The organism is Streptomyces sp. NPDC006208 (assembly GCF_040613775.1).
In the GTDB taxonomy this organism is placed as follows: domain Bacteria; phylum Actinomycetota; class Actinomycetes; order Streptomycetales; family Streptomycetaceae; genus Streptomyces.
Genome location: NZ_JBEXSW010000052.1, coordinates 1 through 52,463, shown reverse-complemented (window position 1 = coordinate 52,463; position 52,463 = coordinate 1). Strand labels below are relative to the sequence as shown.

Here is a 52,463-nt window from a genome sequence, read left to right as displayed (position 1 = left end):
GGCCCGGTCCGAGATCTCGGACCGGGCCCGCTCCGTCGTTCCCGCACTCGTGCTGCGGCGCGGACTACCTCACCGTCACGGCCAGGGGGTGGCCGTCGCGCCGCCGTTCGCCGGGCCGCCGTTCGTCTGGCCGCGGTTGTTCCCGCCGCCGATCAAGTCCGGAGGGATCGAGACACCGGGCCAGGGCGTCTGCCCGCCGGGGCCGGGGTCGCCGGGCTTCTCCCTGTCGTCCCGGTCCCTGCCCCTGTCCCTGTCCCCGTCTTCCTCTTCTTCCTTTTCCTCGCCACGGGGCACCGAGACCGGGTTGAAGCTCGGGGTCTCGGAGGCGTCGAGCGCCCCCGACATCGCGATCTTCCAGATCGGGCCGGGGAGGCAGCCGCCGCAGACCTTGTCGTAGTACTGGCCACCGATGGTGATCCGGAACATCGAGGTCTTCTCGCCGATGTCGTCACCCACCCACACGGCGGTGGAGAGGTTGGGGGTGTACCCGACGAACCAGGCGTCCTTGCGGTCGTTCGTGGTACCGGTCTTGCCCGCGTTGTCGCGGTCGCTCAGACCGGCCGCCGTGCCGGTGCCGTCCTCGACCACACCCTTGAGCATCTGGTTGATGGTGTCCGCGGTCTGCTCGCTCATCGCCTGCGAGCACGAGGTCTTCGGCACCGGCAGGCTCTTGCCGTTCGGGTCCGCGATGGACTCGATGGCGACCGGCGAGCAGTAGGTGCCGCGGTTGGCGAACGTGGCGTAGGTGGCGGCCATGGAGAGCGGCGTGCTCTCCTCGGCGCCCAGGGTGATCGACGGGTCCTCGCCGATCTTCTTGCCGTCGCCCGTCTTGTAGCCCATCTTCTTCGCCATCTCGACCGTCTCGCACAGCCCGGCCATCTGCTCCAGTGACGCGAAGTAGGTGTTGATGGACTTCCCGAGCGCGCTGGTCATGTCCCAGCTGCCGGCCTCCGACTGCAGCTCGTTCTGCACGGGCCAGGTGCCGCTTCCGGCGGGGGAGCCCGAGCAGTTGGTGAACGAGTTCATCGGCAGGGTGATCTTCCAGGGCGTGGCGAAGGTCTGGGCCGGGCTGAGGCCCTTCTCCAGCGCCGCCGCGGCGGTGATCGGCTTGAACGTCGAGCCGACCTGGAAGCCGTAGGTGGTGCCGCCCATCTTGTTGTCGACGGCGAGATTCAGCACGGTCTCGTGCCGCTTCTGGTCCAGGCCGTACGGGCGGGACTGGCCCATCGACAGGATCTTGCCGCTGCCGGGCTGAACCTGCACCACGGACGCCGCGACCTTGTCGTTCTTGTTGACCTTGGACGTGGCTGCCTCGTTGGCGGCCTTCTGCGCCCGCGGGTCGAGCGTGGTCCTGATGGTCAGACCGCCGAGGTTCCACAGCTTCTGGCGCTCCTCCTCCGTCTTCCCGAAGGCGGGGTCGGAGAGGATCGTCTTGCGCACGTAGTCGCAGAAGAAGCCGGCACCGCTGACGGCGGTGATGCAGCCGTTCTTCGGCTTGCTGACCTTCAGCTTGATCGGGGCTTCCTTGGCCCGGTCCGCCTCCTCCTGGGAGACGTCACGGGTGTCGGCCATGCGCTGCAGCACCGTGTTGCGGCGCTTGATGGCCTCTTCCGTGTCGTTGACCGGGTCGTAGCGGCTCGGCGACTGGACGATGCCGGCCAGCAGGGCGGCCTCCTCCAGCTTGAGGTCCTTGGCCGACTTGGAGAAGTAGCGGTGGGACGCCGCCTCGATGCCGTAGGCCTGCTGGCCGAAGAAAGTGATGTTGAGGTAGTTCTCGAGGATCTTCTTCTTGCCCAGCTCCTCCTCGACCTGGATCGCGTACTTGAGCTCGCGGATCTTGCGGCCGATGGTCTGCTGGGTGGCCTGGGCGACCTTGTCCGGGTCGTCTCCCGCCTCCTCGACGAAGACGTTCTTCACATACTGCTGGGTGAGCGTGGAGGCGCCCTCGGTCACGCCGCCCGTCTGCGCGTTCTTGTTGACCGCGCGCAGCACACCCTTGAGGTCGACCGCTCCGTGCTCGTAGAAGCGGGAGTCCTCGATGGCGACGATCGCCTTCTGCATGTACGGCGAGATGTCCTTGAGCGGCACGACCGTACGGTCGCGGGAGTAGACCGTGGCGATCTGCCCGCCCTGGGAGTCGAGGATGGTGGTGCGCTGACTCAGCGGCGGAGTCTTGAGGTTGGCGGGGATCTCGTCGAATCCCTCGACCGTTCCCTTGGCCGCGAGTCCCAGCGCGCCGATGGCGGGCAGCGCGATGCCGGCCAGCACCGCTCCGGAGAGCACACTGACACCGAGGAACTTGGCGGCCTGCTGGGTCCCGGTCAGGCCTCCGCCCGCGCGCTTGTTTGCCATGAGGGCAGCCTACGTTCTCATTCGCCGGACACGCGTATATGCCTTGGCCTAAGCTGCTCCCAACTGTCACAGCAGTGCGGTTTCGCATCAAGTACCTGAGACAACTTCCGCTGTACCCGAATCCGGTGGAGTTGTGTCCGAATCCGCCGCTTGTGTCATTCGGTGTCCGATGTGACCCAACTGAAGTATCCCGATTTGCCGGGATTGCTACGTATGCCCTCAGGTCACTCCCCTGGGTGATCTGCCGCGTACGCATAGTCCGTTCGGGCCATTCAAGATTGGGCCCCACGGGGGTGTTGCGCTGTCCCCACCTTCCGTAACGTCCTCAACTGGCAGCGGTGAATATGCCGCTGCCGCCGTGGGGGAGCCTCGATTCGGGAGAGGACGGCGCCGGCATGGGCTGGGTAACCGACTGGAGTGCGCAGGCAGCCTGTCGCACTACCGATCCGGATGAACTGTTCGTACAAGGGGCTGCGCAGAACAGGGCCAAGGCGGTGTGCACCGGGTGTCCGGTGCGGACCGAGTGCCTGGCCGATGCGCTCGACAACCGCGTCGAGTTCGGAGTCTGGGGCGGCATGACCGAGCGGGAACGGCGCGCACTGCTGCGCAGACGCCCCACGGTCACCTCCTGGCGCAGACTGCTCGAAACCGCGCGGACCGAGTACGAACGCAGCGCGGGCATACTGCCGGTGGGTCTCGACGACGACGAGACCTACGAGACGTACGCCGCGGTCGGATAACCCCGGGCGGCTCCCCGGGTCACTTCAGGCCCGAGCCGCCAGGTGGATCGCCGTCCGGTTGTGACCCCGCGGGGCCGGCCCCGCGGGGCAGAAGTCCGTGCCCTCGCAGCTCCGGCCGCCCGCGCCGCCGACGCAGTTCCAAGCCGCCTCTACGCGGCTCCGACCGGTGTACGCCCGCCGGTCGCGAGCCGGTCGCCGATGGCCCGGAGCCCCGCAAGATCATGAACATCGCTGGGCAGGGCGGCCACTTCGGTGACTGCCACCTCGGGGTGGAGGGCGGTGAAGCGGTCACGCGTGCGCTGCTCGCGCGCGAGCACCTGCATTCTTTCGGCATGCAGACGCAACAGGCCCGCGGTCAGCTGCTGCGAGGTCTGCTGGTCGTGCGTCATCTGCTGATCGTCCGTCAATTGCGCTTCAGGGCCTGCTTCGGCGTCCGATTCGGGGGCTGGGTCAGTGCCGGGGGTGTGATGCGCGGCCGGGGATCCGGGAGAGGGAGAGGCGGCCGTGGCGTCACGAACACCAGTCTTCCCGGACGTTTGATCCACAATGCCGCCCTCGTCAAGATTTTCCGCGGCGGCAAGTGCCCGCTCGGCGGAGAGCTTTGAGGCTCCGCTGCCGTGCACCCGGTTGAGCACAAGACCGGCGAGCGGCATGTTCTCCGCCGCGAGCCGCTCCACGAAGTACGCCGCCTCTCGCAGCGCATCCCGCTCCGGCGCCGCGACCACCACGAACGCTGTGCCGGGCGCCTGCAACAGCCGGTACGTGGCGTCCGCGCGGGTACGGAACCCGCCGAACATGGTGTCCATGGCTGCCACGAACGTCTGCACATCACGCAGGAGTTGACCACCGAGCAGCTTGCCGAGCGTCCCGGTCATCATCGACATGCCGACGTTGAGGAACTTCATCCCCGCCCGGCCGCCCATCTTCGCCGGGGCCATCAGCAGCTTGATGAACTTCCCGTCCAGGAAGGACCCGAGGCGCTTGGGCGCGTCCAGGAAGTCCAGTGCCGAGCGGGACGGCGGGGTGTCGACGATGATCAGGTCCCACTCGTCCCTGGCGCGCAGCTGCCCCAGCTTCTCCATCGCCATGTACTCCTGCGTGCCGGCGAAACCGGCCGACAGGGACTGGTAGAAGGGGTTCCCCAGAATCGCGCGGGCCCGCTCCGGGTCCGCGTGCGCCTCGACGATCTCGTCGAAGGTGCGTTTCATGTCGAGCATCATGGCGTGCAGTTCTCCCGCCCGCTGCCCACCACCCTCGCTCGATTCGCCGGGAGACGCCCCTGCCCTGTCCTCGATGCCCTTGACCCTGCGCGGGGTGTTGTCGAGCGAATCGATGCCCATGGACTGCGCGAGCCGGCGGGCCGGGTCGATGGTGAGCACGACCACCTTGCGGCCGCGCTCCGCCGCCCGTACCCCGAGGGCCGCCGCGGTCGTCGTCTTGCCGACACCGCCGGCACCGCAGCACACGATGATGCGGGTGGCCGGATCGTCGATGAGCGGATCGACCTCGAGCGGGGCCGATGCGTCCAGGGTCATGAGCCGGCCCCTTGCTTTCGCAGTTCCTTCGCCAGTCCGTACAGGCCTGCCAGATCGATTCCCTCGCTGAGCAGGGGGAGTTCGTACGCCGGCAGATCCAGTGCGTTCAGCGCCCTGCGCTGTTCGCGTTCGAGCTCGACGCGCTGGGCGTGCTCGGCCGCCTGCTCCAGGAGCGGGGTGACCAGTTTCGCGGCGGCGCCGATGCCTGCCGACGTGAGCGCCTTGGTGATGGACTCGCGCCGGCCGTTCGACGCGTCGCGTACCGCCTCCTCGTCGAGGAGGTGGGGCCGCACCATGTTCACGATCACATTGCCGACGGGGAGCGCGGCGCCGCGCAGTTCGGCGACACCGTCGGCGGTCTCCTGGACCGGCATCTCCTCGAGCAGGGTGACCAGATGCACCGCGGTCTCGGCGGACTTCAGGACGCGCATCACAGCCTGGGCCTGATTGTGTATCGGGCCGATCCTGGCCAGGCCGGCGACTTCGTCGTTGACGTTCAGGAAGCGGGTGATGCGGCCGGTCGGCGGCGCGTCCATCACCACGTAGTCGTAGACGTAACGACCCTGCCTGTCCCGGCGGCGCACGGCCTCGCAGGCCTTGCCCGTCAGCAGCACGTCGCGCACGCCCGGCGCGATGGTCGTCGCGAAGTCGATCGCGCCGAGCTTCTTGAGCGCGCGGCCCGCGCCGCCGAGCTTGTAGAACATCTGGAGGTAGTCGAGAAGCGCACGCTCGGCGTCGATGGCCAGCGCGTACACCTCGCCGCCGCCCGAGGCGACGGCGATCTTTCGTTCCTCGTACGGAAGGGCTTCCGTCTCGAAGAGCTGGGCGATGCCCTGCCTTCCCTCGACCTCCACGAGGAGGGTGCGCTTTCCCTCGGTCGCGAGGGCGAGCGCGAGGGCCGCGGCCACCGTGGTCTTACCGGTACCGCCCTTGCCGCTGACGACCTGGAGCCTGCTCACGTATTCGAGCCTAACCAGTCGCCCGGCGTCCTACGCACGAGGCTGCCTGCGGGCTGCGTCACGGGACAGCACACGGGTGCGGCTACAGTCGGCTCCATGACCAAGTGGGAATACGCGACCGTGCCCCTTCTCGTGCACGCGACCAAGCAGATTCTGGACACCTGGGGCGAGGACGGCTGGGAGCTCGTCCAGGTCGTTCCCGGGCCGAACAACCCCGAGCAACTGGTGGCCTATCTGAAGCGGGAGAAGACCTCGTGAGTGGCGTCGTCGACCGCAAGCTCTCCGAGCTCGGGCTGACGCTGCCGGAGGTCGTGCCGCCGCTGGCCGCCTACCAGCCGGCCGTGGTGTCGGGTGCGTACGTCTACACAGCGGGCCAGCTCCCGATGGTGGAGGGCAAGCTTCCGGTCACCGGCAAGGTGGGCGCCGAGGTCACCGCGGACGAGGCCAAGCAACTGGCCCGTACCTGCGCGCTGAACGCGCTGGCCGCCGTGAAGTCGGTCGTCGGCGACCTGGACCGGATCGCCCGGGTCGTGAAGGTGGTCGGATTCGTCGCGTCCGCCCCGGACTTCATCGGCCAGCCCGGCGTCATCAACGGCGCGAGCGAACTGCTGGGCGAAGTGCTCGGCGACAAGGGCGTGCACGCCCGCAGCGCGGTGGGCGTCGCGGTGCTGCCGCTGGACGCGCCGGTCGAGATCGAGATCCAGGTGGAGCTCGTCCAGGACTGAGCCCCTGGGTGAGTCCGGGACTGAACCACCGGTCAGTCCGTACGGCCCCGTGGCCTGCCGCTCGCGGTGGGTGCGGGGCCTTGTGCGTGCCGCCGGGAACCCCCGCAGGGGCGGCTTGATGTGATCATGCCCATCGGGGCTCTGTCCGGTCGGGCAGAAGACGCATGTCCAGGGGGCGCGGGCGCACCGCGTCCTGTGAGTCCGGGCCGGCCGACACGCAGGCCGCGGGGGTACGGGGGGCCGGTGACCTGGCCACCCCTCGAACATCGGCGCGAGAGCGCATAGGCTCCCGCCATGTCCAATGGTCAGTGGTACCCGCCGGAATGGCCCGACCGGATCCGTGCCCTCGCCGACGGCACGCTCGCCGTCGTCGCCCCCAAGCGGGCCGCGACCGTGATGCTGCTGCGCGACACCGCGGACGGTGCCGTCGTCCACATGCTGCGCCGCCGTACCTCCATGGCCTTCGCCGGAGGTGCGTACGCCTATCCCGGTGGCGGCGTGGACCCGCGGGACGACCGGCCGGTGCGCTGGGCGGGCCCCTCGCTCGAGACCTGGGCGGACCGCCTGGGCACCGACCGGGCATCGGCGCAGGCCATCGTGTGCGCGGCGGTACGGGAGACGTACGAGGAGGCGGGCGTCCTGCTCGCCGGCAGCACCGCGGACACGGTCGTCGGCGACACGACGGGCGACGACTGGGAGGCGGACCGGCAGGCGCTGGTGGACCGGGAGCTGTCCTTCGCGGACTTCCTGGACCGGCGCGGCCTGGTGCTGCGCTCGGACCTGCTCGGCGCCTGGGCGCGGTGGATCACGCCGGAGTTCGAGCCGCGGCGCTACGACACCTGGTTCTTCGTGGCCGCCCTGCCCGAGGGGCAGCGGACCCGCAACGCGTCGACGGAGGCGGACCGTATGGTCTGGATCCGCCCGGCCGAGGCGGCCGCGGGCTACGACAAGGGCGATCTGCTGATGATGCCGCCGACGATCGCGACCCTGCGGACGCTTCAGCCGTACGGGACAGCCGCTGCGGCCCTCGCGTCGGCGGGCGCCCGTGACCTCACGCCCGTTCTGGCCGAGGCGCGGCTGGAGGGCGGCGAGCTGATCCTCAGCTGGCCGGGCCACGATGAATTCACCAAGCACATCCCGACGGGAGGCCCGCAATGACGCACGCGCCTGCGGGTCCGGTCCGGCCGGCCGGACCGGCGGCCACGTCTGCCGCGGTGCGCGCCGGCCTGCCCGCCGTATCTGCCGGAGGTTCCCGATGAGCGACGCCCAGAGCCTGCCCGGGCAGCCCCGCGGGGGCGTGCTCTCAGGGCCTGCCACCACGCGCGCCGTCAACGTCCTCGCGCCGAACCCGTCCGCCATGACGCTCGACGGCACCAACACATGGATCGTCTCGGAGCCCGGCTCGGACCTTGCGGTGGTCATCGACCCCGGGCCGCTGGACGACACTCATCTCCGGGCCGTCATCGACACCGCCGAGAAAGCGGGCAAGCGGGTGGCCCTGACCCTTCTCACGCACGGCCACCCCGACCACGCCGAGGGCGCGGCGCGCTTCGCCGAGCTGACCCGCACCCATGTCCGCGCCCTCGACCCCGCGCTGCGGCTCGGTGACGAGGGGCTCGCCGCCGGTGACGTGATCCGGGTCGGCGGGCTGGAGATGCGCGTGGTGCCCACACCGGGCCACACCGCCGACTCGCTCTGCTTCCATCTGCCCGCCGACCGGGCCGTCCTGACCGGCGACACGATCCTCGGGCGCGGCACGACGGTCGTCGCGCACCCCGACGGGCGCCTCGGCGACTATCTGGACTCCCTGCGGCGGCTGCGCTCGCTCACGGTCGACGACGGCGTGCACACGGTGCTGCCGGGCCACGGGCCGGTGCTGGACGACGCCCAGGGGGCGGTCGAGTTCTATCTGGCGCACCGCGCCAACCGGCTCGCCCAGGTGGAGACGGCTGTCGAGAACGGCTACGGCACCGCGGCCGAGGTGGTGGCTCATGTGTACGCGGACGTGGACCGGTCCCTGTGGCCCGCGGCGGAGCTGTCGGTCCTGGCACAGCTCGAGTATCTGGCCGATCACGGTCTGATCGGGGGGAACTAGCCAGGCACCCCCGAGCGTCCTGGGGTCGCGGACGATGCTTTACGCTCCGCTTACTTTGCGACGTCGGTCCCTGGGGGAAAGCCGTGTTTGTCCTGTTCATCGTGCTCGCCATCGCCGCCGCGGTGATGTTTTTCGTCGCCCGCGGCAATGACAACAGAGGTCTCAAGCTCGGCGCGCTCGGCGCACTCATAGCCGGCCTGTTCGCCGGGATCGCCAGCTGTGTGCATGTGGTCAGCGCTTACGAGGTCGGGGTCCCCGTGACCTTCGGCAAGGTCGGCGTACCCATGAACTCCGGCGTGAACCTCACGTCGCCGTTCACCAACGTCACCACCTTCTCCACCCGCCCTGTGGACCTCAATCTGTCCGACGACGACATCGTGGAGGTGCGCTCCTCGCAGGGTGGCGTGATGTACGCGGAGGCCACCGTGAAGTGGGCGGTGACCCCTGCCAAGGCCGTGGAGCTCTACAAGCTCGCAGGCACCGAGGACGCGATCCAGCAGCGGCTGGTCTACCCGGACAGCCGGGAGATCATCCGGAACGTCTTCGCCCGGCACACGAGCGAAGAGGGCTACGCCTCGGCCCGGGAGAAGATCAACAGCGAGATCAGTACGCTGATCAAGGAGCGGCTCGCGCCGCGCGGCATCGACGTCACCACGGTCAACCTGCGCAATGTGAAGCCGTCGGACCGGCTGCAGGACCAGATCGACCGCAAGATCCAGCAGCAGCAGGCGACCGAACGGGCGACCGAGGCGGCCCGTACCGCGAAGGCGGAGGCCGAGCGCCGCCGGATCGAGGCGGAAGGCATCGCCCGCGCCAACAAGATCCTCAGCGACTCGCTGAGCGACAAGGTACTCGCCAACCAGTGCATCGACGCCTTCAAGGAGGCGGCCGCGAAGAACCCGGTCTATGCGGTGCCCTGCGGATCCGGCACCGGCAATCCGCTGATCGTGGACGGCACGAAGAACTGACGCGAGGGACCGGCCCGGCGTCACGTCCGGCCGGGCCCGGCGCCCCGTACGCAACGTGGAAGGGCCGCCCGCACAGTGTGCGGGCGGCCCCTTGCGTATGCGTGCCGGGCGGCGCCTAGCGCGAGCGCTTGGCGAGACGCTCCACGTCCAGCAGGATCACGGCCCGGGCCTCCAGCCGCAGCCAGCCGCGCTGCGCGAAGTCGGCGAGTGCCTTGTTCACGGTCTCGCGGGAGGCGCCGACCAGCTGGGCGAGCTCTTCCTGGGTCAGGTCGTGGACGACATGGATACCCTCCTCCGACTGCACACCGAAGCGGCGCGACAGGTCGAGGAGCGCCCGCGCCACACGGCCCGGTACGTCGGAGAAGACCAGGTCGGACATCTGGTCGTTGGTCTTGCGCAGTCGGCGTGCGACCGCGCGCAGCAGCGCGGTGGCCACCTCCGGACGGGCGTTCAGCCAGGGCTGAAGGTCGCCGTGGCCGAGGCCGAGGAGCTTGACCTCGGTCAGCGCCGTGGCGGTGGCGGTCCGCGGGCCGGGGTCGAAGAGGGAAAGCTCGCCGATCAGCTCGCCCGGGCCGAGGACGGCGAGCATGTTCTCGCGGCCGTCGGGGGACGTGCGATGGAGCTTGACCTTGCCCTCGGTCACCACGTACAGGCGGTCGCCCGGGTCGCCCTCGTGGAAGAGCGCGTCGCCACGGGCGAGCGTCACTTCACTCATCGAGGCGCGGAGCTCCGCGGCCTGCTCGTCATCGAGCGCCGCGAAGAGCGGGGCGCGCCGCAGAACGTCGTCCACGAATCTCTCCTTGTCGACCTGCTCAGGGGACGTTGTCCCCATGATGCCGGACCGGGCTGTGGTGTTCCGGGACACTGTGCACCGCGGCGGCAGCCCCGGGGAACGGACCCCGGTAGTAAACAATCGTGCGATCAATCACAACAAGTTTGACGCACTAACGCGCCAGTCCCTACGGCAGGGGCCCGATTGGGTCGCGATATCCGGTGGCCGGGGCGGATGTCGGTGCCGCCCTTTAGGCTGGCCGGGTGTCCAATTCGCCGGTGAGAGCGCAGGCAGAGGGGGCTGACGGCATGTCCGGAAAGCAAGATTCCGCTGTGGGCGAACAAGTGTCCCCCAGTCCGGGCAAGAGGAAGAAATCGGATGAACCGGAATCACGTCTGGCGATGGTCCGCCGGGCTCGCCGCATCAACCGCGAGCTCGCCGAGGTCTTCCCGTACGCCCATCCGGAGCTGGACTTCAGGAACCCCTTCGAGCTGCTGATCGCGACGGTCCTGTCCGCGCAGACGACCGATCTGCGGGTGAACCAGACGACGCCGGCGCTCTTCGCCAAGTACCCCACGCCCGAGGATCTGGCCGCCGCGGTGCCCGAGGACGTCGAGGAGCTGATCCGCCCCACCGGCTTCTTCCGGGCCAAGACCAAGTCGATCATGGGACTCTCCGCTGCCATCAGGGACGACTTCGGGGGCGAGGTCCCCGGCCGGCTGAAGGACCTGGTCACCCTGCCGGGCGTCGGCCGCAAAACCGCCTTCGTCGTCCTCGGCAATGCGTTCGGGGTGCCCGGTATCACCGTGGACACCCATTTCCAGCGGCTCGTCCGCCGCTGGAAATGGACCGACCAGGAAGACCCGGTGAAGATCGAGGCCGAGATCGCCACGATCTTCCCCAGGAGCGAGTGGACCATGCTCTCGCACCGGGTGATCTTCCACGGCCGCCGTATCTGCCACGCCCGCAAGCCCGCCTGTGGCGCCTGCCCGATCGCACACCTGTGCCCCTCGTACGGAGAGGGCGAGACGGACCCGGAGAAGGCCAGGAAGCTGCTCAAGTACGAGATGGGCGGCTACCCCGGGCAGCGCCTGAGCCCGCCCCCGGACTACCCGGGCAAACCGGCTCCCGCCCTGGGCCCGACCGGGTGAGCCGTCCACGTACGGAACGATCCATGCGCCCGGGGGCGTTGTGAACGAGGGGGTGCCCATGACGCGCACTGGAGAAGAGACGTACGTGAACAGAGGCGTGAGCGACGGCGAGGTGACGGTCACCACGGAGGGCCTCCCCTCCTGGCTCGACCCCGTTGTGCGCGCTGCGGACACCGTCCAGCCGGAGCAGCTCAGCCGCTTCCTGCCGCCCGAGAGCGGCCACGGCCGCCAGTCCGCCGTCCTCGTCCTGTTCGGCGAGGGCACCCAGGGCCCGGAGCTGCTGCTGATGGAGCGGGCGGGGAGCCTGCGCTCCCACGCCGGGCAGCCCTCGTTCCCCGGTGGCGCCCTCGACCCGGAGGACGGCGACCCGGCCACCACCGGACCGCTGCGGGCCGCACTGCGGGAGGCCGAGGAGGAGACCGGCCTGGACCCGGCCGGAGTCCAGACCTTCGGCGTGCTGCCCAAGCTCTACATCCCGGTGAGCAGTTTCGTCGTCACGCCCGTACTGGCTTGGTGGCGTACCCCGAGCCCGGTCGGAGCGGTCGATCCCGCCGAGACCGCACGTGTCTTCACCGTGCCCGTGGCGGATCTCACGGATCCGGCCAACCGTGCGACGGCCATCCACCCGAGTGGTCACCGCGGGCCCGCATTCATGGTCGAAGGCGCTCTGGTCTGGGGTTTCACGGCCGGCGTGATCGACAGGATCCTTCATTTCGCCGGCTGGGAACGATCATGGGACCGCACGAAGCAGGTCCCACTGGACTGGCGCTCATGACAGGCTGGCGGTCGGGCCCTGTGCCCGGGACCCACCGGCCGGACGGAGCACCCGGCGATGAAACTGCGAGGCTTTAGACGGTGAACGTGCTGGACATCCTGTTGCTGGTCGCCGCCGTCTGGTTTGCGATCGTCGGCTATCGCCAGGGCTTCGTCGTCGGCATCCTGTCGGTGATCGGCTTTCTCGGGGGCGGACTCGTCGCCGTCTATCTGCTCCCGGTGATCTGGGACGCGGCGACGGACGGCTCCGAGGTGTCCACCACGGCCGCGATAGTCGCCATCGTCATCGTGATCGTCTGCGCCTCGATCGGCCAGGCCTTCACCACCCACCTCGGCAGCAGACTGCGCCGCCACATCACCTGGTCACCGGCGCGTGCGCTGGACGCCACTGGCGGTGCGCTGGTCAACGTCGTCGCCATGCTGCTGGTCGCCTGGCTGATCGGCTCCGCCCTCGCCGGGACGTCCTTGCCCACACTGGGCAAGGAGGTGCGCAACTCCAAGGTGCTGCTCGGGGTCTCCCGGGTGATGCCCGATCAGGCCAACACCTGGTTCACGGACTTCTCCTCCGTACTGGCCCAGAACGGCTTCCCGCAGGTCTTCAGCCCGTTCGCCAACGAGCCCATCACCGAGGTCCGAGCGCCGGATCCGGCGCTCGTCGGCAGCCCCGTCGCCGCCCGCGCCAAGCAGTCGATCGTCAAGGTGGTGGGTACGGCCCCGAGTTGCGGCAAGGTGCTCGAAGGCACCGGCTTCGTGTTCGACAAGCGCCGCGTGATGACCAACGCGCATGTCGTCGGCGGTGTCGACGAACCGACCGTCCAGATAGGCGGCGAGGGGAAGCTGTACGACGCCAAGGTCGTGCTCTACGACTGGGAGCGCGACATCGCGGTGCTGGACGTCCCCGATCTCAAGGCGCGCCCGCTCCAGTTCACCGAAGCCGACGCCCGCAGCGGTGACAGCGCGATCGTCGCCGGGTTCCCCGAGAACGGCTCGTACGACGTCCGCTCCGCCCGCGTCCGCGGCCGTATCAACGCCAACGGCCCGGACATCTACCGACGGGGCACCGTCCGCCGCGACGTCTACTCGCTGTACGCGACCGTCCGCCAGGGCAACTCCGGCGGGCCGCTGCTCACCACGGACGGCAAGGTCTACGGAGTCATCTTCGCCAGGTCGCTGGACGACGCCGACACCGGGTACGCCCTGACGGTCGACGAGATCCGCAAGGACATCGCCCAGGGCCGTGCCGCCAACCAGCAGGTGGACAGCCAGGGCTGCGCGCTGTGACGGGTTGCGCCATCCGCAGGAACGGTTGTCCTACGAACAGCCAAATGCCTGGCGCATAGGCCAATTGGCCGCCCCCGGCACGGTTACGGACCATGGGGCCCGGGCACACGTCGGGGTATGGGCTGGACGCACGACTACGGTGACGCAGTACGCAACCGCCGCTCGGCCAACGGGCCGATCACCCACGAGAGGGGTGGCCCTCAGGGGGAGGGCCATGAGCATCCGGGGCAGGGGATCGGTATCCCTCGGATCCTCCGCCGCCGGGCACGCTGGGTATCAGCGCGCCTGCGGCATCCCCGGGGCTGACGACCGAGGCCGAGGTCCCCGTACCCGGTGGGCAGTCCACCGAAGGTGTGTCCACCCCCGGGTCTCGCTGCCGGGTGGGTGTTCTCCACCAGTGTTCTCTACCGGTCGGGCTCGGGGTCCTTCAGCCAGTTGATCAGCTCGGTGGAGAACGCCACCGGGTCCTCCTCGTGAGGGAAGTGCCCGAGTCCGTCGAACAGCCGCCAGCGGTAGGGCGCTTCGACGTACTCCCCGGATCCCGCCGCGCTGCGCGTGCGCATCGCCGGGTCCAGGGAGCCGTGCAGATGCAGTGTCGGCACGCGCACCGGGCGCTTCATACGCCGGTTGAACTGGAGGCCGTCCGGCCGGGCCAGTGAGCGGACCATCCAGCGGTACGGCTCGATGGAGCAGTGCGCCGTGGACGGAATGCACATCGCCCGCCGGTAGACGTCCACGGCCTCGTCCTCGAGCGGCCGCGGGCCGCTCCACTCCTGGAGCAGCCTGCCCACCAGCGCCGCGTCGTCCGCGACCAGCTGACGCTCCGGCAGCCACGGGCGCTGGAAGCCCCAGATGTGCGAACCCGCGCGGCTCTGGGCGAAGTCGGAGAGCATGGCCGAGCGCCACCGGCGCGGATGCGGCATCGAGGAGACGGCGAGCCGGCGCACCAGCTTGGGCCGCATCACGGCCGCCGTCCACGCCAGATAGCCGCCGAGGTCGTGTCCGACCAGCGCCGCGTCCGGCTCGCCGAGCGAGCGCACCACACCGGTGATGTCGAGCGCGAGGTTCGCGGGGTCGTAGCCGCGCGGCGTACGGTCGCTGCCGCCCACGCCGCGCAGATCCATGGCGACCGCACGGAACCCGGCGTCGGCGAGGGCGGTGAGCTGATGCCGCCAGGTCCACCAGAACTGCGGGAAGCCATGGAGCAGCATCACCAGTGGCCCGTCGCCCATCTCCGCGATATGGAAGCGGGCGCCATTGGCGGCCACGTCGCGGTGGGTCCAGGGACCATCGAGACGTACGGGGCTGCCCGAACTGCTGAAGCCACTGGTGTCGTCGGTCATGCCGAGACCTTGACCTCGGCCTTGCCGAGCGCCGGCCGGGAGGCGGGCCGCGGGTGCGGCTTGACGTTCTGCAGCATCGCGGCCGTCTCCTTGGCCGACGCGATGGACTTCTCCGGAGGCTTGACCTTCTTGAACTTGGCGACGGCAAGCAGCGCCAGCAGCCCCGCGAGCAGCAGGAACGCCACGCCGACAATCAGGAACGACCAGGCCAGGCCCAGACCCAGGTTGTGGATCCCGTATGCCGCGGCGAAGCTCAGCACCGGCAGCGAGAAGAGCGCGAGCACCCCCGCGATGGACATGGCCGCGCCGCCGACCGCACTGCGCTTGACGTCCTGTCGCAGCTCCGCCTTGGCGAGCGCGATCTCGTCGTGCACCAGGGCGGACATCTCGGCGGTCGCCGCGGCGACCAGCTGGCCGAGACTGCGGTCGGCGCCGACAGCGTTCGCTGTGGTGTTGCCGGGGTCGCTCATCGCTGACTCCCTCTCGTCTTGTCAGGCTCTACAGCTCTACAGCTCTACGGTGCTACAGCTCTACGGTGTTACGTCTGCGGGCCTCACGGGCTCTGCGGGCTCCACAGGTCTTCTGCGCGTCCGATGTCAGATCATGCCGGACTGTCGCCGCCATCGCGCGACGCCCCCGCCACTTGTGCCCTTCTGCGGTGTTCCGCGGCCTTCGCCTCGTAGATCGCGGCCATCCTCAGGTGGTACTCAGGATTGTCCTGTTCGTACACATCGGGGATGCCGTCCAGATCCTCGTCGCGCTCCTCCTCCGCGAACAGCGCCCGGTAGGTACGGTCCCGGAGTTTCAGCAGGAGGCAGGCGAGTACGGCGGCGATCAGCGAGCCCATCAGGACCGATGCCTTGATCTCGTTCGTCAGCGTCGCGTTGCCCTCGAAGGCGAGCTCGCCGATGAGCAGTGAGACGGTGAAGCCGATCCCGGCGAGAGAGGCGAGGGCGAGCACATCGGGCCAGGCCAGGTCGGGGTTGAGCTCCGCCTTGGTGAAGCGGGCGGCGAGCCAGGTGCCACCGAAGATGCCGATCGTCTTGCCGACCACGAGGCCGAGTACGACGCCGAGCGTTTCGGGCCGGGTGAAGACCTGGCCGAGCGCGTCGCCGCCGATCGTGACCCCGGCCGAGAACAGCGCGAAGAGCGGCACGGCAAGGCCGGCCGAGAGGGGGCGTACGAGGTGCTCGATGTGCTCGCCGGGGGAGTGCTGCTCCCCTTCCCGCCGGTTGCAGCGCAGCATCAGGCCCATCGCGATGCCGGCGATGGTCGCGTGGACGCCGCTGTTGTACATCAGCCCCCAGACGACGAGGGCGAGGGGCACATAGATGTACCAGCCGTGCACTTCCTTGCGCAGCAGCAGCCAGAAGAGGGCGAGTCCGGCGAACGCGCCGCCGAGGGCGCCGAAGTTCAGGTCGTCGGTGAAGAAGACCGCGATGATCAGGATTGCGAAGAGGTCGTCGACGACGGCGAGGGTGAGCAGGAACGCGCGCAGCGCGGACGGCAGTGAAGTGCCGATCACGGCCAGGACGGCGAGTGCGAAGGCGATGTCGGTGGCGGTCGGTACGGCCCAGCCGTCGGTGGAGCCGCCGCCGACGGCGGCGACCAGGAAGTAGACCATCGCGGGCATGGCCATGCCGCAGACGGCGGCGATGACGGGCAGCGCGGCGGTGCGCCGGTCCCGCAGTTCACCGGCGACGAGCTCACGCTTGAGCTCGATCCCGGCGACGAAGAAGAACACAGCCAGCAGTCCGTCGGCGGCCCAGTGCTCAACGGACAGGTTCAGCCCAAGGGCGGCGGGTCCTATGTGGAAGTCGCTGACGGCTGTGTAGCTGCTGCTGAAGGGTGTGTTGGCCCAGATCAGCGCGACGATGGCGGCGGCAAGGAGCAGAACGCCACCGACGGTCTCGGTGCGGAGGGCGTCCGCGAGATAGTTGCGCTCGGGGAGGGAGAGCCGTCCGAGAAAGGTGCGCCGTTCGGGGGCAGGGGCGGCCACGTGAAAGAACCTCCGGTCGGTGGGCAGGGCTCAGCACATGCCGACCAGACTTCCCGGCGCACCTGGTGTTCTTTGTCGCACTATTGATGCGGCCTTTACTCTACCCGAGTGCACAGAGGGTGTATCCGGCATTTCTCACCATAGGCATATAGGGGACATGAGGCGCGCCGCGGAACCCAAAAGGGGTGGGTCCGGCCGCTGTACGGCCGGACCCACCCCTTTTGCGAGGCTTCTCAGTCCTCGCTGGTCGCGCTCGGCAGGCGTGACTGGATCAGGTCCATCACCGAAGAGTCCGTGAGCGTCGTGACATCGCCGAGCTGACGGTTCTCCGCGACATCCCGCAGCAGCCGGCGCATGATCTTGCCGGAGCGGGTCTTCGGCAGCTCGGCAACCGGGAGGACCCGCTTGGGCTTGGCGATCGGGCCGAGTGTCGCGCCCACGTGGTTGCGCAGCTCCGCGACGAGGCCCTCGTCCTCGCTTGCCGTGCCCCGCAGGATCACGAACGCCACGATGGCCTGGCCGGTCGTCTCGTCCGTCGCGCCCACGACCGCGGCCTCGGCGACCGAGGGGTGCGACACGAGCGCGGACTCGACCTCGGTGGTGGAGATGTTGTGTCCGGACACCAGCATCACGTCATCGACGCGTCCCAGCAGCCAGATGTCGCCGTCGTCGTCCCTCTTCGCGCCGTCACCCGCGAAGTACTTGCCTTCGAAGCGCGACCAGTACGTGTCAATGAAGCGCTGGTCGTCACCCCAGATGGTGCGGAGCATCGACGGCCACGGCTCGGTGAGGACGAGGTAGCCGCCGCCCCCGTTGGGCACCTCGTTGGCCTCGTCGTCCACGACCGTGGCCGAGATGCCGGGCAGCGGCCGCTGCGCCGAACCGGGCTTGGTCTCGGTGACACCCGGCAGCGGCGAGATCATCATCGCGCCGGTCTCGGTCTGCCACCAGGTGTCCACGATGGGGGCCTTGCCGGCGCCGATGTGTTCCCGGTACCAGATCCACGCCTCGGGGTTGATGGGCTCACCGACCGACCCGAGGACCCGCAGGCTGCTCAGGTCGAACTTGGCGGGGATGTCGTCGCCCCACTTCATGAACGTCCGGATCGCGGTGGGCGCCGTGTAGAGGATCGTGACGCCGTACTTCTGCACGATCTCCCAGAACCGGCCCTGGTGCGGGGTGTCGGGCGTGCCCTCGTACATGACCTGGGTCGCGCCGTTGGCCAGCGGACCGTAGACGATGTACGAGTGGCCGGTCACCCAGCCGATGTCGGCGGTGCACCAGTAGACGTCCGTCTCGGGCTTCAGGTCGAAGACGGCGTGGTGGGTGTAGGCCGCCTGGGTGAGGTATCCGCCCGAGGTGTGCAGGATGCCCTTCGGCTTACCCGTCGTGCCGGAGGTGTAGAGGATGAAGAGCGGGTGCTCCGCCTCGAACGCCTCGGGGGTGTGCTCGGCGGACTGGCGGCCCACGATGTCGTGCCACCACACGTCGCGGCCCTCGGTGAAGGCGGTGTCCTGGCCCGTGCGCCGTACGACGAGGACATGCTCGACCTGCGGGCACCGGGAGACGGCGTCGTCGATGGCCGGCTTGAGGGCGCTGGGCTTGCCGCGGCGGTAGCCGCCGTCCGCGGTGATGACCAGCTTGGCGTCGGCGTCCTGGATCCGGGAGGCGACGGCGTCGGCGGAGAAGCCGCCGAACACCACGGAGTGCGCGGCACCGATCCGGGCGCACGCCAGCATCGCGACCGCGGCCTCGGGGATCATCGGCATGTATACGGCGACCCGGTCGCCTTTGCGTACACCCAGCTCCGTCAGGGCATTGGCCGCCTTGGCGACCTCGTCCTTCAGCTCGGCGTAGGTGATGGCGCGGCTGTCGCCGGGCTCGCCCTCGAAGAGGATGGCGACCCGGTCGCCGTTGCCCGCCTCGACGTGGCGGTCCACGCAGTTGTACGCGACGTTCAGCGTGCCGTCGGCGAACCACTTCGCGAAGGGCGGGGTGGTCCAGTCGAGGGTCTCGGTCGGCTCGGTGGCCCAGCTGAGCCGTCGCGCCTGCTCGGCCCAGAAGCCAAGCCTGTCCGCCGCGGCCTGCTCGTACGCCTCAGCGGTCACATTGGCGTGCGCGGCCAGCTCGGCCGGCGGCGCGAACCGCCGCTCTTCCTTCAAGAGGTTGGCCAGGCTTTCGTTGCTCACGACATCTCCCTTTCCCAGGGCGTCTTCTGTGCGTATGTGTCCCAGGCCATAGCTCATCAGCCGGAGGGCCGGGTGACAAGAGCCTTCCGAATATTGGTTTAGACCTCTGGGTGGCCCCTCCTTCCCGAGCGGAGGGAAGGAGGGGCCACACGCTTTCACGGACGCCGCGCGCAGGAGGTTCAGCCACGCGGTCCCGCCCCCGGCTCACGGGAGGCCGATGAGCCGGGGCCAGGGGCCTCAGGCGCGGGACTTGTGCAGCGAGGAGGGGGCCGGACGCACCCGGTCGAACACCTCGTCGATCTCGTGCTCGTCGCTGCTCGCCAGGAGATACGCCTGGGCCTCGCCCACATGGAAGTACATGCCGTGCAGCTGCAGCGTCCCCTCGGCGAGCCGCCGCGCAACCGATTCGTGGTGCCGCAGATGCTCCAGCTGCTGGACGACATTGGTCAGGCACAGCTGCTCGACCGCGTCGGTGGGCAGCCGGCCGGAGATCCTGGCCCATGGACGGTGCTTGCTCCGCATCCGCTCCAGGCTCGGCTGCCCATGGCGCAGCCAGCGTCCCAGGGGCGTACGGGCGCCGCCGGCCGGCCCGCTGAGCAGGGCCTGCATCGCCCCGCAGCCGGAGTGCCCGCAGATGGTGATCGAGTCCACCCCGAGCACGTCGACCGCGTACTCGATCGCTGCCGCCACCGAGTCGTCGCCGGACTCCTTGCCCGGCGTGGGAACCAGATTGCCGACGTTGCGCACGGTGAACAGATCACCGGGCCCGCTCGCCGTGATCATGCTGGTGACCAGCCGGGAGTCGGCGCAGGTGAGGAAGAGCTGCGACGGCCGCTGCCCCTCCCGCGCCAGTCGCGCCAGCTCGTCGCGCACCAGCGGGGCCGTGTTGCGCTGGAACGAGCTGAGGCCGCTGGCCAGGTGATGCGTCTCGGGCTGCTGCGGCCGGTCCTCGCAGTGGTGATTGCGCCAGGGTGTCCATGGCCGGCAGCAGCCGTGCGTCTCGGAGGCCGGCTCGCTGATCCTGGCCCCCGCCCGCCCGGTGAATTCCACGCTCCCGCCCTGCGCGGCATGCGCGGTCTGCCAGTCGTGGAGCGCTTCGTACGCAGCGTGGTCCATAAAGGAACCGTCCAGCTCCACGACGCACTGCGCGTCGTGGGGCACCTGTCCCAGCATCCGGCTCAGCCTCGGCACCGCGAGAAATGTCAGCTGACCACGTACCCGCACCCGGTGGACACCGTCGTGGGACTCCAGGGTGATCCGGGTCCGGGTCAGCCGGTGCAGCGCGACGATGACCGCCACCGCGATCCCGATCACCACACCTTCCAGCACGCCGGTCACCACGACCGCGCCCAACGTCGCCGCGTACACCAGCATTTCGCGATTGCGCCGGACGGTGCGCATATGCGTGATGCTCACCATCTGGATGCCGACCACCATCACCAGGGCCGCCAGCGCGGCGAGCGGAATCAGATCGAGCACGGACACCAGCAGCAGCGCGGCGACGGCGACCCACAGTCCGTGCAGCATCGCCGAGTGGCGGCTCACCGCGCCGGCGGCGACGTTGGCGGCGCTGCGGACCGCCACCCCGGTGATGGGCAGCCCGCCGAGTGCGCCGGAGACAACGTTCGCCGCCCCCTGCCCGGCCAGCTCCCGGTCGAGCCGGGCCCGTGGAATGCGGACGTCCGGCGTCTTGCGCGCGGCCACCAGCTTGTCCACGGCGACCGCGGACAGGAGCGACTCCACGCTGCCCACCAAGGTGATGGTGAGCACGGCGGCCAGGAGCCCGAGCGTCGGGCCCTCCGGCAGCGCGGGCAGCGCATGGCTGCGCCAGGAGGGCAGATCCACTCGCGGCAGGCTCAGCCCGGCGAGCACGGTCAGCGCGGTCGCGAAGGCCACCGCGGCCAGTGCGGCCGGTACCTTCCGGACGATCTTCCCGGTGCGCCCGGGGATCCGAGGCCACAGCAGCAGCACGGCGACGGTCAGGGCGCTGGCATACAGCGCGGACGGATGCACGTCGTCCAACTGGGCGGGCAGACCCCGGATGTTGTCGACCGCGGAGCTCTGCGGGGTGCCGCCCAGGACGATGTGGAGTTGGGCGAGGGCGATGGTGGCACCGATGCCTGCCAGCATGCCGTGCACGATCGCAGGGCTGACGGCGAGCGCGGAACGGGCCACCCGCAGGGCGGCCAGGCCCATTTGGCACAGCCCGGCGAAAACCGTGATGGCGCACGTCGTGCGCCAGCCGTAGTGCTGGATCAGCTCGGCGGTGACGACTGTCAGCCCTGCCGCCGGGCCGCTGACCTGGAGCGGGGATCCGCCCAGCCGGCCGACGACGATACCGCCCACCGCGGCGGCCACCAGTCCGGCCTGGAGCGGTGCGCCGGTGGCCAGTGCGATGCCGAGAGAGAGCGGCAGCGCGATCAGGAACACGGAGATGGAGGCGGACAGGTCGGCGCCCGCGATCCGGAAGCGGCGGCCTCCGCCGGGCGGTGGGTGGTGCGGGTCCTGTGAGTGGGACGCGGCGTCGGGTCGTCCTGGGCTGGACGGCCCTTCTTCGGGTGTGCGGGTGGGGACGCAGGCAGACATGGTTCCCGTCTCCTCCGGGGCAGCGCGGTCGCGGAATGTGGGGACGCGGCCGTGGGTCACGGCGTGCAGTGGCGGGATTATCAACACTCGGTAAATGGATCGTAATGCAGAGTAAAGACTCAGGCATGATTTTCAGGGCAAATGGGGCGATCGTTCACCTGATCCAGCGATTAATCATTTGATAACGCCGCGCCGCTCTCGCCTGTCGCCCCCGCGATGCGACCTTGTCGGCTCCACAACCCAATCGGAGTCAGACAGTCGTATGGGCATAAGAAAGAGGGTGGGCGGATGCTGGCCGCCACAAAGAGGATCACCGTTGGGGCCGTGGCCGCGACGACGTTGATCGCAGGGTTCGCCGGGTGTTCCGGCTTGGGCGGCCCGCAGGGGTCGGGCGCCCCCGGAGCGAAGAAGGAAGGGGCCGCAGCCCTCAAGGGTGCGGTGCGTCTCATCGGCGACGGCTCCACCGCCTTCACCGGTGTGCAGTCCAATCTGCTCCAGCCCAAGCGCCTGAAGCCCGGTCAGCAGCCTCCGCAGTTCGTGGTGTTCTCCTGGGACGGCGCCGGGGAGGACGGCCAGAAGCTGTTCTCGCACTTCCGCGAGGTCGGCAAGAAGTACGGGGCGACCATGACGTACTTCCTCAGCGGCGTCTATCTGCTGCCCGACGGCAAGGCCACCCTCTACGACCCGCCCCAACACGCCCCCGGCAGCTCGGACATCGGCTTCAACGACCTCGAGGGGATCAAGGACACCGTCCGGGAACTGCGCGGTGCCTGGCTGGACGGCAACGAGGTGGGCACCCACTTCAACGGGCACTTCTGCGGCAACGACGGCGGAGTGGGCACCTGGTCGGTGGAGGAGTGGAAGAGCGAGATCGGCCAGGCCAAGTCCTTTGTCAGGAACTGGAAGACCAACTCGGGCCTCACCGCCCTGGAGCCGCTGCCGTTCGACTACGACAAGGAGCTCATCGGCGCCCGAACCCCGTGCCTCGAGGGCCGCGAGAACTTCCTGCGCGCCGCGAGCGACCTCGGCTTCCGCTATGACACCAGCGGCATCAGCAGCCAGGTCTGGCCCACGAAGGAGAAGGGCCTGTGGAACTTTTCGCTCCAGATGGTCCCGGTACCTGGCCAGGCCTTCGAGACGCTGGCGATGGACTACAACTTCATGGTCAACCAGTCCGGCACGTCGACCCAGGGCGACCCCGCCAAGCACGACTACTGGGGCAACCAGATGAGGGACGGGCTGATCCAGGCCTTCGACCGCGCCTACGGGGGCAACCGCGCTCCGCTGATCATCGGCAACCACTTCGAATCCTGGAACGGCGGCGCCTATATGCGAGCCGTCGAGCAGACGATCGCGACGGTGTGTGTGAAGCGGGACGTGAAGTGTGTGTCGTTCCGTCAGCTCGCCGACTGGCTGGATGCCCAGGACCCGAAGGTTCTGGCCAAGCTGCGCCGCCTCGGTGTCGGCGAGGCCCCGGACGGCGGCTGGGGCGATTATCTGACCGTTCAGTCGGCCGTGCCTGCCGGTGCCCCCGCTGTGGAGCGGCCGGGCGAAGAGGCCGGCCGGGACTGACCCCCGGACCCGCACGGCCTCCGGCGGTGCGGCAGTGGAACGGGCCCGGCCTGTGCGCACAGGCCGGGCCCGGCCGGAAGGCCGGCCGTCAGCTGGGCTGGGACACCGGCGCGTGGTCGCCCAGTACGAACCCGGGGTCCACCTGCGCGGCCAGGTCGGCGCCCGTCTTCGCGTTCCCCCAGCTCTCCGCATTCCGCAGATGGAAGTGGACCATCTGACGCATGTAGCGCTCCGGATCGCGATCCGTGTACGAGTCCTCCGCGGCGCTCTGCAGTTTCTGCAGCGCCATGCGGTTGACGGCCTCCAGCAGTTCGAAGTGGGGCGGCCTCCCCTTCTCCATCGCGCGCACCCAGTCGGAGTGCCCGAAGGCGACGAGGAGGTCATCACCGACCTCGTCGTGCAGGAAGTCCACGTCGTCCTGCCCCTGCACCTTGTTGCCGACAACCTTCAGGCCGATTCCGTAGTCCCGCGCGTAATCCTTGTACTGGCGGTAGACGGAGACTCCCTTGCGGGTCGGCTCGGCCACCAGGAACGTCATGTCGAAGCGGGTGAACATGCCGGACGCGAAGGAGTCCGAGCCCGCCGTCATGTCGACGACCACGTACTCGTCGTCGCCGTCCACCAAGTGGTTGAGGCAGAGTTCGACCGCGCCGACCTTGGAGTGGTAGCAGGAAACCCCGAGATCGGACTCGGTGAAGGAACCGGTCGCCATCAGCCGGATGTCGCCGTCGTCGAGCCGGACGGTGCGGGCACACGCCTCGTACACCGGGTTGTCCTCGGCGATCCGCAGCAGCCGCGAGCCTTTCCCGGGCGGGGTGGTCTTGATCATCGTGTCGATGGAGGCGATCCGCGGATTCGTGCCGCGCAAGTAGTCCTTGATCAGCGGCAGATGTGCCCCCATCGCGGGCAGCGCCGCCGCCTGCGCCTCGTCGAGGCCGAGCGCGGTCCCCAGATGTTGGTTGATGTCGGCGTCCACCGCGACGACAGGAGCTTCATTGGCGGCCAGGTGGCGGATGAAGAGCGAGGACAGCGTCGTCTTTCCGCTGCCGCCCTTCCCTACGAAAGCGATCTTCATGTTCACCTAGCGTAGTGGGATCACTGCGCGTTGTGTTCGTGGTGCGTGAGGAAGACCACTCCAACGTGGGGTGCGCGCCGGGGGCGCGTTAGCCTCGCTACCTATGAGTACGAATGCCTCGCCGGCCGACCCTCTCGCCGCTCTGGGCGCCCTGCCGGGCGTCGGCGACTCCGTGGACTCCGTACGCAAGGCCGTCGACCGGGTCTACGGGCACCGGGTCATGCGACGCCGCAGTAACGAGATCACCGCGGAGGCGGCGCTGCGCGGGGCCCGCGCCTCGGCCGCTCTGTCCGGGGCGGACTGGGCGCTGGAGGAAGTACGCCGCCGCACCGACTTCAGCGCGGATCCCGAGACGCGCACGGTCGGCGCGGCGCTGCGGCTGACCTCGGAGGCGGGCCAGCTGCTGTCCATCTGGCGGCAGTCACCGCTGCGCGTACTGGCGAGGCTGCATCTGGTCGCTGCGAGCGGTTCGCGGGACGACGAGACGGTGGGCCGTCCGCGGCTGGCCGGCGAAACGGTCGACGAGCCCCTGGTCGAGGCGCCGTTGCCCGACGCGGACGAGGTGGCGGGCCGTCTGGAGAGTCTGTCGGATCTGATCATCGCGGGCAGCAGCGCTCCGGCTCTGGTGACGGCGGCCGTGGTGCACGGTGAACTGCTGGCGCTGCGCCCGTTCGGCTCCTGCAACGGCCTGGTCGCCCGGACGGCCGAGCGGATCGTGCTGATCGGAAGCGGGCTCGACCCGAAGTCGGTCTGTCCGGCAGAGGTCGGCCACGCGGAGCAGGGACGTGCGGCGTATCTCGCGGCCTTCGAGGGCTACTTGTCGGGGACGCCGGACGGCATGGCCGCCTGGATCTCCCACTGCGGACGCGCCGTGGAACTCGGTGTCAGGGAGTCGACGGCCGTGTGTGAGGCCCTGCAGCGCGGCGCGGCCTGAGGCCGCGCGCCGCGGGCCCGGCCGGACCCGTCCTCTGCGCGAAAAGTACCCGGAAAGGGTTGCGGCGGTACCAATGGTGGTACCGCCGCTGGCATGTCCGCCGAGTTACCATGCGTCCTCGAAATGTTGCCCATCAGGTCGGGGAACTTTGCCCGTCACCTGGTGCGGCTGGCCCGTAATCGACGGGTCGACGTCGCGTGGGTGCTCCGTTTCCATGCTTCGGTCCGTGGGGCCATGATGCGTTCTAAGGTGATCCTTTCGGATGTCCTTGGTCTCGCGGGCCGTTGACTCCTTTGTACTCCAGCACGGGGTGAAGCGGAAGTGCTGGCCCTACTTCTTTACTTTTAGGTTCAAATACGGGCGGACTAGGCAATTGCGCGTGCAGCGGCAGCCGCACTGCGCCGGCGGCTGGCGTACCAGACCAGCCCGGCCGTTGCCGCCGCCGCTCCCACCGCCGCCACGGCGACCAGCGCGGGGCGCGTCGGGACGGAGAACGCGGGCAGTCGCTGCTTGAGTCGCACGGGACGGTTGAAGGCGAGAATCGGCCAGCCTCGCGAGGTCGCCTCGCGGCGCAGCGCCCGGTCCGGATTGACGGCGTACGGATGGCCCACCGACGACAGCATCGGAACGTCGGTGACCGAGTCGCTGTACGCGTAGCAGCGGGAGAGGTCGTACCCCTCGGACGCGGCGAGCTGTCTGACGGCCTCCGCCTTCGTCGGTCCGTACGCGTAGTACTCCACCTCGCCCGTGAAGCAGCCGTCGTCCCCCACCACCATGCGGGTGGCCACGACCCGGTCGGCACCGAGCAGCTCCCCGATCGGCTCGACCACCTCGGCGCCGGACGTGGAGACGATGACCACGTCCCGGCCCGCGGTGTGGTGCTCCTCGATGAGCGAGGCCGCCTCGTCGTAGATGATCGGGTCGATGAGGTCGTGCAGTGTCTCGGCGACGATCTCCTTGACGTGCTGGACGTTCCAGCCCTTGCAGAGCGCGGAGAGGTACTTGCGCATCCGCTCCATCTGGTCGTGGTCTGCGCCGCCCGCGAGAAACACGAACTGGGTATAGGCGGTGCGCAGTACGGCGCGCCGGTTGATCAGCCCGCCTTGGTAGAAGGACTTGCTGAAGGTCAGAGTCGATGACTTCGCAATGACCGTCTTGTCCAGGTCGAAGAAGGCTGCTGTGCGCGGCAAGGAGTGGTTTTCCACGAGCCTGAGCATAGGTGCCCGCCATTCGGCGTACGCTGTGGCGCGTGGGTTTGCCTGAGAAGGCTCTCGGGTACACCATGGAAGTCACGGATCGTTCGCGACCGTGCTAACCCGGTCCGGCTCCTCCCCCCCCGAGTCGGCCGGAGAGACGACCCCCGCTCTCCCCCCCGGCGGGGGTCGTCGCATGTCCGGGTGGGTTTTTGCCGTGTCGCCGGCCCCGCTTCCGATCTCTCGCCGCTTTTGCCGGCCTCGATCGCACCGGACGCCCGCATCCCGATTTCATCACTGTGTGTAGTCATTCTGCTGCTCTCCGGGAGACTTCGAGAGGGCCTGGATCGCGTGCCGGGCAGGCCTTGGGAGCCAGGCAAGGGCGGGCTTGTCGGTCACCGGTATGGGTGGCCGGGATATTCACATGTGGCTAGTTGTCCACAGTTTTTCAGCAAGATCCACATGATTTTTCAGGGCGCTGCACGCTCATTCCCGCCGCGTAGTTCGCGGACCGAAGGAATCACGGATCTCGTCGGAGTGCGGGATCGCGGTGGGAAGGGGATGGAGATCGTGGCTGGATCCCTCACATCGGGCCGTACGCCGGTCGCCGAAGGGCGGCGGGACAGGCCCTTGATCGTGACCGGGGACACGGAACTGCTCGATGATCTGCTGCGGCTGTGCGCGGCGGCCGGAGCCGAGCCCGAAGTGCACCACTGCCTGCCGGAGCGCAGGGGCAGTTGGGAAGGTGCACCGCTGATTCTCGTCGGCGACGACGCGGCCGCGCGCTGTCGGGGAGCCACCCGCAGACGCGGCGTGCTTCTCGTCGGCCATGACCAGGACGACCCCGGCGTATGGCGTCGGGCGGTCGAGATCGGCGCCGACTGCGTGCTGCGGCTGCCCGATGCGGAGAGCTGGCTCGTCGACCGGATCGCCGATGTCGTCGAGGGCGTGGGGCGACAGGCGCTGACCGTCGGCGTGATCGGCGGGCGAGGCGGCGCCGGGGCGTCGACGCTGGCCTGCGCGCTCGCCGTGACCGCCGCACGCAGCGGCCGGCGCACCATGCTGGTCGACGGCGATCCGCTCGGCGGCGGGCTCGATGTGCTGCTCGGCGGCGAGCAGGCCGAGGGCAGACGGTGGCCCGACTTCGCCACCTCCAAGGGGAGGGTCGCGGGCGGGGCGCTGGAGGAGTCACTCCCCGAGCTCCATTCCCTGCGGGTGCTCAGCTGGGACCGCGGCGACTCGGTCGTCGTCCCGCCCGAGGCGATGCGGTCGGTGCTTGCGGCCGCGCGTCGGCGAGGCGGGGTGGTGGTCGTGGACCTGCCGCGCCGGGTCGACGAGGGAGTGGCGGAGGCGCTGGCCCAGCTGGATCTGGGGCTGCTGGTGGTGCCGGGCGAGCTCCGTGCGGTCGCTGCGGCGAACCGGGTGGCGTCGATGGTGGGCATGGTGCTCCCGGATCTGCGCGCGGTGGTTCGCGGGCCGTACGCCGCGGGACTGGACGAGCAGTGGGTGGCGGGTGCCCTGGGGCTGCCGCTCGCCGGTGAGCTGCCCGTGGAGGCGGGGCTGCCGGCCGCGCAGGACGGTGGAGCCCCGCCGGGTCACGGGCGCGGCCCGCTCGCCAGGTTCTGCACTGCCTTCTGGGAGCGGGCGCTGGCCGGCGGCGGTGTCTCATGAGCGCGGGACTGCTCGACGCCGTACGGCAGCGGCTCGCGGAGAGCGGGGCCGAGCCGACCCCGGCACGGGTGGCGGCCGCGCTGCGGGCGCAGGGGCGGCTCTTGAGCGACACCGAAGTGCTGGGCGGCACCGAGAAGTTACGGTGCGAGCTGGTGGGCACGGGGCCGCTGGAGCCATTGCTGGCCGACCCGTCCGTGACCGATGTGCTGGTGTCCGCGCCCGACCGGGTGTGGGTGGACAGGGGCCAGGGCCTTGAGCTCACCGGGGTGACATTCGCGGATGCCGCCTCGGTACGGCGGCTGGCGCAGCGGCTCGCGGCCGTGGCCGGGCGGCGCCTCGACGACGCCCGGCCGTGGGTGGACGCCCGGCTGCCGGACGGGACGCGCATGCACGCGGTGATTCCGCCGGTGGCGGTCGGCTCCACATGTCTGTCGCTGCGGGTTGTGCGGCCCAGGGCGTTCACGGTGGGCGAGCTCGTCGCGGCCGGGACGGTGCCGCCGGGCGGTGACCGGGTGCTGCGGGCGCTGATGGAGGCCCGCCTGTCGTTCCTGATCAGCGGCGGTACGGGCTCGGGCAAGACGACGCTGCTGTCCAGTCTGCTGGGGCTGGTCGGGGAGCGGGAGCGCATCGTGCTGGCCGAGGACTCGGCGGAGCTCAGGCCTGACCATCCCCATGTGGTGAGGCTGGAGTCGCGCACCGCCAACCAGGAGGGCGCCGGGAGGGTGACCTTGCGGGACCTGGTGCGGCAGGCGCTGCGCATGCGGCCCGACCGGCTGGTCGTCGGGGAGGTGCGCGGGGCGGAGGTCACCGAGCTGCTCGCCGCGCTCAACACCGGCCACGAGGGCGGCTGTGGCACCGTGCATGCCAATGCGGCGGTCGATGTGCCTGCACGGCTGGAGGCGCTGGGGACGGCGGCCGGGCTCGACCGGGCAGCGCTGCACAGCCAGTTGGCGGCGGCCCTCTCGGTGGTGATCCATCTCGGACGGGACGGCGGAGGGCGTCGCCGGATCGACGAAATCCGTGTGCTGGAGCGGGATGCGGCGGGGCTCGTGGTCACGGTGCCCGCGCTGCGGTGGGGCGCGGAGGGGTTCGGCTTCGGGCGGGGCTGGGAACAGCTGCGTCTGCTGATCGGGGATGCGCTGTGAGGGGCATCGGCGCGGCGGGCGTCGAGGTGATGTGCGCGGCGGCGGTGTGCGCAGGGGCGGCAGTCTGGCTGGTGGCCGGACAGGACCAGGGGCTGCGGCGGGCGCGGCTGCTGTTCGCGGGCGGTGCAGGGGTACCGGCGCCCTCCCGGTTGTCATGGGAGCGGCTGCTGGTGGGGGTGAGGCAGCGCCGGGAGTGGCTGTGTGTGCCGGCCACACTGGTGCTCGCCGTCCTGGCCGGATCCGTACTCCCGCTGATCGCCGGAGCGTTGGCCGTGCCCCTCGTGCGGCGCCGGTTGCAGGCCGGGGAGCGCAGGAAGGAGGCGGAGCGGCGCGCAGCAGGGGTCATCGCGCTGTGCGCGGCGGTGGTGGGCGAGCTGCGGGCCGGGCTGCAGCCGGGCCAGGCGCTGCTGCCCGCGGTCCGATCGACACCGGTGCTGGGCGGTGCGGAGGCCGCCGTCCTGGCGGCGGCCCGGTTCGGAGGAGATGTGCCGCAGGCGTTGCGGGAGGCGGCACGGCAGCCGGGGGCGGACGGGCTGGCGGGAGTCGCGGCCTGCTGGCGGGTGGCGGTGGACGGTGGCGCGGGGCTGGCAGCCGGGCTCGACCGGCTGGAGGCGGCCCTGCGGGCTGAGCAGGATCAACGGGAGGACCTGCGTGCCCAGTTGGCCGGAGCCTGGTCGACCATCGTGCTCCTGGCGCTGCTCCCGGTGGCCGGCCTGGCGATGGGGGCGGCGCTCGGCGCCGATCCCTTGACGGTGCTCTTCCACACTCCGGCCGGCATCGCGTGCCTGGTGATCGGCGGACTGCTGGAGGCGGCGGGTCTGTGCTGGGCAGCGCGGATCGTACGGGCCGGGGAGGAGGCGTGACGGGGGAAATCGTCCACAGGCTGGGGATCGCGGTGTCGGTGCTGTCAGCGGCGATCTGCCTCGCCTCCGTGATGACCGCGCGGCGACGCGAACGCCGGTTGCGCAAGAGGGTGGAAGCACTGCTGTCGGCGCAGCGCGCGACCCGGCGCGGATGGCGGCCGGAGTACAGGAAGTGGGCCAGGCGCTGGGCAGGACCCGCAGGTGCCGCGATCACAGGGTTCTTTCTGGTCGGCGGGGTGATCGGCGCATCGGTGGGGGTCGCCGGGGCGTACGGGGTGTGGCACTGGCAGCGACGCCGCGAGCGGACCGCCGGTGCAGCGGCCGGTACGGGGACGGACGCAGGTGCGCGGGATGCGGGTGCGTCACGTCAACTGCCGCTCGCCGCAGATCTGCTGGCCGCCTGCATCTCGGCCGGAGCCGGTCCGCGCGAGGCGGCGGAGGCTGTCGGGGAGTCGCTGGGCGGCCCGGTGGGGGAGAGGCTGGAGCGGGCGGCTGCGGAGCTGCGCCTCGGTGGCGAACCGGCCCAGGCCTGGGGGTGGTTCGGCCGGATACCGGGTGCCGGGCCCTTGGCCCGCTGTCTGGAGCGGGCCGAATCCACGGGCGCACCCGCGGCGGAGCCCGTGGCGCGGCTGGCGGAGCGCTTCCGGGCGGACCGGGCTCGGGCGGTGGCCGCCCGCGGCCGGAAGGCCCAGGTGCTGATCACCGCGCCCGTGGGGCTGTGCTTCCTGCCCGCCTTCCTGGCGGTCGGGGTGGCGCCCGTGGTGATCGGCCTGGCGGGCGGGCTGCTGCAGGACCACTGAGCAACTGACCAATGAACATTCGACAGTTGGAGACCAGCATGTGGAACGCAATGCGAACGCACCTGCACCGACTCGCGCGCAGGCTGCGTACGGACAGGGGGATGACGACTTCCGAGTACGCCATGGGGACGATCGCGGCCTGTGCTTTCGCGGCCGTCCTGTACAAGATCGTCACCAGTGAGACTGTCTCGGGCGCGCTCGAGTCGGTGATCGGCAAGGCGCTCAATGCACAGTTCTGACGCCCGCGACAAAGGGTCCGTGACGGCGGAGGCGGCCGTGGCGGTGCCGGCCCTGGTGCTGTTCGCCATGGCGCTGATCTGGGCGCTGACGGCCGTGTGTGCACAGATCCAGTGCGTGGACGCGGCGCGGGCCGGAGCTCGTGCGGCCGCACGGTCCGAGCCGGAGGCGGCGGCCGTCGCCGCCGCCCGGTCCGCGGCCCCGAGCGGGGCGAGGGTCAGTCTGGCGAGGGCCGAGGACCTGTGGCGGGTGCGTGTCGAGGCGGACACTCCGGGGCCGGGCGCTCTGGACATGACGCTCAGCGCCGAGGCGGTTGCGCCTGCCGAGGACGCCGTGCCCGAGGACGCCGTGCCCGAGGACGCCGGGGCTCGGGACACCGTCGCCGCGGGCACCTCGCGACGGGGGTCCGTGGGGGCGGCGCCGTGAACCGGGACCGGGGCTCGGCCACGGTGTGGGTGGCCATGGCGGCCACGACCTTGTGCGTGGTTTTCGCAGTCGTGCTGGCCATGGGGCAGGCCGTGGTCGCCCGGCATCGCGCGGGAGCCGCCGCGGACCTGGCGGCGCTGGCCGCGGCCGACCACGCGCTGCACGGCGCGGCGATGGCGTGCGGGAAGGCAGCGGCACTGGCCAGGGCCCAGAGCGCGGAGGTGGTGCGCTGCGCCGTGGCGGGCGAGATCGCCGATGTGACGGCGCGGACCCGCTTCGGCCCGTACGCACCGGCGGTCAGGTCTCGGGCGGGCCCGCCCGCCCTGGCCGACCAGGGCGGGAGCGAGGGCGCCGCCGGCACGGCGTCCCGCCGCCCGCCCGGGAGTGCTGCCGCTAGGGAGTCCGGTCCGGCGGGAGATCCGCCGGCCCGGTCGCGGGCGCAGGGGTCGCGGAGCCGTCAGGGGCGGCCGGGTCCGTGGGCGCCTCAGGCTTCTGCTCCGGGGCTCCCCGGAGCAGCTCCGTGAGCAGCCGGACCGCACCTCGTTTGTGCAGGGGGTCATTGCCGTTGCCGCACTTGGGGGACTGCACGCAGGACGGGCAGCCCGCCTCGCACTCGCAGGACGCAATCGCCTCGCGGGTGGCGGCCAGCCATTCGCGAGCCGTATGGAAGGCGCGTTCCGAGAAGCCCGCGCCACCCGGATGGCCGTCGTAGACGAAGACCGTCGGCAGCAGTGTGTCGGGGTGCAGCGGGACAGAGACCCCGCCGATGTCCCAGCGGTCGCAGGTGGCGAACAGCGGCAGCATGCCGATGGAGGCGTGCTCGGCAGCGTGCAGGGCGCCGCCCAGCTGCTCCGGATTGATCCGGGCGGCGTCCAACTGGTCCTCGGTGACCGTCCACCACACGGCCCGGGTGCGCAGCGTGCGCGGCGGCAGGTCGAGCTTGGACTCGCCGAGCACCTCGCCGGTGATCAGCTTGCGGCGCAGGAAGGAGACGACCTGGTTGGTGACTTCGACGGAGCCGTAGCAAAGGCGCCCGTCGCCCCATGGGATCTCGATGTCGGTCTCGAGCACGGAGATGGAGGTGGTGTCGCGGGCGGTGGTGGAGTACGGCGGGCTGGCCTCCTCGACCAAGGCGGCCGAATCCTCCAGGTCCAGGCGGATCACCAGGTACGTACGGCCCTGGTGGAGGTGTACGGCGCCGTCGTGGACGGCGGTGTGGGCGGCCGACTCGTCGACCGTACCGAGGAGCCTTCCGGTGGCGGCCTCGACGATCTGGACCGGGCGGCCGCCGGCGCCACGGATGTCGGTCAGATCGGCGGCCCGTTCCCGGCGGGTCCAGTGCCAGCCGGAGGCGCGCCGGCGCAGCAGCTTCGCGGCTTCGAGCTGGGGCATCAGGCCGGCGGCGGCAGGGCCGAAGAGCTCCAGGTCGGGCTCCGTGAGCGGGAGTTCGGCGGCTGCGGCACACAGATGGGGGGCAAGGACGTAGGGATTGTCCGGGTCGAGCACGGTGGACTCCACCGGCTGCTGGAACAGCGCCTCTGGGTGGTGGACGAGGAAGGTGTCCAGCGGGTCGTCACGGGCCACCAGGATGGCCAGGGCGCCCTGGCCCGAGCGTCCTGCCCGGCCTGCCTGCTGCCACAGGGAGGCCCGGGTTCCGGGGTAGCCGGCGATGACGACGGCATCCAGACCGGACACGTCCACGCCGAGTTCGAGTGCAGTGGTGGCGGCCAGGCCGAGAAGCTCGCCGGAGTGCAGGGCCCTTTCCAGGGCGCGGCGCTCCTCGGGAAGGTAGCCGCCGCGGTAGGCGGCGACGCGCTGGGGCAGGGAGCGGTCGACCTCTGCCAGCCGCTCCTTGGTGATCACGGAGATGAGCTCGGCGCCGCGCCGGGAGCGTACGAACGCCACGGTGCGCACGCCCTGCACGGTCAGGTCGGTGAGCAGGTCGGCGGTCTCGGCCGTCGCGGTACGGCGGACCGGTGCACCCTTCTCACCGTGCAGTTCGGTGAGCGGCGGCTCCCATAGGGCGAAGACGAGTTCGCCGCGGGGTGAGGCGTCGTCGGCGACCTCCTGGACGGGCAGACCGGTGAGCCTGCCCGCCGCCCGGGAGGGTTCCGCGGCGGTGGCAGAGGCGAGCAGGAAGACGGGGCTCGCGCCGTAGCGGGCACACACGCGGCGCAGGCGGCGCAGCACTTGGGCGACATGGGAGCCGAAGACGCCCCGGTAGGTGTGGCACTCGTCGATGACGACATAGCGCAGTGAGCGCAGGAAGGAGGACCAGCGGGGGTGGGAAGGAAGTATCCCGCGGTGCAGCATGTCCGGGTTGGTGAGGACGTAGGTGGCGTACTGGCGCACCCATTCGCGTTCCTCGACCGGCGTGTCGCCGTCGTAGACGGCGGGGCGGATGCGGTTGCCGAGGGGGGCGGCGAGTTCCTTGACGGCGCGGCACTGATCGGCGGCGAGGGCCTTGGTCGGAGCGAGATACAGGGCGGTGGCTCCCCGGCCGTTGGCTGCCTCGGACCCGTCGAGGAGGGTGCTGAGGACAGGGGCGAGATAGGCCAGGGACTTGCCGGAAGCGGTGCCGGTGGCGATCACGACCGACTCGCCGTCCAGGGCGTGCTCGGCTGCGGCGGCCTGGTGGGCCCACGGGTGCTCGACGCCGGCCTGCTGGATGGCGCTGATCACTTCGGAGCGGATGCGGTCGGGCCAGACGGCATGCCTGCCCGGTCGCGGGGGCAAGTGCTCCGTATGAGTGATGCGCGCAGCCCGGTTCCCTCCCGCGGCGAGCCGGTCGAGGACCGTACCGGGGGAGGGTCGTGTCGTCCCGCTCTCGGGAGGTCGACTGGGACGGTGATTCTTGGCCATCGGCACCGAGTGTGTCACTGGCATGACGGACAATGGTCCCAAGGCGTCGTGCATGGCTGCTGGTAAGTGATTGAATGCCATTGCGGCTGGCGATCGTCCTCCGGCTCCGTCGGGGAGACCTGAAGGGCGGCCGCCCGATAGCAAGGTGCTGGAGGATCCGTGGACCTGTCCCTGTCGACTCGCAATGTGTCCGGCCCTGGTGGCGACCGTACGGTTGTCGAGGTTGGTGGCGAGATTGATGTGTATACCGCGCCCAAGCTGCGCGAGCAGTTGGTCGAGTTGGTGAACGACGGCAGCTACCACCTGGTTGTCGACATGGAGGGCGTGGATTTCCTCGACTCCACCGGTCTCGGCGTGCTTGTGGGTGGCCTCAAGCGCGTCCGCGCGCACGAAGGCTCGCTGCGCCTGGTCTGCAACCAGGAGCGCATTCTCAAGATCTTCCGGATCACGGGCCTGACCAAGGTGTTCCCCATCCACACCACGGTCGACGAAGCCGTCGCCGCGACCGACTGACGTCGGCCGGAGACTGCCGGAAGCAGGAAGGGGGACCGGGCATCCAGCCCGGGCCCCGGATATGCACGCTCGTACGTCCGAGGGGGATCTTGCATGGCCACCGTTGAGCTCCGCTTCAGCGCCCAGCCCGAGCATGTCAGGACGGCCCGTCTTGTGGCCGCTGCTGTGGCTCGCCGGGCCGGGGTCGACGAGGCGGTGCTGGACGAGGTCCGGCTCGCGGTGGGCGAGGCATGCAGCCGCGCGGTGGGGCTGCATCGCAGTCATGGCATCACCGCCCCCGTGCGGGTCGTGCTGTCCGAGGAGGAGAAGGTCTTCTCCATCGAGGTCGGCGACGAGGTCCCGAGCGCGGTGGGCGGTGCCGCTGACGTCCCTGGCGTGCGGGCCACCGCGGTGGAGGAGGACTCGGACGGTGAGGGCGAGGATCACATGGGCCTCGCTGTCATCAGCGGCCTCGTCGACGACGTGGAGGTCTCGACGTCCGACGACGGTGGAGTGATCCGGATGAGCTGGCCCGCGACACCGGGTGCCGCGATGTCCTGACGGTGGCCGTCCGTGCCCGGGTGGCGACGCGCTGGACACGACTGCCCCGTGCCTGGGCCGGGCCTCCTGACCCCGTGACGCCCCTTTCGGCCCCAGGCCCGGACCGAGGCCTGCCCCCTGTCCGCGGCTGCTGTGGTGTGGGCTGTGTGGCCCTCCGAGCCCCCGCCTCGCCCCCTGTGCCGCCCTGTCCGGGGCCGTGGCGCTTGATGGGCCCGACTTCTGTTGGACCTCTCGGTCTGACGCCCCTGATGGGCGAGCCCCCGTCCCCTCGTGCCGCGTGGGCGTCGTGCATCAGGTTGATCCGCGCTCTCCAACCGGCGAGGTGCCGCATCGCCCGTATCGCACTAACGGCCCTCCCCTGCTCGGTGGGCCGGACCGGTCGGGCATCAGCATGTCCCCGTGTGCGCCGTGTCGCGCGTGCCGTCGGTCCGCAGCGTCCCGGTGGCACCGACGGTCCCTGCGCCGCTACGCATCCGCGGCGACCGGCCTGACCCTGCCCCGAGGCGGCCCGACCGATGCCGCGACACGCCGGAGCGGCCGGCCCGTCCCTGGCCCCGAGACGCCCCTCGCCACCGCCTCCACGGGCCCACGACGACCGGCGTCCTTCGGACGTTCGGCCGTGGCCTCACCCATCCGGCCGATCGGGGGCCCGGTGTTCCGTTGTCGCCCGACCGGCCTATTGATCTTTTGATTATTCAGTCATTCCGCAGCGGTCGGCGGGTCGCTGAGCAGGACCTCTGTCGCATTTCCTAGATCGTCGATCAAGCGTCAATGCTTTTGCCCCATTACCGCTTTCGGGGGGAGTTTCGAGGCGCGATCATTTGCTGAGTAGCAAGTCAAGGTCAATTACATTTACCGCGCCCTGTTTTGATCAGGTTCCGCTCCCTACAATCCGTCCACATCTTGAGCTCTGAACGTCAAGGAGGACGAATGGCGGGGCTCTTCAACCCAGAGCTGATCGATCACCCCACTTCTCTCGCTGCCGCGGTACTCACGGACGACAACCGTTTGATCGTGTTTGTCATCGCGGCCGTCGCGCTGGCGGCGCTGGTCGTCGCCCAGCTGCTGGTGCGCCAGGTGCTGGCCGCCGGCGAGGGCACGGATTCCATGAAGAAGATCGCGGCGGCGGTCCAGGAAGGCGCGAATGCCTATCTGGCACGGCAGTTGCGCACGCTCGGCGTCTTCGCCGTCGTGGTGTTCTTCCTGCTGTTGCTGCTTCCGGCCGACAACTGGTCGCAGCGGGCAGGACGTTCGGTGTTCTTCCTGGTGGGCGCTCTCTTCTCGGCGGCCACCGGATACATCGGCATGCGTCTTGCCGTAAGAAGCAATGTGCGTGTGGCCGCGGCCGCGCGTGAAGCGACACCGGCGGAGGGAGAGCCGGAAAAGGATCTGACGGCCGTCGCACACAAGGCCATGAAGATCGCTTTCCGAACGGGAGGCGTGGTCGGCATGTTCACGGTGGGCCTCGGCCTGCTCGGTGCCTCCTGTGTGGTTCTTGTCTACGCGGCCGACGCCCCCAAGGTGCTCGAGGGCTTCGGCCTCGGCGCCGCGCTTATTGCCATGTTCATGCGTGTCGGCGGCGGCATCTTCACCAAGGCGGCCGACGTCGGCGCCGACCTCGTCGGAAAGGTGGAACAGGGCATCCCCGAGGACGACCCGCGCAACGCCGCGACCATCGCCGACAACGTCGGCGACAACGTGGGTGACTGCGCGGGTATGGCCGCCGACCTCTTCGAGTCGTACGCCGTGACCCTGGTCGCGGCGCTCATCCTCGGCACGGCGGCCTTCGGTGATGCCGGACTCGCCTTCCCGCTGATCGTCCCGGCGATCGGCGTGGTCACCGCGATGATCGGTATCTTCGCGGTCGCCCCGCGGCGCGCCGACCGCAGCGGAATGACGGCCATCAACCGCGGATTCTTCATCTCCGCGGCGATCTCGCTCGCCCTGGTCGCGCTCGCCGCGTTCATGTATCTGCCGTCCTCGTACGCCGAGTTGGACGGTGTCTCCGATGCCGCGGTCCGGGCACACGACGGAGACCCGCGCATTCTCGCGCTTGTCGCCGTCGCCATCGGCATCGTGCTGGCCGCGCTGATCCAGCAGCTGACCGGGTACTTCACCGAGACCAACCGGCGTCCTGTCCGCGACATCGGCAAATCCTCGCTGACCGGACCCGCGACCGTCGTGCTCGCAGGTATCTCCATCGGCCTCGAATCCGCCGTCTACACCGCGCTGTTGATCGGTCTCGCTGTCTACGGCGCGTTCCTGCTCGGCGGTACGTCGATCATTCTGGCGCTCTTCGCGGTGGCGCTGGCCGGTACCGGCCTGCTCACCACTGTCGGTGTCATCGTCGCCATGGACACCTTCGGCCCGGTCTCCGACAACGCCCAGGGCATCGCGGAGATGTCCGGCGACGTCACGGGTGCCGGCGCCCAGGTCCTCACCGACCTGGACGCGGTCGGCAACACCACCAAGGCCATCACCAAGGGCATCGCCATCGCCACCGCCGTTCTCGCGGCCGCGGCTCTCTTCGGCTCGTACCGCGACGCCATCGCGACCGCGGCCCGGGAAGTCGGCGAGAAGGTCGGCGACGGCGCACCGATGAACCTGGTGATGGACATCTCCCAGCCCAACAACCTGGTGGGACTGATCCTCGGCGCCGCGGTCGTCTTCCTCTTCTCCGGGCTCGCCATCAACGCGGTGTCCCGCTCCGCGGGCGCGGTGGTCTACGAGGTGCGGCGGCAGTTCCGCGAGCACCCCGGGATCATGGACTACACCGAGAAGCCGGAGTACGGGCGCGTCGTCGACATCTGCACCAAGGACGCCCTGCGCGAACTGACCACACCCGGTCTGCTCGCCGTACTGACCCCGATCGCGATCGGCTTCTCGCTCGGTGTCGGGGCGCTCGGCTCGTTCCTCGCCGGCGCGATCGGCACCGGCACACTCATGGCCGTCTTCCTCGCCAACTCCGGTGGCGCGTGGGACAACGCCAAGAAGCTGGTCGAGGACGGTCACCACGGCGGCAAGGGAAGCGAGGCGCACGCCGCGACGGTCATCGGTGACACGGTGGGTGACCCGTTCAAGGACACCGCGGGTCCTGCCATCAACCCTCTGCTGAAGGTGATGAACCTCGTGGCGCTGCTGATCGCCCCCGCGGTCGTCCAGTTCAGCTACGGGGACGACGCCAGCGCGGGCGTACGGGCGGTGGTCGCGGTTGCTGCGATCCTGATCATCGTCGGCTCCGTGTACATCTCCAAGCGGCGCGGTATCGCAGTGGGTGACGAAGGCAACTCCGCGGAGCGGAACGCCAAGTCGCCGGATCCTGCGGTGGTTTCCTGACGTCGGTTCAAAGGGCGGGCGGGCAGCGCGGATCGACGCGTCTGCCTGCCCGCTCACCCGTTCGGGTGAGGCTTGTCTCCCTTGGTGCAAATGGCTTCAATAGCCCATGCACCGGACGTACTGCATACGGCTGTCGCCCGCTTGGCGTGTATCTTCCGGGGCCGAGAGCCTTGGAAGGGACCGATCCGGTGAACAAGAAGCTTGCAGCCGCACTGTCCGGCGGTGCGGTACTGGTACTGGCGCTGTCCGGCTGCACGGGCGACGGCGACAACAAGGTGGATGCCTGGGCCAAGACGTTCTGCGACCAGGCCCAGCCGCAGTTCCAGAAGAGGGCCGCGGCCCAGCAGTCCATCGCCGCGACGGCCGCCGACGGCAAGCCGGCCGACATCCAGGCCGCCGACTCCAAGGCATTCCAGGACTTCGCCCAAGTGGGCAAGGCGCTCGCGGCGGCGGCCAGGGACGCAGGCGCGCCTCCGATCGAGAACGGTGAGCAGCTCCAGCAGGACGTGGCCAAGGAGTTCGACGCGGCGGCCAAGGCGTATCTCGAGCTGAAGAAGAAGGTCGACGCCCTCGACGCCAAGGACCAGCAGAAGTTCGCCGACGGTCTGGCGGAGGTCGCGGACGGTCTGAAGAGGATCGGCCGCATGGACACCGCCGCGCTGGACAAGCTGACGAAGAGCGAGGTCGGCCAGGCCGTGGCACAACAGCCGGGCTGCAAGAGCGTCAAGACGTCCAGCCCCGCAGCGGGCGCCTCCTCCGCCCCGTCGCCGGGCAAGACCGAGGCCGCCCCGTCCCCCTCGGCATCCCGGTCCGGGAAGGCTTCCGCGAAGGCGTCACCCAAGGCGTCCGCCAAGTCGTAACCAGCGCACCGGCAGGCGCACACCACGAGCAGACCGCACGGCCCGGGCCCGGGCCTGAGTGCCGGGCCCGGGCCGTGCGGCGTTCGTCAGTGGCTGCGGCCACAATGGGCGGGTGAGTACGACCAGACTTCCCGCGCCCGACCACTCGCCCCAACTCCGCGAAGCTCTGCTCGCCGCCGCATTCACCGCCGACGGGCTGCTCGATCTGCTCGGCGCTCCCGCCTATGCCGCGCTGGCCCGCAGCGAGACCGTGCCCGCCCTGCGCGCCACCCGCGGAGACAGCGCCGTGGAGACGCTCGTACGGCTGTTTCTCCTCCAGCGCCCCGTTCCGTACGAGCGCGCGCGGGCGGCGCTGCCGCTGGAGGTGTGTCTCGCCGAAGGCTGGACGGTGCGGGACGGTGACGAGATCCGGGCCACCGTGGACGTCCGGCCGTACGGCGGCCCGGAAGGCCAGGACTGGTTCATCGTGTCCGACCTCGGCTGCGCGGTCGGTGGCGCGGGCGGCGCGAGCGGTCAGGGAGAAGGGGTCGTCCTCGGGGTCGGCGGTGCCTCCACCACGCTCGCCGGCATCACCGTGCGTACGCCCGTGACCGCCGCGCTCGACCTGGGCACCGGTTCCGGCATCCAGGCGCTCCATGCCACTCAGCATGCGACGCGGGTGACGGCCACCGATCTCAACCCGCGCGCGCTGGACTTCACCCGGCTCACGCTCGCGCTCTCCGGCGCGCAGCCGGCCGATCTGCGCGAGGGCTCGCTCTTCGAGCCGGTCGGGGACGACACGTACGACCTGATCGTGTCGAACCCGCCCTTCGTGATCTCTCCCGGTGCCCGGCTGACCTACCGGGACGGCGGGATGGGCGGGGACGATCTGTGCCGCACGCTGGTTCAGCAGGCAGGCGCGAGGCTGAACGACGGTGGGTATGCGCAGTTCCTGGCCAACTGGCAGCACATGGCGGGGGAGGACTGGCAGGAGCGGCTGCGCTCGTGGGTGCCGCGTGGCTGTGACGCATGGATCGTGCAGCGCGAGGTGCAGGACGTGACGCAGTACGCCGAGCTGTGGCTGCGCGACAGCGGGGACCACCGCGCCGACCCCGCGCAGTACGCGGCGCGGTACGACGCATGGCTGGACGAGTTCGAGCGGCGCGAGACCAAGGCGGTCGGCTTCGGGTGGATCACGCTGCGCAAGTCAGGCTCCGATCACCCGTCGATCGTCGCCGAAGAGTGGCCGCATCCCGTCGAGCAGCCGCTCGGGCCGAGCGTGCGCGCGCACTTCGACCGGCAGGACTATCTGCGCACGCATGACGACGCGGACCTGCTCGCCGGGCGCTTCCGGCTCGCCCCGGAGGTCGTTCAGGAGCAGGTCGGGCTGCCGGGCGCGGAGGACCCCGAGCATGTGGTCCTGCGGCAGAACCGCGGTATGCGCCGCGCCACCAAGGTCGACACGGTCGCGGCCGGGTTCGCGGGGGTGTGCGACGGGACGCTGACCGCCGGGCGGATTCTCGACGCGATCGCCCAGTTGATCGACGAGGATCCGGTGCTGCTGCGTGACCGTACGCCGCAGGCGCTACGACTGTTGGTGGAGGAGGGGTTCCTGGAACCGGCCGCTCCATGAGGGGATTCCGGCCAATGTTCGGTTTCTGGCCGCTTCGCCCGTCTGCTTCCCGGTGACTGAACGCCCGGTAGTGGTCACCGCCTGCGACCGGGTGGGTGAACCCGCAGGGCGTTCACCCCGAATTCGCGCCGATGACGCGCGGAGGTGCCAGCCTCACTCCGGGCGGACCGTCGGCACCAGGGAAGGACCGGTACGGGCATGGAGAGCGGGCCAGCGATCTTCGCCGGGACAGCATTCACGCTGTTCGGAGCCGGGCTGCTGCTGTGGACGGGTGCGCGCCTGAAGCACCGCGCGCCGGTCGCGCACGGAGTGAGTCCTGCCACCGCCGTCGCCTTCGCGGCTCTGTTCGGAGCGCTCTTCCTTGCTCTCGGGGTGTGGTGCTTCGGCCGCCTCTGACGTGGGCGCCAGGGAGGCGACGTGCCGGTCCGGGCGGCAGGAATGGCTTGACTCGGGTTACCGTTCGAGTGGCCGTTGCGGGCTTTTGCCGTTTGACACGGGGGCGGGTTGTACCGTCACACTCCGCAGCGACAGCAGCGCCACAGCAGCGCCGTACGCCGTGCCGTACTGCCGTGAGCGCCCACCAGCGTCGACCGGAGAGAAGAGCGAAGTTGTCCCCGACCAGCGAGACCGCACAGGGCGGCCGCCGACTCGTGATCGTCGAGTCGCCTGCCAAGGCGAAGACGATCAAGGGCTATCTCGGCCCCGGCTATGTCGTCGAGGCGAGCGTCGGGCACATCCGCGACCTGCCGAACGGCGCCGCCGAGGTGCCGGAGAAGTACACCGGTGAGGTGCGCCGCCTCGGCGTCGACGTCGAGCGCGACTTCCAGCCCATCTATGTCGTCAACGCCGACAAGAAGGCGCAGGTCAGGAAGCTCAAGGAGCAGCTCGCCGAATCCGACGAGCTCTACCTCGCCACCGATGAGGACCGCGAGGGTGAGGCCATCGCGTGGCACCTCCTCGAGGTTCTCAAGCCCAAGGTGCCCGTCCACCGCATGGTCTTCCACGAGATCACCAAGGACGCGATCCGCGAGGCTGTCGCCAACCCGCGCGAGCTCAACCAGCGCATGGTGGACGCCCAGGAGACCCGCCGAATCCTCGACCGTCTCTACGGCTACGAGGTCTCGCCCGTCCTGTGGAAGAAGGTCATGCCGCGGCTGTCCGCCGGGCGTGTCCAGTCCGTGGCGACCCGGCTCGTCGTCGAGCGTGAGCGCGAGCGCATCGCCTTCCGCTCCGCCGAGTACTGGGACCTGACCGGCACCTTCGCGACCGGCCGGGCCGGCGACGTGTCCGACCCCTCCACCCTCACCGCCCGCCTGAACACGGTCGACGGGCAGCGCGTCGCCCAGGGCCGCGACTTCGGCCCGGACGGCCGGCTCAAGTCCGGCCAGGTGCTCCACCTCGACGAGGCGAACGCCCGCTCCCTGGCCGCCGCGCTCGCCGATGCGTCGTTCGCCGTGCGCTCGGTCGAGTCCAAGCCGTACCGCCGTTCTCCGTACGCCCCCTTCCGTACGACGACGCTGCAGCAGGAGGCTTCCCGGAAGCTCGGCTTCGGGGCCAAGGCCACCATGCAGGTCGCGCAGAAGCTGTACGAGAACGGCTTCATCACCTATATGCGTACGGACTCCACGACGCTCTCCGGCACCGCCGTCTCGGCGGCGCGGGCGCAGGTGACCCAGCTGTACGGAGCCGACTATCTGCCCGAGAAGCCCCGTGTCTACGCCGGCAAGGTCAAGAACGCGCAGGAGGCGCACGAGGCGATCCGCCCCTCGGGTGATCGTTTCCGCACGCCCGCCGAGACCGGCCTGACCGGCGACCAGTTCAGGCTGTACGAGCTGATCTGGAAGCGGACCGTCGCCTCCCAGATGAAGGACGCGGTCGGCAACAGCGTCACCGTCCGCATCGGTGGCCGGGCGACCGACGGCCGCGACGCCGAGTTCACCGCGTCCGGCAAGACGATCACCTTCCACGGCTTCATGAAGGCCTACGTCGAAGGCGCCGACGACCCCAACGCCGAGCTCGACGACCGCGAGCGGCGCCTGCCGCAGGTCACCGAGGGCGACGCGCTGTCCGCCGAGGAGATCTCCGCCGACGGGCACGCCACCAAGCCGCCCGCCCGCTACACCGAGGCCTCGCTGGTCAAGGAGCTGGAAGAGCGCGAGATCGGCCGCCCGTCGACCTACGCCTCGATCATCGGCACCATCCTCGACCGCGGCTATGTCTTCAAGAAGGGCACGGCACTCGTCCCGTCCTTCCTGTCCTTCGCCGTGGTCAACCTGCTGGAGAAGCACTTCGGCCGGCTGGTCGACTACAGCTTCACCGCCAAGATGGAGGACGACCTCGACCGCATCGCCCGCGGTGAGGCGCAGGCCGTGCCGTGGCTGAAGCGCTTCTACTTCGGCGAGGGTGACGCGGCCGGTGCCGCCTCCGAGGCGGGCAACGGTGACGGCGACCACCTCGGCGGCCTCAAGGAGCTGGTGACCGACCTCGGCGCGATCGACGCCCGGGAGATCTCCAGCTTCCCGGTGGGCAGCGGGATCGTGCTGCGTGTCGGCCGCTACGGCCCGTACATCGAGCGCGGCGAGAAGGACGCGGAAGGCCACCAGCGCGCAGACGTCCCCGCCGACCTGGCGCCGGACGAGCTCACCGTGGAGTTCGCGGAAGAGCTGCTGGCCAAGCCGAGCGGCGACTTCGAGCTGGGCACCGACCCGGTCAGCGGCAACCAGATCGTTGCGAAGGACGGGCGCTACGGCCCGTACGTCACGGAGATCCTGCCCGAGGGCACCCCGAAGACCGGCAAGAACGCGGTCAAGCCGCGCACCGCCTCGCTCTTCAAGAACATGACGCCGGACACGGTCACGCTCCAGGACGCGCTGAAGCTGATGTCCCTGCCGCGGGTGGTCGGCACCGACGCGGAAGGCGTCGAGATCACCGCGCAGAACGGCCGCTACGGCCCGTATCTGAAGAAGGGCACGGACTCGCGCTCGCTGGAGACCGAGGACCAGCTCTTCACCATCACGCTGGACGAGGCCCTGGCGATCTACGCGCAGCCGAAGCAGCGGGGCCGGGCAGCCGCCAAGCCGCCGCTGAAGGAGCTGGGCACCGACCCGGTCAGCGAGCGCCCTGTGGTCGTCAAGGACGGCCGCTTCGGCCCGTACGTCACCGACGGCGAGACGAACGCGACCCTGCGGACCGGCGACAGCGTCGAGGACATCACGCCGGAGCGCGGTTACGAGCTGCTGGCCGAGAAGCGCGCCAAGGGGCCCGCCAAGAAGACGGCGAAGAAGGCTCCGGCGAAGAAGACGGCGGCCAAGAAGACCGCTGCGAAGAAGACCACCACGGCCAAGAAGACGGCTGCGAAGAAGACGACCACGGCCAAGACGGCGTCCGCGAAGACCACGGCCGCCGCTGCCAAGAAGACGGCCGCGTCCGCGAAGGCGTCGACGGAGGAGTAGGGCACGCCGGTCTGCCCGCGGATGCCCGGGAGAGGGGATGTTTCCCGCTCTTTGCCCAAAGCGCCCGCGGGCGGCGCCCGTATGTTCGGACAGGCCTCCGGGGAGCGAGCGGCTCCGGATAGGCTGGGCGGATGACGCGAGCCGAGCAGCCAGCCGAGCAGCAGGCGGTCATGGGTACCGCTTCAGAGACTGCTTCAGACTCCGATGCCCTTGCCGCAGACTCACGTGAACGTGCCGTTCGCGCCCTGCTGCGCCACCCGCCGCTGAGGCGGTTGTGGAACGCCCAGGCGGTCGGCGGTGTCGGCGACGCACTCGCCGTGCTTGTGCTCCTGCTGCTGTCGCTCCAGGCGGCGGTGGCGGCGGGCTCGTTCGGCGACGGCTACCGTGGGGCGGCGTTCGCCGTGGCGGCCGTCTTCGGCGCACGGGTGCTGGCGACGCTGTTGTTCGGAGCCGTACTGCTCGGCCCGATGACCACGCTGACGGCACCGAACGGGCCGCTCGACCGGCGCTGGACCATGATCGGCGCGGACGGTGTGCGGCTGGTCCTTCTCGTCGTCGCGCCCCTGTGGATCGACTGGATGCCCGACAAGGCGCTGGCGATGCTGCTGGTCACCGTCTTCGTCACGGGCGTCGCCGAGCGTTTTTGGACCGTGGCCCGCGAAGGCGCGGCCCCGGCGCTGCTGCCCGCGCCGCCGCCGGAGGGCGCTGCGGTACGGCCGCTCCCGGACCACCTCGGCGCGCTGCGCCGGCTGTGGCTGCGCACCAGCTTCGCCGTGATCCCGGTCGCCGCCGTGGCGCTGCTGGTCGCCACCCTGGTCGGTGAAGCGCTCGGCTCGGGCATCGCGTGGTTCTCGGTGCATCAGGCGGCCCTCGGGTCGTATCTCGCGGCCGGTCTGTTCGCCGCGTCCGTGTCGACGCTGTACTTCCTGGAGCTGCCGGGCGGACAGACGCCCCGGCCGCGTTCGCCGCTCGAAGGGCTGCGCCGGCCCGCCACCGGGAACGGCCTGGACAAGGGGCGCACCGGCGCCATACCTCTGTTCGTCATCGCCTGCGCCGCCGTCACCGGCGCGATCGCGTCCGCCGCCGCGGTCGCGGTGCTCCATGTCGTGGACCTCGGCGCCGGCCCCGCGGCCTTCGCCCTGCTGATCCTCGCGCTGATCGGCGGCACCGGGCTCGGTATCCGCAGCGGCAGGTCCGTGCTGCCGACGCTCTCCCGGCGCCGGCTGCTCCCTCTCGCCGTTGCCGTCACCGGTATCGCGCTGCTGGCGATGGGGCTGGTGCCGGACACCGCCACCGTCCTGTTCCTCGCGGCGCTCGCGGGTCTCAGCGCCGGGGTCGCCGCGAACACCGGGCACATCCTCATCGACCAGGAGACCGAGGACTTCCGGCGACCTCGGATCACCGACCACCTCCAGGCGGTCGTACGCGTGGCCATCGCGCTCGCCGCCCTCGCCGCACCGCTGCTGTCCGCGGCGATCGGACCGCACCGGCTGGCCTCCGGCGACTTCGTCTTCGCCCACGGCGGCGCCGCGTTCACGCTGATGCTCGTCGGCGCGCTGCTGCTGCCCGTCGCGGTGATCGTCCTCGCGAAGACGGACGACCGGGCGGGTGTGCCGCTGCGCCGCGACCTCGGCGACGCCCTGCGGCGCGGCGCCGACCCGGAGCAGGCGCCCGCGACGAACGGTTTCTTCATCGCCCTCGAAGGCGGCGACGGCGCCGGCAAGTCCACCCAGGTCGAACTGCTCGCCGAGTGGATCCGCGCCAAGGGCCACGAGGTGGTCGTCACCCGCGAGCCGGGCGCGACGCCGGTCGGCAAGCGGCTGCGCTCGATCCTGCTCGACGTCTCGTCCGCCGGACTGTCCAACCGCGCCGAGGCGCTGCTGTACGCCGCCGACCGCGCCGAGCACGTCGACTCGCTGGTCCGCCCGGCCCTGGAGCGCGGCGCGATCGTCATCTCCGACCGTTACATCGACTCCTCGGTCGCCTACCAGGGTGCGGGCCGTGATCTGTCACCGACCGAGATCGCCCGTATCTCGCGGTGGGCGACGGACGGACTCGTACCGAACCTGACCGTGCTGCTCGACGTCTCTCCCGAAACCGCGCGCGAGCGCTTCACCGAGGCGCCGGACCGGCTCGAGTCCGAGCCTGTGGAGTTCCACCAGCGGGTACGCGCCGGGTTCCTGACGCTGGCCGCGGGTGACCCCGGCCGCTATCTGGTCGTCGACGCCGGCCAGGAGCCGGAGGCGGTCGCCACCGTCGTACGGCACCGGCTCGACCAGCTGCTGCCCCTGTCCGAGGCCGAGATCACGGCCCGGGAAGAGGCGCGCAAGGCCGCCGAGGAGGAGGCCCGCCGCAAGGCCGAGGAAGAGGCCGCGCGCAAGGCGGAGGAGGAGCGCCTGGAGCGCGAGCGCCAGGAGCAACTGGCCAAGCTGCGTGCCGAGGAGGAGGAGCGCAAGCGCCGCGAGCTGGAGGAGGCCCGGCAGCGCGAGGCCGAACGGCAGGCGGAGGAGGCCAGGCGGCGGGCGGAGGAGGCGCGCCTGCGCGCCGACGAGGAACGCCGCTGGCGCGAGGCCGAGGAGAAGGCCCGCCGTGAGGAAGAAGACCGCCGCCGCAGGCAGGCGGAGGAGGAGGCCCGGCTGCGGGCCGAGGCGGAGGAGCGCCGCCTGGAGAAGCAGCGCAAGGCGGAGGAGGCGCTGCTGAGGGCGGAGGAGGCGCGCAGGGCCGCCGAGGCGGCGTCTGCGGCGACCCCCGCGTCCGCAACAGAGATCACGGTTCCGACGCCGGTCGTCACGCCGGACGAGGTGACCCAGGAGGTGCCGGCGCCGAGTGTCGCCGAGACGACGGTGCTCCCCAAGGTCCCGGACGAGGCCGAGACGACCGTGCTCCCGCCGGTCCGGGACTCCGGGGCACCCGCCGCGGCCGACGAGACCGCGGTCCTGCCGCCGGTCCGGGACGCCGCCGCGCCCGGCGACAACCCTGCGGACCGGGTTCCGCCGGGGATCTTCCGGGACGAGCCCCCGAACGACAGCACCCGCGAGCTCCCCCAGGTCGCCCCGGACACCGGCCGCCCGCGTCGCCGCTCGGACTGGGCGGAGGAAACCCCTCTGGACGACCTTCCCACCCTGGCGGACGAACTCCTTGGACCGCGCACGGACGGCGACGAGGACGACCGTAGGGGCCGCCGCCGCTGACGTCCCTGCGGGGCGCTGCTGAACGCGGTCGCTGTTCCCCGGCCCCGCCCTGCCGTCAGGGCGGGGCCGCTGGTGTCTTGTCGCCCGGGGCGGCCGGACGTCCTGACGGGGTCCAGGCCGTCGACGCTTCGGATGCCCGGTAGCGGCGGTGCGTTGTCGACGGCATGCCCGGGAACTCCTCCTGCACTGCGAAGCAGGCGTATCGCGAAGTGCGGGCCCCGCCCCTCCCCGCCAAAGGAGTTCCGGGGCAGGGTGGGAGAGAAGCCCCCGAACCCGCCCGCCCGGCACAGGACTGTCGGTCCCCTCCCCCACAATGGGAGACCGCAGTACGGAAGGGCGGTGACGGCACATGGCCGTATGGGACGACATGGTCGGCCAGGAGCGTGTCCAGGCGCAGCTCTCCGCCGCAGCGCGCGATGCCGATGCCCGCGTCACGGCGGAGGCCCAGGACGGCACCCCGGAGTCCGCCGCCACCGCGTCGAAGATGACGCACGCCTGGCTGTTCACCGGGCCGCCCGGCTCCGGCCGCGCCACCGCCGCTCGTGCGTTCGCCGCCGCGCTGCAGTGCACCAGCCCGGACCGGGCCCTCGGCGGCGTCCCCGGCTGCGGGTTCTGCGACAGCTGCCACACGACCCTCGTCGGCACGCACGCCGACGTCCAGGTGATCCGTACGGACCTGCTCTCCATCGGCGTCGGACAGACCCGTGACCTCGTGCGCCGGGCCCAGCTCTCGCCGGCCGGCGGCCGCTGGCAGGTGATCATCATGGAGGACGCGGACCGTCTCACCGAAGGCGCGGGCAACGTCCTGCTGAAGGCGGTCGAGGAGCCCGCGCCCCGCACGGTCTGGCTCCTGTGCGCGCCGTCCCTGGAGGACGTGCTGCCCACCATCCGTTCCCGTTGTCGCCACCTCACCCTGCGTACGCCCTCGGTCGCCGCTGTCGCCGATGTGCTGATGCGGCGCGACGGCATCGAGCCCGGCGTCGCCGCCTCGGTGGCCCGTGCCACCCAGGGGCACATCGGCCGTGCCCGCAGGCTTGCGACCGACGAGCGGGCCCGCGCCCGCCGTGCCGCCGTCCTGAAGATGCCGCTGCGCGTCGACGACATCGGCGGCTGCCTCAAGGCCGCCCAGGAGCTGATCGACGCCGCAGCCGAGGACGCCAACCAGGTCGCGGAGGAGATCGACGTCAAGGAGACCGAGGACCTCAAGGCGGCGCTCGGGGCGTCGGCCGGCGGGCGGATGCCGCGCGGGACGGCCGGCGCGATGAAGGAACTCGAGGACAAGCAGAAGCGTCGCAAGACGCGTACGCAGCGGGACAGCCTCGATCTTGCTCTCAGCGACCTGACCGGGTTCTACCGCGATGTGCTGGCCCTCCAGCTGGGATCCACCGTCGAGCTCGCCAACAATGACGTACGGGAGTCCCTCGACCGCATCGCCCGCGCCTCCACCCCGGAGAGCACGCTGCGCCGGATAGAAGCCGTGGTCGAGTGCCGGCAGGCGCTGGAGAGCAATGTGGCGCAGCTGCTCGCGGTCGAGGCCATGACGATGGCGCTGCGCGCGGGCTGACGGCCTGCGCCGACGGCACTCGGGCGATTGACAGGATCACCCGTACGATGACAAATGGGCATTGGCGCCCCGCTGCCGTTACGCTCCGGGAGATGGACACCAGGCGCCTGTTGCGCACCACTGCCATCACGCTGGCCACGGTCGGCCTGCTCGCCTCCGGCTGCACGGGAGAAAGCTCGTCGCCCCAGGTCTCCGGAGGATCCTCCGGAGCGTCCGCTCCCCCTGCCGGCGCGTCCCCCGCGCTCGAGCCGTACTACACGCAGAAGCTGAAGTGGCGGGCGTGCGGTGTCCCCGGCTTCGAGTGCGCCACGATGAAGGCTCCGCTGGACTACGCCGACCCGACGGGCGAGACCATCGATCTGGCGGTGGCCCGCAAGAAGGCCACGGGCCCCGGCAAGCGCCTCGGCTCGCTCCTCGTCAACCCGGGCGGCCCCGGCGGTTCTGCCATCGGCTATCTCCAGGCGTACGCGGGCATCGGCTACCCCGCCCCGGTCCGCGCCCAGTACGACATGGTGGCCATCGACCCGCGCGGTGTCGCCCGCAGCGAACCGGTGGAATGCCTCACCGGCAAGGAGATGGACACCTACACGCAGACCGACCAGACCCCCGATGACACTGCCGAGCAGAAGCGTCTGGCGGCGGCGTACAAGAAGTTCGCTGCGGGCTGCAAGAAGCGTTCCGGCAAGGTTCTGCCCCATGTCTCGACCGTCGAGGCCGCCCGTGACATGGACGTCCTGCGTGCCGTGCTGGGCGACGAGAAGCTGTCGTACGTGGGGGCTTCGTACGGCACCTTCCTCGGCGCGACCTACGCCGAGCTGTTCCCGGACCGGGCAGGCCGCCTCGTCCTCGACGGCGCGATGGACCCGGCCCTCGCGGCGCGCGAGGTGAACCGCGACCAGACCGCCGGCTTCGAGACCGCGTTCCGCTCCTTCGCCGCCGACTGCATCAAGCAGCCGGACTGTCCGCTGGGCAACAAGTCGGTCGCGGACGCCTCCACCCGCCTCAAGGACTTCTTCAAGAAGCTTGACGAGAAGCCCGTACCGGCGGGCGGAGGCCGCGTGCTCGGGGAGTCGCTGGCCACCACGGGGGTGTTCACGGCGATGTACGACGAGTCCCTCTGGCCGCAGCTGCGCGAGGCCCTGAACAGTGCCCAGGCGGGGGACGGTGCGCCGCTGCTCGCGATGGCCGACACCTACTTCGAACGTGAATCCGACGGCTCGTACGCGAACCTGATGTACGCCAATGCGGCCGTGAACTGCCTGGACCTCCCGCCGGCCTTCACCGCCCCCGACGGCGTGCAGTCCGCGGTGAAGGAGTTCGAGAAGGCTTCCCCGGTGTTCGGCCGGAGCTTCGCCTGGGCCTCCCTGAATTGTGGCTACTGGCCCGTCCCGGCCACCGGCAAGGCCCACCGCATCGAGGCGAAGGGCGCCGATCCGATTGTGGTCGTCGGCACCACCCGGGACCCGGCCACCCCGTACAAGTGGGCGCAGAGCCTGGCGGAGCAACTGTCGTCAGGGACGCTGCTGACGTACGACGGCGACGGCCACACGGCGTACGGCCGCGGCAGCGACTGCATCGACACGGCGATCAACACATTCCTCCTGGAGGGCAAGCCCCCGGCGGACGGCAAGCGCTGCTGACGGCCTGATCGGGTGCCCCGGGGAGGTGGTGCGGGGCACCCGGAAGAACCCTGTAGACTTGGCGCCGCTGCTGGTGAGAGCGTGTCCTCGCGAGGACCTTCTGTCTGCAGCGTGCCGCCTTAGCTCAGTTGGCCAGAGCAACGCACTCGTAATGCGTAGGTCTCGGGTTCGAATCCCGAAGGCGGCTCAAGGAAGCCCAGGTCAGGGCCTAAAGGGCCCTCCACGGAGATCGTGGAGGGCCTTTTCTGTGTCCAGATGGGAACATCCTGGGAACGGCGATTCTCTGATAAGTCTTCTATGTCTGGATTTTTGCTAGTTGAGGACGGGCCGAGGGTAGCCTGACGCCGAGTGGGCTACCGACACCGGGTGTGGCCAGCCGTGAACATGGCTGCGCATGCGTGGTGCTGTGGCGGACGGATGTAGCAGCCTCGAAACCGGCGCTACAGGCAGCCGTCACGGCCGGTACAGCGGTTGTCGGTGAGATTGGCCTTGGGGAGGCCACCGGTCACGCCGGCGGCGGCGGCGCCTTGGCGCTACCGGGTGAGGAGGGCGCTTACGGTCTTGCCGCCGGCCGTGTGGCGGGTCACCGCGGTGGCGCGGGCGAGGCGGTTGACCATGGGCCAGCCGAAGCCTCCGGTGCCGCCGTTCAGGTCGGGGGTGCGCATGCGCGGGGCCTGCGGACTGGGGTCGTGCACGGCCACCTCGATGCTGTCCGGGTGCGCGGTCAGGTCCAGGGTGCAGGTGCCGCCGCCGTGGCGCAGGGCGTTGGTGACGAGCTCCGAGACGACCAGGACCACGGTGTCGGCAGCCTCGGCTGCGATCGGATGGTCGAGACCTTCGAGGAAATCCCGGGCGCTCTCGCGTGCGCCGGCGACGGATGTCGCGGAGCGGACGGTTGCGACGTTGACGCTCATCGTGTCTATCAGGTCACCCTGGTCTCTGTCGTCAATGCCCGGTCCAGTCTGCCCGGGCTTGTGCCCCGGCTGGCGGCCCGTTAACCGTCGGCAGTGACGGCCTTGCGCCTGCTCTCGTCGCTGTTCGAGGTCGATTGCCTCACCGCCGAACACGCGGAAATCTATGTTGGCCGGAGTAGACATTGGGCGGTGGCGTGGTTATGGTTTCTCTCGTAGCCGAGATCAACGGGGCCTGGCAGAGACGAACTGCCGGGCAGCAGTACACGCAGTTGCAGTGCGCAGGACGGTGCGGTGGTGGAGTTGCGAAGCCAGGGTTGTTGCAGGACGGCGACGGGACTGACGACCGGACCGGGTGGCCCGCAGTGATCAGGGGCCGCCGTGAGCAAGACCGCAGTTAACGCAAGTGCAGTACCAGTAAGTGCAGTTCGCAGTACCCAGCAGTGAAGTCAGTGAGCAGCACCTCGGTGAAGGCGTCGGCTGCGGGCGCGCGCACCGGGAGGTTCGGCAGTGGGGTTCTAAGCCAGAGCAGACGCAGGACGGGCGACGGGGCTGGCTGCCGAAGAGTGGCGCTGTCGCAGGCCACTGAGCAGTTCG

The 52,463-nt window shown here is 70.2% G+C and carries 41 protein-coding genes, 1 tRNA gene and 1 pseudogene; 30 read left to right on the top strand and 13 right to left on the bottom strand.

Annotated elements, in window-relative coordinates; translation table 11 throughout:
* Positions 1 to 75: 75 nt before the first annotated feature.
* Positions 76 to 2,352 (bottom strand): transglycosylase domain-containing protein, encoded by a 2,277-nt coding sequence (locus tag ABZ208_RS32635; RefSeq protein ID WP_356913057.1) that lies wholly within the window; start codon positions 2,350 to 2,352, stop codon positions 76 to 78.
* 395 nt (positions 2,353 to 2,747) lie between these two features.
* On the opposite strand from ABZ208_RS32635, the gene ABZ208_RS32630 reads away from it, so the two are divergent.
* The gene (locus tag ABZ208_RS32630) at positions 2,748 to 3,092 is read left to right on the top strand and encodes a WhiB family transcriptional regulator (protein ID WP_177149633.1); all 345 of its coding nucleotides are present in this window, start codon (positions 2,748 to 2,750) and stop codon (positions 3,090 to 3,092) included.
* A 149-nt stretch (positions 3,093 to 3,241) separates the two neighbouring features.
* On the opposite strand, the gene ABZ208_RS32625 is transcribed toward ABZ208_RS32630, so the two are convergent.
* A complete protein-coding gene (locus tag ABZ208_RS32625) occupies positions 3,242 to 4,627 on the bottom strand; it encodes an ArsA family ATPase (protein ID WP_356913056.1) in 1,386 nt (461 codons plus the stop codon).
* Positions 4,624 to 5,586 (bottom strand): ArsA-related P-loop ATPase, encoded by a 963-nt coding sequence (locus ABZ208_RS32620; protein WP_356913055.1) that lies wholly within the window; start codon positions 5,584 to 5,586, stop codon positions 4,624 to 4,626. The genes ABZ208_RS32625 and ABZ208_RS32620 overlap by 4 nt, the downstream gene beginning before the upstream one ends.
* Before the next feature lie 96 nt (positions 5,587 to 5,682).
* Between ABZ208_RS32620 and ABZ208_RS32615 the strand changes: the two genes are divergently transcribed.
* From ABZ208_RS32615 to ABZ208_RS32595, 5 genes are all read left to right on the top strand, one after another.
* Positions 5,683 to 5,844, top strand: a complete 162-nt coding sequence (locus ABZ208_RS32615; RefSeq protein ID WP_137988514.1) for a DUF4177 domain-containing protein — start codon at positions 5,683 to 5,685, stop codon at positions 5,842 to 5,844.
* The gene (locus ABZ208_RS32610) at positions 5,841 to 6,311 is read left to right on the top strand and encodes a RidA family protein (protein ID WP_356913054.1); all 471 of its coding nucleotides are present in this window, start codon (positions 5,841 to 5,843) and stop codon (positions 6,309 to 6,311) included. Before ABZ208_RS32615 ends, ABZ208_RS32610 begins: the two co-directional genes overlap by 4 nt.
* Before the next feature lie 294 nt (positions 6,312 to 6,605).
* The gene (locus ABZ208_RS32605) at positions 6,606 to 7,469 is read left to right on the top strand and encodes an NUDIX hydrolase (protein ID WP_356913053.1); all 864 of its coding nucleotides are present in this window, start codon (positions 6,606 to 6,608) and stop codon (positions 7,467 to 7,469) included.
* A 97-nt stretch (positions 7,470 to 7,566) separates the two neighbouring features.
* Complete coding sequence (locus tag ABZ208_RS32600; RefSeq protein ID WP_328398306.1) at positions 7,567 to 8,406, top strand: MBL fold metallo-hydrolase; 840 nt, start codon at positions 7,567 to 7,569, stop codon at positions 8,404 to 8,406.
* An 83-nt stretch (positions 8,407 to 8,489) separates the two neighbouring features.
* Positions 8,490 to 9,374, top strand: a complete 885-nt coding sequence (locus ABZ208_RS32595) for a prohibitin family protein (protein WP_328398304.1) — start codon at positions 8,490 to 8,492, stop codon at positions 9,372 to 9,374.
* Between the two features lie 115 nt (positions 9,375 to 9,489).
* Here ABZ208_RS32595 and ABZ208_RS32590 read toward each other — a convergent pair whose 3' ends face one another.
* Entirely contained in the window at positions 9,490 to 10,164 is a 675-nt protein-coding gene (locus ABZ208_RS32590; protein WP_017947815.1) for a Crp/Fnr family transcriptional regulator, read from the bottom strand.
* A 290-nt stretch (positions 10,165 to 10,454) separates the two neighbouring features.
* Between ABZ208_RS32590 and nth the strand changes: the two genes are divergently transcribed.
* From nth to ABZ208_RS32570, 4 genes are all read left to right on the top strand, one after another.
* Positions 10,455 to 11,297 carry an endonuclease III gene (nth, locus tag ABZ208_RS32585; RefSeq protein ID WP_356913052.1) on the top strand — a complete coding sequence of 281 codons (843 nt, stop codon included), beginning with the start codon at positions 10,455 to 10,457 and terminating at the stop codon, positions 11,295 to 11,297.
* A gap of 58 nt (positions 11,298 to 11,355) precedes the next feature.
* The gene (locus tag ABZ208_RS32580; protein ID WP_356913051.1) at positions 11,356 to 12,072 is read left to right on the top strand and encodes a CoA pyrophosphatase; all 717 of its coding nucleotides are present in this window, start codon (positions 11,356 to 11,358) and stop codon (positions 12,070 to 12,072) included.
* Between the two features lie 80 nt (positions 12,073 to 12,152).
* Complete coding sequence (locus tag ABZ208_RS32575; protein WP_356913050.1) at positions 12,153 to 13,352, top strand: MarP family serine protease; 1,200 nt, start codon at positions 12,153 to 12,155, stop codon at positions 13,350 to 13,352.
* Between the two features lie 117 nt (positions 13,353 to 13,469).
* Complete coding sequence (locus ABZ208_RS32570) at positions 13,470 to 13,658, top strand: hypothetical protein (protein ID WP_356913049.1); 189 nt, start codon at positions 13,470 to 13,472, stop codon at positions 13,656 to 13,658.
* A 98-nt stretch (positions 13,659 to 13,756) separates the two neighbouring features.
* On the opposite strand, the gene ABZ208_RS32565 is transcribed toward ABZ208_RS32570, so the two are convergent.
* The 5 genes from ABZ208_RS32565 to ABZ208_RS32545 all read right to left on the bottom strand — a co-directional run bounded on the left by ABZ208_RS32565 (position 13,757) and on the right by ABZ208_RS32545 (position 21,469).
* A complete protein-coding gene (locus tag ABZ208_RS32565) occupies positions 13,757 to 14,695 on the bottom strand; it encodes an alpha/beta hydrolase (RefSeq protein WP_356913048.1) in 939 nt (312 codons plus the stop codon).
* Positions 14,692 to 15,165 carry a phage holin family protein gene (locus tag ABZ208_RS32560; protein WP_356913047.1) on the bottom strand — a complete coding sequence of 158 codons (474 nt, stop codon included), beginning with the start codon at positions 15,163 to 15,165 and terminating at the stop codon, positions 14,692 to 14,694. Before ABZ208_RS32560 ends, ABZ208_RS32565 begins: the two co-directional genes overlap by 4 nt.
* 131 nt (positions 15,166 to 15,296) lie before the next feature.
* Positions 15,297 to 16,694, bottom strand: a complete 1,398-nt coding sequence (gene nhaA, locus ABZ208_RS32555) for a Na+/H+ antiporter NhaA (RefSeq protein WP_356913046.1) — start codon at positions 16,692 to 16,694, stop codon at positions 15,297 to 15,299.
* A 233-nt stretch (positions 16,695 to 16,927) separates the two neighbouring features.
* On the bottom strand, positions 16,928 to 18,883 hold the full coding sequence (gene acs / locus ABZ208_RS32550) for an acetate--CoA ligase (protein WP_356913045.1): 1,956 nt from the start codon (positions 18,881 to 18,883) through the stop codon (positions 16,928 to 16,930).
* Positions 18,884 to 19,120: 237 nt separating this feature from the next.
* Positions 19,121 to 21,469 (bottom strand): SulP family inorganic anion transporter, encoded by a 2,349-nt coding sequence (locus ABZ208_RS32545; RefSeq protein WP_356913044.1) that lies wholly within the window; start codon positions 21,467 to 21,469, stop codon positions 19,121 to 19,123.
* A gap of 288 nt (positions 21,470 to 21,757) precedes the next feature.
* Between ABZ208_RS32545 and ABZ208_RS32540 the strand changes: the two genes are divergently transcribed.
* Positions 21,758 to 23,041 carry a hypothetical protein gene (locus tag ABZ208_RS32540; RefSeq protein WP_356913043.1) on the top strand — a complete coding sequence of 428 codons (1,284 nt, stop codon included), beginning with the start codon at positions 21,758 to 21,760 and terminating at the stop codon, positions 23,039 to 23,041.
* An 88-nt stretch (positions 23,042 to 23,129) separates the two neighbouring features.
* Here ABZ208_RS32540 and ABZ208_RS32535 read toward each other — a convergent pair whose 3' ends face one another.
* The gene (locus ABZ208_RS32535; RefSeq protein WP_356913042.1) at positions 23,130 to 24,116 is read right to left on the bottom strand and encodes an ATP-binding protein; all 987 of its coding nucleotides are present in this window, start codon (positions 24,114 to 24,116) and stop codon (positions 23,130 to 23,132) included.
* A 103-nt stretch (positions 24,117 to 24,219) separates the two neighbouring features.
* Between ABZ208_RS32535 and ABZ208_RS32530 the strand changes: the two genes are divergently transcribed.
* Complete coding sequence (locus ABZ208_RS32530) at positions 24,220 to 25,050, top strand: oxidoreductase (protein WP_356913041.1); 831 nt, start codon at positions 24,220 to 24,222, stop codon at positions 25,048 to 25,050.
* Positions 25,051 to 25,415: 365 nt separating this feature from the next.
* Here the strand turns inward: ABZ208_RS32530 and ABZ208_RS32525 are convergent, their stop codons facing one another.
* Entirely contained in the window at positions 25,416 to 26,267 is an 852-nt protein-coding gene (locus ABZ208_RS32525) for an HAD-IB family hydrolase (RefSeq protein WP_356913040.1), read from the bottom strand.
* A gap of 546 nt (positions 26,268 to 26,813) precedes the next feature.
* Here ABZ208_RS32525 and ssd point away from each other — a divergent pair.
* From ssd to ABZ208_RS32490, 7 genes and pseudogenes are all read left to right on the top strand, one after another.
* Positions 26,814 to 27,914, top strand: a complete 1,101-nt coding sequence (gene ssd, locus ABZ208_RS32520; protein ID WP_356913039.1) for a septum site-determining protein Ssd — start codon at positions 26,814 to 26,816, stop codon at positions 27,912 to 27,914.
* Positions 27,911 to 29,059, top strand: coding sequence for a TadA family conjugal transfer-associated ATPase (locus ABZ208_RS32515; RefSeq protein WP_356913038.1), 1,149 nt, complete (start codon positions 27,911 to 27,913; stop codon positions 29,057 to 29,059). The genes ssd and ABZ208_RS32515 overlap by 4 nt, the downstream gene beginning before the upstream one ends.
* Positions 29,060 to 29,088: 29 nt before the next feature.
* Positions 29,089 to 29,922: a type II secretion system F family protein gene (locus tag ABZ208_RS32510; protein ID WP_356913059.1), complete on the top strand. Its 834-nt coding sequence runs from the start codon at positions 29,089 to 29,091 to the stop codon at positions 29,920 to 29,922.
* Positions 29,919 to 30,722, top strand: a complete 804-nt coding sequence (locus ABZ208_RS32505) for a type II secretion system F family protein (protein WP_356913037.1) — start codon at positions 29,919 to 29,921, stop codon at positions 30,720 to 30,722. Before ABZ208_RS32510 ends, ABZ208_RS32505 begins: the two co-directional genes overlap by 4 nt.
* A 38-nt stretch (positions 30,723 to 30,760) precedes the next feature.
* Positions 30,761 to 30,961 carry a DUF4244 domain-containing protein gene (locus tag ABZ208_RS32500; protein ID WP_356913036.1) on the top strand — a complete coding sequence of 67 codons (201 nt, stop codon included), beginning with the start codon at positions 30,761 to 30,763 and terminating at the stop codon, positions 30,959 to 30,961.
* Complete coding sequence (locus ABZ208_RS32495; RefSeq protein WP_356913035.1) at positions 30,948 to 31,385, top strand: TadE family type IV pilus minor pilin; 438 nt, start codon at positions 30,948 to 30,950, stop codon at positions 31,383 to 31,385. Before ABZ208_RS32500 ends, ABZ208_RS32495 begins: the two co-directional genes overlap by 14 nt.
* A pseudogene (locus tag ABZ208_RS32490) lies at positions 31,382 to 31,705 on the top strand (Rv3654c family TadE-like protein); the annotation flags it as partial. The gene ABZ208_RS32495 and the pseudogene ABZ208_RS32490, both read left to right, overlap by 4 nt.
* A 73-nt stretch (positions 31,706 to 31,778) precedes the next feature.
* Here ABZ208_RS32490 and ABZ208_RS32485 read toward each other — a convergent pair.
* The gene (locus tag ABZ208_RS32485; RefSeq protein ID WP_356913034.1) at positions 31,779 to 34,328 is read right to left on the bottom strand and encodes a DEAD/DEAH box helicase; all 2,550 of its coding nucleotides are present in this window, start codon (positions 34,326 to 34,328) and stop codon (positions 31,779 to 31,781) included.
* A 78-nt stretch (positions 34,329 to 34,406) separates the two neighbouring features.
* Between ABZ208_RS32485 and ABZ208_RS32480 the strand changes: the two genes are divergently transcribed.
* The 11 genes from ABZ208_RS32480 (at position 34,407) to ABZ208_RS32430 (ending at position 51,142) form a co-directional block, all read left to right on the top strand.
* The gene (locus tag ABZ208_RS32480; RefSeq protein WP_003967428.1) at positions 34,407 to 34,760 is read left to right on the top strand and encodes an STAS domain-containing protein; all 354 of its coding nucleotides are present in this window, start codon (positions 34,407 to 34,409) and stop codon (positions 34,758 to 34,760) included.
* Positions 34,761 to 34,853: 93 nt separating this feature from the next.
* The gene (locus tag ABZ208_RS32475) at positions 34,854 to 35,300 is read left to right on the top strand and encodes an ATP-binding protein (RefSeq protein WP_356913033.1); all 447 of its coding nucleotides are present in this window, start codon (positions 34,854 to 34,856) and stop codon (positions 35,298 to 35,300) included.
* Positions 35,301 to 36,230: 930 nt separating this feature from the next.
* Positions 36,231 to 38,636 (top strand): sodium-translocating pyrophosphatase, encoded by a 2,406-nt coding sequence (locus tag ABZ208_RS32470; protein ID WP_356913032.1) that lies wholly within the window; start codon positions 36,231 to 36,233, stop codon positions 38,634 to 38,636.
* A 188-nt stretch (positions 38,637 to 38,824) separates the two neighbouring features.
* Positions 38,825 to 39,496 carry a small secreted protein gene (locus ABZ208_RS32465; RefSeq protein WP_356913031.1) on the top strand — a complete coding sequence of 224 codons (672 nt, stop codon included), beginning with the start codon at positions 38,825 to 38,827 and terminating at the stop codon, positions 39,494 to 39,496.
* A 112-nt stretch (positions 39,497 to 39,608) separates the two neighbouring features.
* Positions 39,609 to 41,108 carry a class I SAM-dependent methyltransferase gene (locus tag ABZ208_RS32460; RefSeq protein ID WP_356913030.1) on the top strand — a complete coding sequence of 500 codons (1,500 nt, stop codon included), beginning with the start codon at positions 39,609 to 39,611 and terminating at the stop codon, positions 41,106 to 41,108.
* Positions 41,109 to 41,306: 198 nt separating this feature from the next.
* On the top strand, positions 41,307 to 41,504 hold the full coding sequence (locus tag ABZ208_RS32455) for a hypothetical protein (RefSeq protein WP_356913029.1): 198 nt from the start codon (positions 41,307 to 41,309) through the stop codon (positions 41,502 to 41,504).
* A gap of 212 nt (positions 41,505 to 41,716) precedes the next feature.
* Entirely contained in the window at positions 41,717 to 44,560 is a 2,844-nt protein-coding gene (topA, locus tag ABZ208_RS32450; protein ID WP_356913028.1) for a type I DNA topoisomerase, read from the top strand.
* Positions 44,561 to 44,691: 131 nt separating this feature from the next.
* Positions 44,692 to 47,751 (top strand): dTMP kinase, encoded by a 3,060-nt coding sequence (gene tmk / locus ABZ208_RS32445; protein WP_356913027.1) that lies wholly within the window; start codon positions 44,692 to 44,694, stop codon positions 47,749 to 47,751.
* Between the two features lie 349 nt (positions 47,752 to 48,100).
* Positions 48,101 to 49,315 carry a DNA polymerase III subunit delta' gene (locus ABZ208_RS32440; RefSeq protein ID WP_356913026.1) on the top strand — a complete coding sequence of 405 codons (1,215 nt, stop codon included), beginning with the start codon at positions 48,101 to 48,103 and terminating at the stop codon, positions 49,313 to 49,315.
* A gap of 92 nt (positions 49,316 to 49,407) precedes the next feature.
* Positions 49,408 to 50,955: an alpha/beta hydrolase gene (locus ABZ208_RS32435; protein WP_356913025.1), complete on the top strand. Its 1,548-nt coding sequence runs from the start codon at positions 49,408 to 49,410 to the stop codon at positions 50,953 to 50,955.
* Positions 50,956 to 51,068: 113 nt separating this feature from the next.
* Positions 51,069 to 51,142, top strand: a tRNA-Thr gene (locus ABZ208_RS32430).
* A 346-nt stretch (positions 51,143 to 51,488) separates the two neighbouring features.
* Here the strand turns inward: ABZ208_RS32430 and ABZ208_RS32425 are convergent.
* Positions 51,489 to 51,878, bottom strand: a complete 390-nt coding sequence (locus ABZ208_RS32425; protein WP_356913058.1) for an ATP-binding protein — start codon at positions 51,876 to 51,878, stop codon at positions 51,489 to 51,491.
* Positions 51,879 to 52,463 lie beyond the last annotated feature (585 nt).

What these genes read in the sequence shown, in the direction of transcription:
- ABZ208_RS32635 (WP_356913057.1), bottom strand. Translation starts at nt 2,352, where the DNA reads ATGGCAAACAAGCGCGCGGGCGGAGGCCTGACCGGGACCCAGCAGGCC.
- ABZ208_RS32630 (WP_177149633.1), top strand. Translation starts at nt 2,748, where the DNA reads ATGGGCTGGGTAACCGACTGGAGTGCGCAGGCAGCCTGTCGCACTACC.
- ABZ208_RS32625 (WP_356913056.1), bottom strand. Translation starts at nt 4,627, where the DNA reads ATGACCCTGGACGCATCGGCCCCGCTCGAGGTCGATCCGCTCATCGAC.
- ABZ208_RS32615 (WP_137988514.1), top strand. Translation starts at nt 5,683, where the DNA reads ATGACCAAGTGGGAATACGCGACCGTGCCCCTTCTCGTGCACGCGACC.
- ABZ208_RS32605 (WP_356913053.1), top strand. Translation starts at nt 6,606, where the DNA reads ATGTCCAATGGTCAGTGGTACCCGCCGGAATGGCCCGACCGGATCCGT.
- ABZ208_RS32600 (WP_328398306.1), top strand. Translation starts at nt 7,567, where the DNA reads ATGAGCGACGCCCAGAGCCTGCCCGGGCAGCCCCGCGGGGGCGTGCTC.
- nth (WP_356913052.1), top strand. Translation starts at nt 10,455, where the DNA reads ATGTCCGGAAAGCAAGATTCCGCTGTGGGCGAACAAGTGTCCCCCAGT.
- ABZ208_RS32580 (WP_356913051.1), top strand. Translation starts at nt 11,356, where the DNA reads ATGACGCGCACTGGAGAAGAGACGTACGTGAACAGAGGCGTGAGCGAC.
- ABZ208_RS32570 (WP_356913049.1), top strand. Translation starts at nt 13,470, where the DNA reads ATGGGCTGGACGCACGACTACGGTGACGCAGTACGCAACCGCCGCTCG.
- ABZ208_RS32565 (WP_356913048.1), bottom strand. Translation starts at nt 14,695, where the DNA reads ATGACCGACGACACCAGTGGCTTCAGCAGTTCGGGCAGCCCCGTACGT.
- ABZ208_RS32560 (WP_356913047.1), bottom strand. Translation starts at nt 15,165, where the DNA reads ATGAGCGACCCCGGCAACACCACAGCGAACGCTGTCGGCGCCGACCGC.
- ABZ208_RS32545 (WP_356913044.1), bottom strand. Translation starts at nt 21,469, where the DNA reads ATGTCTGCCTGCGTCCCCACCCGCACACCCGAAGAAGGGCCGTCCAGC.
- ABZ208_RS32540 (WP_356913043.1), top strand. Translation starts at nt 21,758, where the DNA reads ATGCTGGCCGCCACAAAGAGGATCACCGTTGGGGCCGTGGCCGCGACG.
- ABZ208_RS32535 (WP_356913042.1), bottom strand. Translation starts at nt 24,116, where the DNA reads ATGAAGATCGCTTTCGTAGGGAAGGGCGGCAGCGGAAAGACGACGCTG.
- ABZ208_RS32530 (WP_356913041.1), top strand. Translation starts at nt 24,220, where the DNA reads ATGAGTACGAATGCCTCGCCGGCCGACCCTCTCGCCGCTCTGGGCGCC.
- ABZ208_RS32525 (WP_356913040.1), bottom strand. Translation starts at nt 26,267, where the DNA reads ATGCTCAGGCTCGTGGAAAACCACTCCTTGCCGCGCACAGCAGCCTTC.
- ABZ208_RS32515 (WP_356913038.1), top strand. Translation starts at nt 27,911, where the DNA reads ATGAGCGCGGGACTGCTCGACGCCGTACGGCAGCGGCTCGCGGAGAGC.
- ABZ208_RS32510 (WP_356913059.1), top strand. Translation starts at nt 29,089, where the DNA reads ATGTGCGCGGCGGCGGTGTGCGCAGGGGCGGCAGTCTGGCTGGTGGCC.
- ABZ208_RS32500 (WP_356913036.1), top strand. Translation starts at nt 30,761, where the DNA reads ATGTGGAACGCAATGCGAACGCACCTGCACCGACTCGCGCGCAGGCTG.
- ABZ208_RS32495 (WP_356913035.1), top strand. Translation starts at nt 30,948, where the DNA reads ATGCACAGTTCTGACGCCCGCGACAAAGGGTCCGTGACGGCGGAGGCG.
- ABZ208_RS32485 (WP_356913034.1), bottom strand. Translation starts at nt 34,328, where the DNA reads ATGGCATTCAATCACTTACCAGCAGCCATGCACGACGCCTTGGGACCA.
- ABZ208_RS32475 (WP_356913033.1), top strand. Translation starts at nt 34,854, where the DNA reads ATGGCCACCGTTGAGCTCCGCTTCAGCGCCCAGCCCGAGCATGTCAGG.
- ABZ208_RS32470 (WP_356913032.1), top strand. Translation starts at nt 36,231, where the DNA reads ATGGCGGGGCTCTTCAACCCAGAGCTGATCGATCACCCCACTTCTCTC.
- ABZ208_RS32455 (WP_356913029.1), top strand. Translation starts at nt 41,307, where the DNA reads ATGGAGAGCGGGCCAGCGATCTTCGCCGGGACAGCATTCACGCTGTTC.
- tmk (WP_356913027.1), top strand. Translation starts at nt 44,692, where the DNA reads ATGACGCGAGCCGAGCAGCCAGCCGAGCAGCAGGCGGTCATGGGTACC.
- ABZ208_RS32440 (WP_356913026.1), top strand. Translation starts at nt 48,101, where the DNA reads ATGGCCGTATGGGACGACATGGTCGGCCAGGAGCGTGTCCAGGCGCAG.
- ABZ208_RS32435 (WP_356913025.1), top strand. Translation starts at nt 49,408, where the DNA reads ATGGACACCAGGCGCCTGTTGCGCACCACTGCCATCACGCTGGCCACG.